The organism is Moritella sp. PE36 (assembly GCF_000170855.1).
Classification (GTDB): Bacteria; Pseudomonadota; Gammaproteobacteria; order Enterobacterales; family Moritellaceae; genus Moritella.
Map to the genome: position 1 here is coordinate 57,672 of NZ_ABCQ01000005.1, position 57,671 is coordinate 115,342.

Annotated in this window: 54 protein-coding genes (2 of these 54 cut by a window edge); 23 read left to right on the forward strand and 31 right to left on the reverse strand. The window is 42.1% G+C overall.

Annotated features, from left to right (window positions below; genetic code table 11):
* On the forward strand, positions 1–2,109 hold the 3' portion of the coding sequence (polA, locus tag PE36_RS05110; protein ID WP_006030891.1) for a DNA polymerase I. Its footprint begins 687 nt before the window's first position; 2,109 of the gene's 2,796 nt are visible here — the last part of the coding sequence; its start codon lies beyond the left edge, outside the window; it ends in the stop codon at positions 2,107–2,109.
* A gap of 311 nt (positions 2,110–2,420) precedes the next feature.
* On the opposite strand, the gene yihA is transcribed toward polA, so the two are convergent.
* Positions 2,421–3,086: a ribosome biogenesis GTP-binding protein YihA/YsxC gene (gene yihA, locus PE36_RS05115; protein WP_052298053.1), complete on the reverse strand. Its 666-nt coding sequence runs from the start codon at positions 3,084–3,086 to the stop codon at positions 2,421–2,423.
* A 139-nt stretch (positions 3,087–3,225) separates the two neighbouring features.
* On the opposite strand from yihA, the gene PE36_RS05120 reads away from it, so the two are divergent.
* The 7 genes from PE36_RS05120 to PE36_RS05150 all read left to right on the forward strand — a co-directional run bounded on the left by PE36_RS05120 (position 3,226) and on the right by PE36_RS05150 (position 10,802).
* On the forward strand, positions 3,226–3,849 hold the full coding sequence (locus PE36_RS05120) for a cytochrome c (protein WP_198138582.1): 624 nt from the start codon (positions 3,226–3,228) through the stop codon (positions 3,847–3,849).
* Positions 3,850–4,118: 269 nt separating this feature from the next.
* Positions 4,119–4,775, forward strand: a complete 657-nt coding sequence (yihI, locus tag PE36_RS05125) for a Der GTPase-activating protein YihI (RefSeq protein ID WP_006030894.1) — start codon at positions 4,119–4,121, stop codon at positions 4,773–4,775.
* A 2-nt stretch (positions 4,776–4,777) separates the two neighbouring features.
* Complete coding sequence (locus tag PE36_RS05130; protein WP_006030895.1) at positions 4,778–5,239, forward strand: DUF2489 domain-containing protein; 462 nt, start codon at positions 4,778–4,780, stop codon at positions 5,237–5,239.
* A gap of 94 nt (positions 5,240–5,333) precedes the next feature.
* Complete coding sequence (hemN, locus tag PE36_RS05135; RefSeq protein WP_043993978.1) at positions 5,334–6,707, forward strand: oxygen-independent coproporphyrinogen III oxidase; 1,374 nt, start codon at positions 5,334–5,336, stop codon at positions 6,705–6,707.
* A gap of 167 nt (positions 6,708–6,874) precedes the next feature.
* Positions 6,875–7,567 carry an HAD family acid phosphatase gene (locus tag PE36_RS05140; protein WP_006030897.1) on the forward strand — a complete coding sequence of 231 codons (693 nt, stop codon included), beginning with the start codon at positions 6,875–6,877 and terminating at the stop codon, positions 7,565–7,567.
* Positions 7,568–7,716: 149 nt separating this feature from the next.
* Positions 7,717–8,454, forward strand: coding sequence for a DNA-binding transcriptional regulator YciT (locus PE36_RS05145; RefSeq protein WP_006030898.1), 738 nt, complete (start codon positions 7,717–7,719; stop codon positions 8,452–8,454).
* Positions 8,455–8,591: 137 nt separating this feature from the next.
* Complete coding sequence (locus tag PE36_RS05150; protein WP_006030899.1) at positions 8,592–10,802, forward strand: permease; 2,211 nt, start codon at positions 8,592–8,594, stop codon at positions 10,800–10,802.
* Here PE36_RS05150 and PE36_RS05155 read toward each other — a convergent pair.
* On the reverse strand, positions 10,799–10,993 hold the full coding sequence (locus PE36_RS05155) for a hypothetical protein (protein WP_006030900.1): 195 nt from the start codon (positions 10,991–10,993) through the stop codon (positions 10,799–10,801). The genes PE36_RS05150 and PE36_RS05155 overlap by 4 nt on opposite strands.
* Before the next feature lie 212 nt (positions 10,994–11,205).
* Here PE36_RS05155 and PE36_RS05160 point away from each other — a divergent pair, with 212 nt between their 5' ends.
* Positions 11,206–11,832: a PilZ domain-containing protein gene (locus tag PE36_RS05160; RefSeq protein ID WP_006030901.1), complete on the forward strand. Its 627-nt coding sequence runs from the start codon at positions 11,206–11,208 to the stop codon at positions 11,830–11,832.
* 137 nt (positions 11,833–11,969) lie between these two features.
* Here the strand turns inward: PE36_RS05160 and glnG are convergent, their stop codons facing one another.
* The 4 genes from glnG to glnA all read right to left on the reverse strand — a co-directional run bounded on the left by glnG (position 11,970) and on the right by glnA (position 16,609).
* A complete protein-coding gene (gene glnG, locus PE36_RS05165) occupies positions 11,970–13,388 on the reverse strand; it encodes a nitrogen regulation protein NR(I) (RefSeq protein ID WP_006030902.1) in 1,419 nt (472 codons plus the stop codon).
* 11 nt (positions 13,389–13,399) lie between these two features.
* Positions 13,400–14,452: a nitrogen regulation protein NR(II) gene (gene glnL / locus PE36_RS05170; protein ID WP_043993983.1), complete on the reverse strand. Its 1,053-nt coding sequence runs from the start codon at positions 14,450–14,452 to the stop codon at positions 13,400–13,402.
* A gap of 103 nt (positions 14,453–14,555) precedes the next feature.
* Positions 14,556–15,077, reverse strand: coding sequence for a DUF4124 domain-containing protein (locus PE36_RS05175; RefSeq protein ID WP_006030904.1), 522 nt, complete (start codon positions 15,075–15,077; stop codon positions 14,556–14,558).
* A 122-nt stretch (positions 15,078–15,199) separates the two neighbouring features.
* Positions 15,200–16,609 (reverse strand): glutamate--ammonia ligase, encoded by a 1,410-nt coding sequence (gene glnA, locus PE36_RS05180; RefSeq protein WP_006030905.1) that lies wholly within the window; start codon positions 16,607–16,609, stop codon positions 15,200–15,202.
* A gap of 518 nt (positions 16,610–17,127) precedes the next feature.
* Here glnA and typA point away from each other — a divergent pair.
* The 5 genes from typA to PE36_RS05205 all read left to right on the forward strand — a co-directional run bounded on the left by typA (position 17,128) and on the right by PE36_RS05205 (position 22,960).
* Entirely contained in the window at positions 17,128–18,945 is a 1,818-nt protein-coding gene (gene typA, locus PE36_RS05185) for a translational GTPase TypA (protein WP_006030906.1), read from the forward strand.
* A gap of 368 nt (positions 18,946–19,313) precedes the next feature.
* Positions 19,314–20,216, forward strand: coding sequence for a virulence factor BrkB family protein (locus tag PE36_RS05190; RefSeq protein ID WP_006030907.1), 903 nt, complete (start codon positions 19,314–19,316; stop codon positions 20,214–20,216).
* A gap of 168 nt (positions 20,217–20,384) precedes the next feature.
* The gene (gene pip, locus PE36_RS05195; RefSeq protein WP_006030908.1) at positions 20,385–21,359 is read left to right on the forward strand and encodes a prolyl aminopeptidase; all 975 of its coding nucleotides are present in this window, start codon (positions 20,385–20,387) and stop codon (positions 21,357–21,359) included.
* A 61-nt stretch (positions 21,360–21,420) separates the two neighbouring features.
* Positions 21,421–21,858 (forward strand): D-aminoacyl-tRNA deacylase, encoded by a 438-nt coding sequence (gene dtd / locus PE36_RS05200; RefSeq protein WP_006030909.1) that lies wholly within the window; start codon positions 21,421–21,423, stop codon positions 21,856–21,858.
* Positions 21,859–22,060: 202 nt separating this feature from the next.
* Positions 22,061–22,960: a bifunctional GNAT family N-acetyltransferase/hotdog fold thioesterase gene (locus PE36_RS05205; RefSeq protein ID WP_006030910.1), complete on the forward strand. Its 900-nt coding sequence runs from the start codon at positions 22,061–22,063 to the stop codon at positions 22,958–22,960.
* A 37-nt stretch (positions 22,961–22,997) separates the two neighbouring features.
* Here PE36_RS05205 and recG read toward each other — a convergent pair whose 3' ends face one another.
* The 11 genes from recG to PE36_RS05260 form a co-directional block, all read right to left on the reverse strand.
* Positions 22,998–25,070: an ATP-dependent DNA helicase RecG gene (recG, locus tag PE36_RS05210; protein WP_006030911.1), complete on the reverse strand. Its 2,073-nt coding sequence runs from the start codon at positions 25,068–25,070 to the stop codon at positions 22,998–23,000.
* A 113-nt stretch (positions 25,071–25,183) separates the two neighbouring features.
* On the reverse strand, positions 25,184–25,870 hold the full coding sequence (trmH, locus tag PE36_RS05215) for a tRNA (guanosine(18)-2'-O)-methyltransferase TrmH (protein WP_006030912.1): 687 nt from the start codon (positions 25,868–25,870) through the stop codon (positions 25,184–25,186).
* 192 nt (positions 25,871–26,062) lie between these two features.
* Positions 26,063–28,186, reverse strand: a complete 2,124-nt coding sequence (spoT, locus tag PE36_RS05220; protein WP_006030913.1) for a bifunctional GTP diphosphokinase/guanosine-3',5'-bis pyrophosphate 3'-pyrophosphohydrolase — start codon at positions 28,184–28,186, stop codon at positions 26,063–26,065.
* A 255-nt stretch (positions 28,187–28,441) separates the two neighbouring features.
* Positions 28,442–28,717, reverse strand: a complete 276-nt coding sequence (rpoZ, locus tag PE36_RS05225; RefSeq protein WP_006030914.1) for a DNA-directed RNA polymerase subunit omega — start codon at positions 28,715–28,717, stop codon at positions 28,442–28,444.
* 59 nt (positions 28,718–28,776) lie between these two features.
* The gene (gene gmk / locus PE36_RS05230) at positions 28,777–29,403 is read right to left on the reverse strand and encodes a guanylate kinase (RefSeq protein WP_006030915.1); all 627 of its coding nucleotides are present in this window, start codon (positions 29,401–29,403) and stop codon (positions 28,777–28,779) included.
* Positions 29,404–29,572: 169 nt separating this feature from the next.
* Complete coding sequence (locus PE36_RS05235; protein WP_006030916.1) at positions 29,573–30,091, reverse strand: hypothetical protein; 519 nt, start codon at positions 30,089–30,091, stop codon at positions 29,573–29,575.
* Between the two features lie 143 nt (positions 30,092–30,234).
* Positions 30,235–30,594, reverse strand: coding sequence for a glutathione S-transferase N-terminal domain-containing protein (locus tag PE36_RS05240; RefSeq protein WP_006030917.1), 360 nt, complete (start codon positions 30,592–30,594; stop codon positions 30,235–30,237).
* Between the two features lie 167 nt (positions 30,595–30,761).
* Positions 30,762–31,994: an NADH:flavin oxidoreductase/NADH oxidase family protein gene (locus tag PE36_RS05245; protein ID WP_006030918.1), complete on the reverse strand. Its 1,233-nt coding sequence runs from the start codon at positions 31,992–31,994 to the stop codon at positions 30,762–30,764.
* 108 nt (positions 31,995–32,102) lie between these two features.
* Positions 32,103–32,702 carry a TetR/AcrR family transcriptional regulator gene (locus tag PE36_RS05250; RefSeq protein ID WP_006030919.1) on the reverse strand — a complete coding sequence of 200 codons (600 nt, stop codon included), beginning with the start codon at positions 32,700–32,702 and terminating at the stop codon, positions 32,103–32,105.
* A 47-nt stretch (positions 32,703–32,749) separates the two neighbouring features.
* On the reverse strand, positions 32,750–33,400 hold the full coding sequence (locus PE36_RS05255) for a hypothetical protein (protein WP_006030920.1): 651 nt from the start codon (positions 33,398–33,400) through the stop codon (positions 32,750–32,752).
* Between the two features lie 66 nt (positions 33,401–33,466).
* Complete coding sequence (locus tag PE36_RS05260; RefSeq protein WP_006030921.1) at positions 33,467–34,735, reverse strand: dicarboxylate/amino acid:cation symporter; 1,269 nt, start codon at positions 34,733–34,735, stop codon at positions 33,467–33,469.
* Between the two features lie 177 nt (positions 34,736–34,912).
* On the opposite strand from PE36_RS05260, the gene PE36_RS05265 reads away from it, so the two are divergent.
* Positions 34,913–35,797 carry a LysR substrate-binding domain-containing protein gene (locus PE36_RS05265; RefSeq protein ID WP_006030922.1) on the forward strand — a complete coding sequence of 295 codons (885 nt, stop codon included), beginning with the start codon at positions 34,913–34,915 and terminating at the stop codon, positions 35,795–35,797.
* A 36-nt stretch (positions 35,798–35,833) separates the two neighbouring features.
* On the opposite strand, the gene PE36_RS05270 is transcribed toward PE36_RS05265, so the two are convergent.
* Entirely contained in the window at positions 35,834–36,322 is a 489-nt protein-coding gene (locus PE36_RS05270; protein WP_232286532.1) for a hypothetical protein, read from the reverse strand.
* 159 nt (positions 36,323–36,481) lie between these two features.
* On the opposite strand from PE36_RS05270, the gene PE36_RS05275 reads away from it, so the two are divergent.
* The 3 genes from PE36_RS05275 to PE36_RS05285 all read left to right on the forward strand — a co-directional run bounded on the left by PE36_RS05275 (position 36,482) and on the right by PE36_RS05285 (position 38,649).
* Complete coding sequence (locus PE36_RS05275; RefSeq protein WP_043993986.1) at positions 36,482–37,387, forward strand: winged helix-turn-helix domain-containing protein; 906 nt, start codon at positions 36,482–36,484, stop codon at positions 37,385–37,387.
* A gap of 296 nt (positions 37,388–37,683) precedes the next feature.
* Positions 37,684–38,307: a porin family protein gene (locus tag PE36_RS05280; RefSeq protein ID WP_006030925.1), complete on the forward strand. Its 624-nt coding sequence runs from the start codon at positions 37,684–37,686 to the stop codon at positions 38,305–38,307.
* A 51-nt stretch (positions 38,308–38,358) separates the two neighbouring features.
* Positions 38,359–38,649 (forward strand): hypothetical protein, encoded by a 291-nt coding sequence (locus tag PE36_RS05285; protein ID WP_052298055.1) that lies wholly within the window; start codon positions 38,359–38,361, stop codon positions 38,647–38,649.
* Positions 38,650–38,751: 102 nt separating this feature from the next.
* On the opposite strand, the gene PE36_RS05290 is transcribed toward PE36_RS05285, so the two are convergent.
* The 4 genes from PE36_RS05290 to PE36_RS05305 all read right to left on the reverse strand — a co-directional run bounded on the left by PE36_RS05290 (position 38,752) and on the right by PE36_RS05305 (position 41,619).
* Positions 38,752–39,426: a YceH family protein gene (locus tag PE36_RS05290; protein ID WP_006030927.1), complete on the reverse strand. Its 675-nt coding sequence runs from the start codon at positions 39,424–39,426 to the stop codon at positions 38,752–38,754.
* A complete protein-coding gene (cobO, locus tag PE36_RS05295; RefSeq protein ID WP_006030928.1) occupies positions 39,426–40,034 on the reverse strand; it encodes a cob(I)yrinic acid a,c-diamide adenosyltransferase in 609 nt (202 codons plus the stop codon). Before cobO ends, PE36_RS05290 begins: the two co-directional genes overlap by 1 nt.
* A 72-nt stretch (positions 40,035–40,106) precedes the next feature.
* The gene (locus PE36_RS05300) at positions 40,107–40,352 is read right to left on the reverse strand and encodes a YdcH family protein (protein WP_006030929.1); all 246 of its coding nucleotides are present in this window, start codon (positions 40,350–40,352) and stop codon (positions 40,107–40,109) included.
* 64 nt (positions 40,353–40,416) lie between these two features.
* Entirely contained in the window at positions 40,417–41,619 is a 1,203-nt protein-coding gene (locus PE36_RS05305) for a multidrug effflux MFS transporter (protein WP_006030930.1), read from the reverse strand.
* Between the two features lie 108 nt (positions 41,620–41,727).
* On the opposite strand from PE36_RS05305, the gene PE36_RS05310 reads away from it, so the two are divergent.
* Complete coding sequence (locus tag PE36_RS05310; RefSeq protein ID WP_006030931.1) at positions 41,728–42,696, forward strand: LysR family transcriptional regulator; 969 nt, start codon at positions 41,728–41,730, stop codon at positions 42,694–42,696.
* Positions 42,697–42,743: 47 nt separating this feature from the next.
* Here the strand turns inward: PE36_RS05310 and PE36_RS05315 are convergent, their stop codons facing one another.
* The 6 genes from PE36_RS05315 to dsrO all read right to left on the reverse strand — a co-directional run bounded on the left by PE36_RS05315 (position 42,744) and on the right by dsrO (position 51,908).
* A complete protein-coding gene (locus PE36_RS05315) occupies positions 42,744–44,672 on the reverse strand; it encodes an acyltransferase family protein (protein ID WP_006030932.1) in 1,929 nt (642 codons plus the stop codon).
* Between the two features lie 287 nt (positions 44,673–44,959).
* On the reverse strand, positions 44,960–46,012 hold the full coding sequence (locus tag PE36_RS05320; RefSeq protein WP_006030933.1) for a c-type cytochrome: 1,053 nt from the start codon (positions 46,010–46,012) through the stop codon (positions 44,960–44,962).
* A 9-nt stretch (positions 46,013–46,021) separates the two neighbouring features.
* On the reverse strand, positions 46,022–46,636 hold the full coding sequence (locus PE36_RS05325; RefSeq protein ID WP_006030934.1) for a c-type cytochrome: 615 nt from the start codon (positions 46,634–46,636) through the stop codon (positions 46,022–46,024).
* 276 nt (positions 46,637–46,912) lie between these two features.
* A complete protein-coding gene (locus PE36_RS05330; RefSeq protein WP_006030936.1) occupies positions 46,913–50,002 on the reverse strand; it encodes a tetrathionate reductase subunit A in 3,090 nt (1,029 codons plus the stop codon).
* Between the two features lie 2 nt (positions 50,003–50,004).
* Entirely contained in the window at positions 50,005–51,138 is a 1,134-nt protein-coding gene (gene nrfD / locus PE36_RS05335) for an NrfD/PsrC family molybdoenzyme membrane anchor subunit (protein ID WP_006030937.1), read from the reverse strand.
* Positions 51,135–51,908 (reverse strand): sulfate reduction electron transfer complex DsrMKJOP subunit DsrO, encoded by a 774-nt coding sequence (dsrO, locus tag PE36_RS05340; RefSeq protein WP_006030938.1) that lies wholly within the window; start codon positions 51,906–51,908, stop codon positions 51,135–51,137. Before dsrO ends, nrfD begins: the two co-directional genes overlap by 4 nt.
* Before the next feature lie 168 nt (positions 51,909–52,076).
* Here dsrO and PE36_RS05345 point away from each other — a divergent pair, with 168 nt between their 5' ends.
* The 3 genes from PE36_RS05345 to PE36_RS05355 all read left to right on the forward strand — a co-directional run bounded on the left by PE36_RS05345 (position 52,077) and on the right by PE36_RS05355 (position 55,335).
* Entirely contained in the window at positions 52,077–53,927 is a 1,851-nt protein-coding gene (locus PE36_RS05345; protein ID WP_232286534.1) for a sensor histidine kinase, read from the forward strand.
* Positions 53,928–53,998: 71 nt separating this feature from the next.
* On the forward strand, positions 53,999–54,634 hold the full coding sequence (locus tag PE36_RS05350) for a response regulator transcription factor (protein WP_043993988.1): 636 nt from the start codon (positions 53,999–54,001) through the stop codon (positions 54,632–54,634).
* 449 nt (positions 54,635–55,083) lie between these two features.
* The gene (locus tag PE36_RS05355) at positions 55,084–55,335 is read left to right on the forward strand and encodes a hypothetical protein (RefSeq protein WP_006030941.1); all 252 of its coding nucleotides are present in this window, start codon (positions 55,084–55,086) and stop codon (positions 55,333–55,335) included.
* 51 nt (positions 55,336–55,386) lie between these two features.
* On the opposite strand, the gene PE36_RS05360 is transcribed toward PE36_RS05355, so the two are convergent.
* Positions 55,387–55,569 (reverse strand): hypothetical protein, encoded by a 183-nt coding sequence (locus PE36_RS05360; protein WP_006030942.1) that lies wholly within the window; start codon positions 55,567–55,569, stop codon positions 55,387–55,389.
* A 411-nt stretch (positions 55,570–55,980) separates the two neighbouring features.
* Between PE36_RS05360 and PE36_RS05365 the strand changes: the two genes are divergently transcribed.
* Entirely contained in the window at positions 55,981–56,892 is a 912-nt protein-coding gene (locus PE36_RS05365; protein WP_006030943.1) for a hypothetical protein, read from the forward strand.
* A gap of 87 nt (positions 56,893–56,979) precedes the next feature.
* Here PE36_RS05365 and maiA read toward each other — a convergent pair whose 3' ends face one another.
* Positions 56,980–57,639, reverse strand: coding sequence for a maleylacetoacetate isomerase (gene maiA / locus PE36_RS05370; protein ID WP_006030944.1), 660 nt, complete (start codon positions 57,637–57,639; stop codon positions 56,980–56,982).
* Positions 57,626–57,671: the 3' end of a fumarylacetoacetate hydrolase family protein gene (locus PE36_RS05375; RefSeq protein ID WP_006030945.1), read on the reverse strand. Its footprint extends 947 nt past the window's final position; the window shows 46 of its 993 coding nt (coding positions 948–993); its start codon lies beyond the right edge, outside the window; it ends in the stop codon at positions 57,626–57,628. The genes maiA and PE36_RS05375 overlap by 14 nt, the downstream gene beginning before the upstream one ends.

Consider the following 57,671-nt stretch of genomic DNA (forward strand, 5'->3'; position numbering starts at 1 on the left):
AAAACCCTGGCTAAAAAGATGATCGAACATAAAGACAGTGCAGAAATTTCTTATGCATTAGCGACGATCAAACTCGATGTTGAAACCGGTGTAACTCTTGATGATCTGGCAATTTCAGAAACAGATACCGATGCATTGGCTGAGTTATACCAGCAGATGGGCTTTAAACGTTGGTTAGCGGCGTTATTAGGTGGTGCTGATGCAACTAAACATGTGTATGCGGGTAAAGCAGCAAAATCGAATTCAGCGGCAAGTGAGTCTGACAGTAATGACGTTGTAGCCCCTTGTACAATTGATCGCAGTAATTATGAAACGATTTTAACCCAAGCAGATTTTGATCGCTGGTTAGAGAAGTTACAAAAAGCCGAGCTGTTTGCGTTCGATACTGAAACCACGAGTCTTAATTATATACAAGCTGAGTTAGTGGGTCTGTCATTTGCCGTTGCAGAAGGCGAAGCCGCTTATTTACCGGTTGCCCATGACTACATTGACGCACCTGAACAATTAGATCGAGACCATGTATTAGCGTCATTAAAAACATTGCTTGAAGACAGTAATGCTAAAAAAGTTGGCCAAAATTTAAAATACGACAAATCAGTGTTAGCAAACTACGGCATTAACTTAGCGGGTATTGCGTATGACACCATGATTGAATCGTACGTTTATAACAGTATTGCCACGCGCCATGATATGGACAGCTTAGCGGATAAATACTTAGGTCATAAAACCATTAGTTTTGAAGAGATCGCCGGTAAAGGTAAAAAACAATTAACCTTTAACCAGATTGAATTAGAGCAAGCGTCGGCGTATGCAGCAGAAGATGCCGATGTTACCTTGCGATTACACAATGTGCTGTGGCCAAAGATTGAAGCTGAACCCTCACTGGTGGCGTTATTTAACGAGGTTGAATTACCGTTAGTGAGTATTTTATCGTCGGTTGAACGCCAAGGTGTATTGATTGATAAATCAAAACTTGATGCGCAAAGTGTTGAACTCGGAGCGCGTATGTTGGAGCTGGAAGCTAAAGCACACGAAATTGCCGAGCAACCATTTAACCTGAGTTCGCCAAAACAACTGCAAGAAATTCTATTTGTGAAAATGGAATTGCCGGTGATTAAGAAAACGCCAAAAGGTGCAGCGTCGACAGCAGAAGACGTATTACAAGAACTGGCACTAAATTATCCATTACCAAAAATAATTTTAGAGTACCGCAGTTTAAGTAAACTAAAATCAACCTATACCGATAAACTACCAACCTTGATTGAAGAAAAAACCGGGCGGGTACATACCTCTTATCATCAAGCGGTTACTGCGACAGGTCGTTTATCATCAAGCGATCCAAATCTACAGAACATTCCTGTTCGTGCGGGTGAAGGTCGACGTATTCGTCAGGCATTTATTCCTGAAACAGGTTATAAATATGTCGCTGTGGATTACAGCCAAATTGAATTACGTATTATGGCGCATTTATCACAAGATAAAGGGCTGCTAACGGCGTTCTCGGAAGGTAAAGATATTCACCGCGCAACAGCAGCGGAAGTATTCTCTGTTGAGCTTGATGACGTCACCAGTGATCAACGTCGTAGTGCCAAAGCGATTAACTTCGGGCTTATTTATGGTATGAGTGCATTCGGCTTAGGTCGTCAGTTAAACATCCCACAGAAAGAAGCCAAGAAATACATGACACGCTATTTTGAACGTTACCCAGGTGTATTAACTTACATGGACGAAACGCGTAAAGTAGCTAAAGATAAGGGTTATGTTGAAACGTTATCGGGTCGTCGTTTATATCTACCAGAAATTAATGCCCGTAATAAAATGAGTCAAATGGCGGCAGAGCGCGCTGCGATCAACGCACCAATGCAAGGTACAGCCTCTGATATTATCAAAAAAGCGATGATTAATGTTGCCGGTTGGATGGAGACTGTAGAAACAAATTCTATTCGTATGCTTATGCAGGTGCACGATGAATTAGTCTTCGAAATTAAAGAAGAACATGTTGAAGCTTATGTTGTGAAGATCAAAGAACTGATGGCGGCGGCAATGTCGTTAGATGTACCACTGCTTGCTGAAGCGGGTGTGGGTGATAACTGGGATGAAGCGCATTAATGTCTAATGAAGCGCTAAAGCAGCGCTAATCGACTTCAATGATTATCTTAAGCATGAAACTAAAACCAGTCTTAGGGCTGGTTTTGTTGTTTTTATACATAAAATAACGCTCCAAGTGCGCCCTGTCACAAAAAATGTAACTAAATAACGTATTTTACTTTCGGTGGAAATAAGTTTGCCGTATATTAGCGGGGTAGGGTATGGAGGTTCGAAATTATATTTCAAACCTTTTGTTTCAAATTGAATTTATTATTCATCGCCACGTCACTTTTTGACGAGGCGTTTTTTTTGCCTAAAATTCAGTGTTAGAATTAGTCTTCGTCAACGACGTCAAACGCTTCATCGTCGTCACTGGCAATATTAATTGCAGGTTCTAAAGCATACCATTCGCATAGTTTGTTTTTCAGTACATCGATGCCGGTATTTTTCAATGATGAGAAGGGTGCTACTGTTACATCGCCACCAAATTCTTTTACCGCTTCTTTTACTTCTCTAACGGTTTTACTGCGCACGCCTTGTTTTAACTTATCTGCTTTGGTTAATAGCGCCATCACCGGGATATCAGAGTCGACCGCCCACAAAATTAATTGTTTATCTAAATCTTTTAATGGGTGACGAATATCCATTAATACCACGATGCCTTTTAATGACTGGCGTTTTTGTAGGTATTCACCTAAGGCTTTCTGCCATTTTTTCTTTACTTCAAAAGGTACTTTAGCAAAACCGTAACCCGGTAAATCGATGAGGCGTTTACCCTCTTCGATTTCAAATACGTTGATAAGTTGCGTACGGCCAGGCGTTTTACTGGTTCTCGCTAAGCTTTTTTGGCGTGTCAGCGTGTTCAATGCACTTGATTTGCCTGCATTAGATCGCCCTGCGAAAGCAATTTCAATGCCCGAATCATCTGTTAGGTGACTAATGTCTGGCGCACTAATCCTAAATGCAGCGTTTTCGAAGTGTATCTTTTTGTTATCCAATCTAATATCTCTCATTGAAATTGTGTTAAATGATTACTTTTTTTTGAAAATGTGTAAAATAGTCAAATAGAATAATAATAAGTGTAACATGTCACGCCGTGACATGGGATCGGAAGCTGAAAATAACAAGTGGAATGCTATGAAAAGTCTTGTCTTATCTTTTGCAATGTTAATCGGATTAATGGGTACCGCTCAAGCTGCAGGGGATGTAGCTGCGGGTGAAGCCATTTCCGCTACATGTGCTGCGTGTCATGGTGCTGATGGTAATAGTCCAGCCAGTATCTATCCTAAGTTAGCGGGGCAAAATGCGTCGTACCTTGTTAAGCAGTTGAAAGATTTTCAACTGGCGATGCAAACTGGTGGAGAAAAGGGTCGTAATGATCCAACCATGATGGGTATGTCGGCAATGTTAACTGAACAAAACATCCAGGATCTTGCGGCGTTTTACGCGTCTAAAACCATGAAACCTGAAGAAACACCTGAAGATGTGGTTGCTGCTGGTGAACTATTATACCGTGGTGGCGATATCGAACGTGGCATTACGGCTTGTGCCGCATGTCATGGCCCTCGTGGTAATGGTAGTGAAACGGCTAAGTTCCCGAAAATCTCTAGCCAACATGCCGATTATATTAAAGCGCAACTAGAAAAGTTTAGTAGCCAAGAACGTGCAAATGACCTAAACGGCATGATGCATGATATCGCATATAAAATGAAACCAGCAGATATGGAAATTATTTCTAAATATCTAGGTGGTCTTCACTAATCATTTTTGTTTAGTGAATTCATTTTAATATCGTCAAAAACTCAGCTTCGGCTGAGTTTTTTATTTTCATCTTATCTAAATTATCTTTTTTCTTCCTTGCTTTTTTGGTAGTCTGCGCTCACTTAAAGAATTGCCTACTTATGTCCTTAATAAAGATCGGTAAATTGACTATCTTTAAATAAGGCGAAATACGATACCCGCTAATCAACAAAATTGTAAACAAGCTATTGTTAACCTTGTTGTTAGACAGATTTAAAACAGAGAATACTATGACTCGTAAAAGAAAAGAACGTTCAGGCGGCCCGTTGGCTATTGCTAAATCAGATCGCAAAAAGCGTGAAACGAATACCCAAGCGTTAGATGCGCGTAAGCACAAACGTTTAAAAAAGCGTAAAGGTTTAGCGGCAGGTAATAAAATCGCTGAAGCTGAAAAAGGCAAAAAAAGCACAGGTGGCCAACGTAAATCAGGTGATCCACGTATCGGCAGTAAAGCACCGATTCAATTGCTAACGACACCGACACAAGTTGCACAACCTGCGATGATTAAAGTGAAACAGCCGAAAGCTGACATTAAGCCTGTTGTACCAGTATTAACGTTTGAGCAAGAGCTAGACAAACTAGAAAATGATGCACGCTTAAGTGGTCTATTACTACGTTTAGATAACAATGAAGTGTTAAACAGTGATGACCAAGATTATGTCGATCAAGGTGTGGAACGTCATGAATTCTTACTTGAAGAACTTGGCTATGCTGATGACGAAGAGTTTGAAGAAGATTACGACGAAGATGAGTGGGATGAAGCGATGATGGCTGAACTTGATGCTAAATCACTGCAAACTAATCATGAAAAATTATCGGAAGATGAGTTGTATGAACGTTTCTTAGCAACAGAAAAAAAGTTGAAAAATAACGACAACGAGGGCTAATAATGCAAGTAAGTTGGATGATTTTAATCGGCATTGGATGCCTGATCATTCTGGCATTATCAATGTATGCAGGACGTTTATTGTATCGTGTAAAAGCGAAACAAGTGCAGCAGCTTAATCAACAAAACGAAGCCATTGCTGCACGTAAAGTCCGTATCACTGAAAGTGTACAGATCATTGCCAAAGCAATGGGACGTGAAGAATGTGACCTATCTGAAGGCGCGATTCGTATTAGTAAGTTACTAGCGGCTATTCCTGCGGCAGAACCGGTGGACTGGGCTCTGCAATATCCTGACTTACATGCGTTTTATGACAAAATAAAACACATGCCGATCATGGATGCTCGCAGTGAACTGTCAAAAAAAGCGCGTATGCAATTTGATTTAGATCGTTTTCGTTTCGAAGGTGAATATGCAGAGCGTGTGCAACAAGACGTAGCCCGCTTAACTACGTTTGAATGTTAATTAATACTGATTTAATCGTTAGTATTATGATGTAAGACAAGCGGCATGATGTTTATTTTCGGCATACTGTCGTGAGTTGTCTTAGGGGATGAATATGCTAAATCAAAAATTAGTCTGGGATCAGGCTATGATCGAAAAATATAATTACAGTGGTCCAAGATATACATCTTATCCAACCGCGTTGGAGTTTGATGAAACTTTTGGTTATCAAGACTTTCGCTTTGCTTGCGACGAGACGCCAGATAAGCCGTTGTCATTGTATGTGCATATTCCTTTCTGCCATAAGCTTTGTTATTACTGTGGTTGTAACAAGGTTATTACTCGCCATCGACATAAAGCCGATCAGTACCTTGATGTACTCGAGGCCGAGATCAAGCAACAAGCACCATTCTTCAAAAACCGTAATGTATCGCAATTACATTGGGGTGGTGGTACGCCAACATTTTTAACGCAGCCACAAATTCAACGTTTGATTGATGTGTTACGTGACAGTTTTAATTTTGATGATGATGCTGAAATTTCGATTGAAGTTGACCCGCGTGAAATTGAACTGAGTACTATCGATTTATTAGCCGAAGTTGGCTTTAATCGTTTGAGTCTTGGTGTGCAAGATTTTGATAAAAAAGTGCAAATTGCAGTAAACCGTGAGCAGGATGAAGAATTTATCTTTGCGATCATCAAACGTGCACACGAACTCGGCTTTAAATCGACCAATATTGATTTAATTTATGGCTTGCCACATCAAACCAAAGCAACCTTTCATAAAACCTTAGAACGTGTGCTTGATTTAGATCCGGCCCGTTTAACTGTGTTTAATTATGCGCATTTACCAAGCTTGTTTGCTGGTCAGCGTAAAATGAAAGAAGAAGATATGCCATCAGCTTCTGATCGCTTAGCAATTTTAGAAGATTCGATTGCATTTTTAACTGACAACGGTTATCAATTTATCGGTATGGATCATTTTGCAAAACCAGATGATGAGTTAGCGGTTGCACAGCGCAACGGCATATTACACCGTAATTTCCAAGGTTATACCACCCAAGGTGAAAGTGACTTATTGGGTTTAGGTGTATCATCAATTAGCCAAATTGGTAATGCCTATTCGCAAAACCAAAAAGAGCTGAAAAAATATTATAAGCAAGTGGACGAACTTGGTCATGCGCAATGGCGTGGCGTTGGTTTGAATGAAGATGACTCTATTCGTCGTGCTGTGATCAAGCAATTGATGTGTAATTTTGAGCTGGATATGGACAAAATTGCAGAGACGTTCAACCTTGATTTTGCCACTTACTTTGCTGAAGACATGGCATTATTACAAACCTTCATTAACGATGAATTGGTTATTATTGAAGGTAATATGCTACAAGTAGCCCCGAAAGGTAAACTACTGATCCGCAATATTTGCATGTGTTTCGATGTGTATTTACGTCAACGTGCACGTCAGCAACAGTTTTCCCGTGTGATCTAATTTTGTCGTTCGACATGCGTTAATATTAAGGCACCTGAGGGTGCCTTTTTAATGTCTGGGGGGTTATGATTATTGTCGTTTTAAGGAAAATAGTACTCTCGACTTTCTGACTATTAAGTTAATATTAGCGACTTGATTTCATAGAAGATTAATATACATACCTTGGTATGTATGTAATATTGTTCTTCGATAACATTATCTTATTTTATATAACGATTAATGATATAAATGATCACAAAAATGGAAGTACGCCTATGAAAGCGATAGTCATTGATATTGATGATACGGTATTAGATTTTGGTTCTCGGTTGCGCGAGTTTGTTAATCATCAATATGATAAACAAGTGACTGGTAAACCATTGGCATGGGATTTATGCGAATGGTTGGGTATTAAAGAAGGTCAAGACGTTACAATATTAAAAGAGTTTGCATCAAGCTGGCAATTTGGCGCATTGGACGCGTTGCCTGGAGCGTCTCGAATCCTGACAAAATTAACGCAAGAAGGTTATGATATCTTCTGCATTACCGCGTGTAGTCGTGACCCGCAAGTGGAAGCATTGCGTCGTGCTAATATGTATCATTGCTTTGGAAATATATTTCAGGAAATTTTCTTTGTTGAATTTGGTGAGTCAAAAGCGACTTACTTAAATAAAATTAAAGAAACGCACGAGATCCATGCTTTTGTGGATGATAAATATGCCAATTTAGTGGACGCGGAAAATGCCGGTATTGAGCACTGTATTATGATAAAACAACCGCATAATAAAGTGTTTAGAGATAAAATTACTTGTGCGCACGATTGGTATGAAATTTCTTATATCATTCAAACATGGCATGAAAAAACATGGTCGGTACAATAAGCTAAACTTAGTATTAGCGATGAAGCTCTCAGATATGCTATGTATTTGAGTTTTTCAATTTGTAGTTTTAATTAGTACTTATGACTTTCAGGTGAAAGTGGTACTATCTATTTAATAGGTAACTTAAATTGTGTGGGATATGAGCAATCATGCAGCAACGACATACTGATATTATTAATCTTGTAAATGAAAAGGGACGTGCTTCTGTTGGCGAAATGTCGACTAAGCTGGGTGTTTCAGAGGTTACGATCCGTCATGATCTGAACAAGTTAGAAAAAGAAGGGTTCATCCGTCGTGTTCATGGTGGTGCTACACCACATAATACCGATAACGTGTCTCATCGTATTACGGTAAATTATGAGCACAAGCGTAAAATGGCAATGTGTGCAGCAAGCCTTGTTGAACATGGTGAAACCATAATGATTGAAGGCGGTAGTGCGAATGCATTACTGGCAAAAGAATTAGGTAAACGTAGTGATGTTACTATTATTACACCAAGTAGTTACATTGCCCATTTAATGAAAGAAACCGATGTGAAGATCATCGTGTTAGGTGGTCTTTACCAACATGAAAGTGAAAGCATGGTCGGTACCTTGACGCGTCTTTGTATCAAACATACTCACTTTACCAAAGCCTTCTTAGGCATCGATGGTCTGCATCCAAATACTGGCTTTACCAGTCGTAATATGATGCGTGCTGATGTTGGTGTGGCTATTTTAGAGAAAGGTGCACAAAATATTGTTATCACTGACTCTTCTAAATTTGGTCAAGTTCACAATACGCCATTATATCAATTCGAGCAGGTTGATATGGTCATTACTGACGAAGATGCGTCGTTAGAATATGTACATCTATTAGAAAAACATAACATTAAAGTCGTAAAATAATTTTCCTCTACGGCTGATTTAAACTATGTTTTATCAATGCCAGCCAGAATTGTTATAATATAACAATTCTGGCTGGCATCCGTCACGACTGTTATGTTATATTATAACACCTGTTTTACTGACCTCGTGTTTATACCATGTCTTTACTTTTATTTCTGAGCATTGCGACGCTCTTCCTTGGCCCTTATTTATGTAAATTTGTCGGCTCTAAATCTGATCGTTTTGCTTTCTTTGATAGTTTTATCTTTGTTTCCATTGGCGGGTTGGTGTTATTCCATATCTTGCCTGAGTTACTGGAAACTGGGGGTATTGCCGTTCTTGGGCTCATGTTAGTCGGCTTATTCGGCCCTGGTATGGTGGAAAAAGTATTCCATAAAGTCGCCAAACAAACCCATTCTGTCACCTTGATATTAGGCGTGTTCGGTCTCGTCTTACACGCGCTCACCGATGGTGGTGCGCTGGCTATTGAAGATGATCAAACGGCTTATTTATTAGCAATCGGAGTGGTACTGCATCGTTTTCCCGTTGGCCTTACCGTATGGTGGCTGTTACGTCCGCATTATGGCAGAGCCTTACCGCTAGCGGTATTAACGGCGATGTCAGTGGCCACTGTTGCTGGTACTTGGCTAGGTGGAGAACTGATTGCACATGATAGTGGTAACTGGTTGATCTGGTTCCAAGCGTTAGTGATGGGTTCGATTTTACATGTGGTATTTCACCAGCCGTATAAACAAGATCACGGGAAAGAAACGCAACGTGATAAATTTGCCGCTGGTACCGGGAGTTTAATTGGCGCTGCTTGTTTGCTGGCTGTGTTACTGCCACATTGGCTAGGTTATGCGCCACATGATCACGACTCGGAAGACGTGATAGTTGTATCACAAACGACGATATCACAAATGGCGGTTTCATCTGAGTTACACGTTGATGACCATGCAGGACATGATGACCATTTGGGACACGATGACCATGTGGAACACGATGACCATGTGGAACACGATGACCATGTGGAACACGATGACCATGTGGAACACGATGACCATGCAGGACAGGATAACCATGTAGGACATGATGACCACGCAGGACATGATGACCATGTGGGACATGATGACCACGCAGGACATGATGACCATGTGGGACATGATAACCATGTAGGACATGATGACCACGCAGGACATGATGACCATGTGGGACATGATGACCATGCAGGACATGATGACCATGCGGGACACGATGACCATGAGGGACACGATGACCATGCGGGACATGATGACCTTGCAGGACAAGCACACGGTAGTGAAACGGCAGAGACCTTACTACGCTTCGTGAGTTTGTCGTTGCATGCTGCACCGGCGTTATTAGTTGCTTACATCCTGACGTGGCTGATTAACTTTGTGAAACCAGCGTTCAACATGGTTGGTCAATTACGCAGTACAAGTTCAGTGGCTGGAGCATTGAAAGGGACCTTGATCGGGTTACCCCTACCGATTTGCATACCCGATGCCTCGGGTATGTATAAACAATTGATTAAAGCGGGTTGTGGTTCTGCATTAGCCGTTTCATTCTTGGTGGCATCACCTGTGCTTGGGTTTGATGCATTACTTATTTCACTGCCGTTATTAGGCGTTGAATGGGTTGGTATTCGTTTAGTGATGGCGATTATTTTAGCCGTGACGCTGGGGTTATTGATTGGGGTATTGTTTAAGAAACATGATTTAAACACCGATACGAGTGCCACACCAGAACAGCTAAAACAATCAACATCGCGCTTGAAGCATGCCTTTGAACACGGTTTTGCCCATTTAATTGATCACACCGCGCCTTGGGTGTTGTTTGGATTAATTGCCGCGGCCACATTTACCCCGACAATTGGTTGGCAGTTCTTACAGCAAGAACCTTGGTTGCAAGTGGTGCTCGCTATTATGATTGCATTACCCTTCCATTTCTGTGCCACGGGTATTACCCCAGTATTAGCGATTATGCTAATTGCAGGTGTATCACCCGGTGCAGTTGTGGCCTTCAGTCTCGTTGGACCAACACTTAACCTCGATTTGTATCGCTTCATTAAAGATAATCAAGGTAAGCACATCGCAGTCGCGGTGGTGATGGCTATTGTGACTGTCGCCTTGTTATTAGGTCTGGGGATTATGTATTGGGTACCTGAATTGCCTAAGCCTTGGTTAACGTTAGCACCGCATTGGCAAGATGATTGGTGGCGTTATGTCAGTTTAGTAATTGTGACGGTGTTATTTGCGATTAGTATTTTACGTCGTGGTGCACGTAGCTTTATGCTGGAATTAGTACCGCATAGTTTTAGAAGTGCCAAACCACATCACCATCATCACTAGATTGTAATATCAATCTTGTTTCTACGAGCATTACGTCGATTATTCAAACGACGCTCGTAACGGGAACAGTGATTTGATTGACGTTGCCGCCGTTCATGGCGGTGACGTTGCTCCATGATAAACTCACCTGCTATTTCTATCGTGTCGATGACATTGATTTCTTGATTTACAGCGTCTTGCTTTGCGTCCATGCTTGGCCTACTTGTTATGCGATAGAAATAGCGACTTGTTAACGCTCGATTTTACGTCTTAACTTCAAGCTTACGGTTTTTATATTTGCAAGGTTAAATCAGTTCTGGTTTACTAAGATTAGTATAATTAAGTGTAAATTTAGTACCAATTATTGGTAAATTTTGTATGGCGGATAAGGATATTTGTATGCAAAAGCATAAAAGGTTATGTAATGCCAAAAAAAGTTAGCGATGTATTAACCCAAGATGAACTCAATTTATTACAGGAAGTGATTGATAGTCAAGATGATGATGAGCATCACGATGTGTTTATATCGCATATATCTAAGCAGATGCTGAGCCGATTGACTGACTCTGACGATATTGTACTGGTGACATCGAATCAAAAGGAAGAGTTTCGTTTTCCGTTATATCTGGTAAGTGATGGTTTTCATGGTGAGCTAAAAGAGTTAGGACCACCGGATATTATTGATCATAACGGCAGTGAAGGACGTTACTGGCGGTTAGCTGATCCGCGAGGGGTAAAAATATTCGACCCTCAAGGTGAAACATTACTTGGTGCGGTGATGAATATCTCAACGTCGGGTTTGTTTATGTTGTGCAGTGCGCAACAATTTTCGTCTATCGACTTTAATTTAAAGGATGGCGATAACCTGCGCTTTTATTTAAAGATCCCGCAGCGTGGTTTTCATTTGGTTGAAGCGAGAGTGGTGCGGATTGAAAATGAACATAATCATGGCAAAGGGCTGGCGCTAAATTTTGATATTAACAATGAACTTGAGTTGATATTGCATGATTATATTATTGAACGCCATGATTCATCGAATGAATCAGACTAGTAGCTAATTGCAGTCAATTAACTGCGATAAGAATGATTAGTAGCCCTCATCATCAGTGCATGCTCACGCTGTAAAATCGAGAGATGATGACGGGGCTAATTAACGCTATCTATTAAGGTTATTTATTAACGATATAATTAATTGATATCGAGTTCTTTTAACTTACGGGTGAGGGTATTTCGGCCCCAGCCTAGCAGTTTAGCTGCATCTTGTTTATGACCCTGGGTATACTCCAATGCGGTCTGTAACATGATACGCTCAAAATCTGGCATTGCCTCCGCAAGAATGTCGCTGTGTCCTGACGCGAGTTGCTGTGCTGTCCAGGTTTTTAATTGGCTGCGCCAATCGCCATCTTTAGTACTGCCTGGACTGTTGAGTTTAGTCGGTTGTTCATCAGTAATTTCATGTGGTAAGTCAGCAATAAACACTTCTTGGCCGCTTGCCATCACGGTTAACCAGCGGCAAATATTTTCGAGTTGGCGGACGTTACCGGACCAGTGGTGATTGGCTAAGTAAGTTTCTGCTTCTTTACTGAGTATTTTGGTTTCGACACCGAGTTCTTTACCCGCACTGATCAAAAAGTGATTGGCCAATTTAGGAATATCTTCACGACGTTCATTCAGTGACGGAATATGGATACGAATGACATTCAAACGATGAAATAAATCTTCACGAAAACTACCATCCGCCACTTTCTGTTCTAAATTTTGGTGCGTGGCGGCAATGATACGTACATCGACACTCACTGGCGAATGACCACCGACACGGTAAAATTGACCATCCGACAATACCCGTAGCAGTCGGGTTTGAATATCAATCGGCATATCACCGATCTCATCTAAAAATAGTGTACCACCATTGGCTTGTTCAAAACGGCCATTACGCATACCAGCGGCACCGGTAAATGCGCCTTTTTCATGGCCAAATAGTTCTGATTCAATTAAGTCTTTTGGGATAGCTGCCATGTTTAAAGCAATGAATTCGTTGTTTACGCGTGGGCTGTGTTTGTGTAACGCTTGTGCGACAAGCTCTTTACCCGTACCAGATTCACCATTAATTAACACACTGATTGATGAACGTGATAACCGACCAATAGCACGGAATACTTCCTGCATGGCCGGTGCTTCACCAATGATTTCAGGCACTGGTTCCACTTTATTATTTTTTCGGCGATTTTTGCTTTGCTCTTTGGCGTGGGTCACGGCGCGGGTGGCTAAGGAAACTGCTTCATCAATATCAAATGGTTTTGGCAGGTACTCAAATGCACCAGCCTGGTAAGCGCTCACCGCACTGTCGAGATCGGAGTGCGCAGTCATGATGATGATCGGCAGGTCTGGATGAATGGCGTGCACTTTAGCCATTAACTCTAATCCACTCATCTTGGGCATGCGAATATCAGAAATAATAATATCTGGTTGTTCGAATTCGAGTTTGTTTAATAAGGCATGCGCATCACTGAATGCAGACGTTTCAAACTGTTGTGATTTTAATGCTTTGTCGAGAACCCAGCGGATTGAACTATCGTCGTCGACAATCCAAATAGTTGCTGTTGTCATAGTCTAATCCTTTATTTTCTTAGTGGCAGATAAATGGCAAATTCGGTATGCCCTGGCCAGCTATGGCACTCAATTTTACCTTTGTGTTGTTTAATCAGGTTTTGAGCGATAGAAAGACCAAGTCCGGTGCCACCTTCACGTGCAGTGACCATCGGGTAGAACAGGGTATCTTTAATGTGTTCAGGAATACCAGGCCCGTTATCGATGATTTTTATTTCAGCACATAAGCGATATTTCTGTCCCTGAATATTCACTTGATGTGCTGTTCGAGTAATGATTTTTATCACGCCATGACCTTTCAGTATTTGAATGGCATTGCTAATGATATTCAGTAGTGCTTGTTGTAATAAGTCTGGCTCCATCTCAAAATCAGGGATAGATGGATCGTAATCGCGTTCGATAATAATACCAGTGGGTAAATCAAACTCGACTAATTGTTTTACTTTTTCAATCACGGAGTGAATATTTAAAATAGTTTGCTGACCGGGCTTTTGTGGCCCTAATAAACGGTCAACAAGGGTCCGTAATCGATCGGCTTGCTCGATGATAATGCTGGTATATTCTTTTAATTCAGCGGTAGGTAATTCTTTTTCTAATAATTGTGCGGCCCCCCGTAATCCCCCTAATGGGTTTTTAATTTCATGGGCCAAACCGCGTACTAATTCTTGTGCTGCTTGTTGTTGTACGTGCTGATAAAGTTCTTGGCTGATTTTCTTCTGTAAGTCGATTTGTCTGGCTTCAATTAAAATACAGGTTTCTGGACCAAAGTTAGTCAAGGTAGCTGATATTTCAACTAACAACTGGCGATCATCAATGACTAAAGATACCTCATTGTCGGTAAAGCCTTGCCCGGTTTTTATCGTGCTTGCCAGTAACGAAAGGTCTAAGGTCGTGTGTTCAATAATGTCGGTTATCTTAACATCCAGTATTCGACTAGCACTGGAGCCTAGCAGTTGTTCACCTGCAGGATTGATATATTTAATATGCAGTTCATGATCGAGTACAAACACCGAAGAGACGAGGTTATTCAGTAATGATTGCTGGGGTTCTGGGATCATTATCATGGCACTTCCTTATTAGGATCAATATCCCGTAACCGAACGCACCAATTTGGTGCTAACTCTAAAATATTACTGCACAGCGTGATGAAATTAAAGCAGTAATGAGTTAGTTGGCCTTAAAACGATGCAAATAAACAGTAATTAACTCTGATGATGCAATTACCTTGCCTAAATTGTTAATTATTTGTAGCTGTAGTGTATGTGTCCCTGTGGGTACCTGACTGACCTTAAATTGGTTGTCTATTTGTTCGCTATGGATCACGCCATCAATTAATAAGCGAATATTTAAACCGTAGGTGAGTGTGGCACTGAGTGTTGCAGATACGGTTATCTCGCCGCTATTGCTGCGTAAGGTTTGCTGATCGATAGGGCTGTTAATACTAACGCCAATCGGTATTAAAGGCATGTCAGTATTACTTGCATTTGCAGCACTTGCTTCTGGTATTCTTGATTGGATCAGTGATGCTATAGACGGCGGTGTGAGTTTCACATCAATTTTTGTGGCAGATTCAGGTTTGCTTTCGTCATCAGAAAAATGGGTGATACCTTGTTCATCAGTCCATTGATAAATGGCGGCGACACTGGCGTGGCTTGTGAGTAGTAATATTAATAACATAACGTGTTTCATCGCGACATCCTGTCTGTTTTTTCTTGATTTGTATGGTTATTCTCACCTAGTTACAGGAAATTAACAAATAAAAAACCCGCTAAATAGCGGGTTTTTTTAGATTAATTTGTATTAATAACAAATTATACGCTGTAATACATTTCAAACTCAATTGGGTGAGTCGTCATGTTCAGTCTTTCAACTTCTTGTTCTTTTATTGCAATGTAAGCATCGATAGTATCGTCAGCCATTACATCGCCAGCCGTTAAGAAATCACGGTCAGTATCGAGTGCTGATAGTGCTTCTTCTAGTGAAGAGGCAACCTGTGGAATTTCTGCTGCTTCTTCTGCTGGTAGGTTGTATAAATCTTTATCCATTGCATCACCAGGGTGGATGCGGTTTTTAATACCGTCAATACCCGCCATTAACATTGCAGAGAATGCTAAATATGGATTTGCTGCTGGATCTGGGAAACGTACTTCAATACGTGTCGCTTTTGGCGATGGTACGATTGGGATACGAATTGATGCTGAACGGTTACGCGCTGAATAAGCTAGCATTACTGGTGCTTCAAAACCTGGAACTAAACGTTTGTACGAGTTAGTTGTTGGGTTAGCAAATGCGTTAATTGCTTTTGCGTGCTTGATGATACCACCAATGTAATAAAGTGCAGTTTCAGATAGACCGCCATACAGATCACCAGAAAAAATGTTTTCGCCATTTTTCTGTAGTGATTGGTGACAATGCATACCTGAACCGTTATCGCCTACCAGTGGCTTAGGCATAAACGTTGCTGTTTTGCCGTAAGCGTGTGCCACATTATGGATCACGTATTTGGTAATTTGAACTTCATCCGCTTTTTCAACGATTGAGTTGTATAGTGCTGCGATCTCGTTTTGACCCGCTGTTGCTACTTCATGGTGATGTGCTTCAACTGTTAAGCCCATTTCTTCCATTATTAGGCACATTGCGCTACGGATGTCTTGTGCAGAGTCAACTGGTGATACTGGGAAGTAACCCCCTTTAACGCTTGGACGGTGACCCATGTTGCCGCCTTCGTACTCTTTATCAGAGTTCCAAGAAGCTTCTTCAGCGTCAATTTTGTACATACTACCTGACATGTCAGTTTTATACTTAACATCATCAAATAGGAAAAATTCTGGTTCCGGACCGAAGAATACATCATCAGCGATACCGGTTGAGCGTAAATATGCAAGTGCACGTTTTGCTACTGAACGTGGGTCACGGCTATAACCTTGCATTGTTGCAGGTTCTAGTACGTCACAACGAAGATTCAGTGTTGTTGCTTCTGTGAACGGGTCAAGTACGGCTGTTGCCGGGTCTGGCATTAAAATCATGTCAGATTCGTTGATGCCTTTCCAACCTTCAATTGATGAACCATCAAACATTTTACCTTCTTCAAAGAAGCCGGCATTAACTTGATGATGTGGTAGAGAAACGTGCTGCTCTTTACCTTTCGTATCTGTAAAACGTAAATCTACAAATTTAACGTCTTGTTCTTTAATTAGAGCTAATACGCTTTCTGCTGACATAAAAAATAACCTCCGGTGTCATCAATATGATGGCTTCATTTAAAGTTGTTGACTGTAAACAATCATGAACTAGATAATGCCATATATGTGCCAACTATTTAAGTTGTTGATTTAAAAGTTTTAATGCACTTTTTGTCTGTTGCAACATTCCGCTGTTGCACACACATCGTGCGTGGTGTGCACCATAGTGGTGCGACGTAGGTAGCAATCATTAAACTTATACATTTGCTATTACTAAGATAGATATTATGGTTTATTTTCAACGATTACCAGTAAAATCGTGTTCAAATAGTTTTGGTAAAAATCAGGATATATAAGTCCATTAAGTTATTAATTGTAACACTTTACGATACTTTTATGTTCGCGTTAAAAGCATATATGCGGTCTATCGCCCGGTTTTTAAATAAAATAAATTGCAATCATTTTACTCTGTGCCAAAATTTTGCTAGGTAGATCACAGCGAGGCGGTTACAATACCGCCTAATTTTTACCCATATAAAATATACAGAGGCATCACAGTGCTAGAGAAACTACGCAACATTGCGATTATCGCTCACGTTGACCATGGTAAAACCACTTTAGTTGACAAGTTATTAGAACAGTCAGGTACTTTAAAAACACGTGGTGGTAATGAAGAACGTGTAATGGATTCTAACGATCTTGAAAAAGAACGTGGTATTACTATTCTTGCTAAAAACACAGCAATTATGTGGAAAGATTACCGTATCAACATCGTAGATACTCCTGGACACGCCGATTTCGGTGGTGAAGTTGAGCGTATTATGTCTATGGTAGACAGTGTATGTTTGATCGTTGACGCAGTTGATGGCCCTATGCCACAAACGCGTTTCGTAACACAAAAAGCATTTGCACACGGTCTTAAGCCAATTGTTGTTATCAACAAAATCGATAAGCCTGGTGCTCGCCCTGATTGGGTTATGGATCAAATCTTTGATTTATTCGACAACCTAGGCGCAACTGATGAACAGTTAGACTTTAAAGTTGTTTACGCTTCAGCACTAAATGGCTGGGCTAACGGTGAGTCAGATGAACCAACTGAAAACATGGAACCTTTGTTCCAAGCTATTGTTGACCATGTTGCTCCACCTGAAGGCGATCGTGACGGTGATTTCCAAATGCAAATTTCGCAACTTGATCACAACGCATATGTTGGCGTGATCGGTGTTGGCCGTGTAACGCGTGGTTCTGTTAAAGTAAATCAACAAGTTACTGTTATTGGTTCTGACGGTAAAGAGCGTAAAGGTAAAGTTGGCCAAGTATTAGGTTACTTAGGTCTTGAACGTCATGATGTTGAACTTGCAGAAGCGGGCGATATCATTGCAGTAACTGGCTTAGGCGAACTTAAAATTTCTGACACTATCTGTGCACAGAATAATGTTGAAGCGCTACCACCGTTATCAGTTGATGAACCAACTGTAACAATGACGTTCCAAGTAAACAACTCACCATTCTGTGGTAAAGAAGGTAAATTTGTTACATCACGTAACATCCTTGACCGTCTGAACAAAGAGTTAGTACACAACGTTGCACTTAAAGTAGAAGAAACTGCTGATCCAGATAAATTCAAAGTATCTGGTCGTGGTGAACTTCACCTAGGTATCTTAATTGAAACTATGCGTCGTGAAGGTTTCGAGCTAGCAGTATCTCGTCCTGAAGTTATCGAACGTATGGTTGACGGTAAGCTACATGAGCCAATGGAAACATTGACTATTGATTGTGAAGAGCAACATCAGGGTTCTGTAATGGAACAGTTAGGCATCCGTAAAGCGGAACTAACTAACATGATTCCAGATGGTAAAGGTCGTATTCGTTTAGACTTTATGATCCCAAGCCGTGGTTTAATCGGTTTCCAAACTGAATTCCTAACAATGACATCTGGTTCTGGTCTTCTATACCATAGCTTCGATCACTACGGCCCCCATAAAGGCGGTACTATTGGTCAACGTCAAAATGGTGTATTAGTTTGTAATCAAACTGGTAAAGCTGTTACTTACTCTCTATTCTTCTTACAAGATCGTGGTCGCCTGTTCTTAGGTCACGCTACAGAAGTATATGAAGGTCAAATTGTTGGTATTCATAACCGTTCTAACGATTTAACAGTTAACTGTATTCGTGGTAAACAGCTTACTAACGTACGTTCTTCTGGTACTGATGAAGCACAAACGCTTTCACCAGCAATCGTTTTGACTCTTGAGCAAGCGCTTGAATTCATCGATATTGATGAATTAGTAGAAGTAACACCGTTAAGCATTCGTATCCGTAAGAAACTTCTTTCAGAAAACGATCGTAAACGTGCTAGCCGTCCAGCTAAATAATAATAGTTAACAAGGTTATGAATTAATAATCTTGGCGCTATTTCAAAAAAAAGGTGATACTTAGGTATCACCTTTTTTTATACCCAAGCGATTTCAAGATGCTATATCAGAGACGAACAGGGATATCAGCACAAGGCGCAATATGTAGATAATGGTTATTCCATTTTCAAATATTGTAACGCTGTGCAGTTATTCCTGCTCGCCTCCCGTAAGGCAAACCGAACGAAGGTATCTTCGGCGTTATGAAGTCTTGATTTAGAATAACTAAATCCTCGACTTCATGCCTTGAATATCCTCTCCTTTCGGTTTGCTGATTGTGCATCTTGAAGTCGCTTGGGTATTTCTTAAAATAACCAAGGAGGGAACCTGTGGTTAAATTTCCGAATCAACAATCATTGCTATTACTCGCCAAAACAAAAATCAATATCTGGTCGTTCCTACTCACTTGTTTTGCCTTTCTGCGCTATCTTGGTAAACGCATCAGTGATGATCGACTCACGGTTAACGCCAGCTCTCTGGCCTATACAACACTGCTTTCTCTGGTGCCTTTAATTACGGTGTTGTTTTCTGTCATGTCTGCGTTTCCTATTTTTGAAACTTGGCAGCAGAGCGTTGAATCTTTTTTGTATACCAATCTTGTACCGCATGCGACAGGTACTATTCAAGAGTATTTACATGATTTTGTCGCCAATACCGGCAAGATGACCTCAATCGGTTCGGGGGCATTATTCATCGTGGCCTTGTTACTGATTAACACCATAGATAAGCACATTAATCATATTTGGCGTTGTAAAATAGAACGTAGTTTCTTTTTATCTTTCGCCGTATATTGGCTTATTTTAACCTTCGGCCCACTGTTTATTGCCATTAGTTTAGGTGTTTCTTCCTATTTGTTATCACTGTCATTTGTTACTGATATGACCGACGTGACGGGCACTGTGAGCTTATTAAAACTGGTGCCAGCCTTGTTAGGTACACTGGGTTTGTTTGTTATGTATGTGGTGATCCCACACCGCCGAGTACCGCTGCGTTATGCATTTATAGGCGCGTGTTTTAGTGCCTTTTTGTTTGAAAGTATTAAACGTGCCTTTACTTGGTATTTAGTACAATTTCCGTCTTATGAAGTGATTTATGGCGCATTAGCAACTATACCTATCTTATTGGTTTGGATTTATCTGTGCTGGTTAATCGTGTTGTTAGGGGCTGAAATCACGGCGTCATTAACAGAGTTTAATGACCAATTAAAACACAAAAAAGCACAGTTGGAATGACAAAAACAGTCACAATAACAGCAACAAGTACACCTATCTATGGATGACAGTTCTAACTAAGCAAGGTAATTTAAGTACGCAAACGCGTTACAAATCACCTTGCGATCAGGTTAGGTTCAACTGTCAGCTTCTGGTGTCCGTGCTGTGGGAAAGGAGGTTGATATTGCTATGATTGGACTGTACCCCGCCATTCAGCATTATGCTGAACATTACTTACCTGTAGCTAATCGTCATTGTCTTTATATTGAAGAAGTAGGTAACCCAGACGGTATACCGTTATTATTCCTACATGATGGTCCCGGTAAAGGGATTATGGCCGATGATAGGCGCTTATTCGACCCAAAGCTATATCGTATAATTTTGTTTGACCAGCGTGGTTGTGGGCGCTCAAAACCGTATGCGTGTATTAAAGATAATACCACCCAACATTTATTGCAGGATATTAGCGCTATCTTAACGTTGCTCGATATTCAGCGCTGTGTTTTGTTTGGAGAAGGTTGGGGCGCGACGTTAGCGTTACTGTATAACTTGCTCCATCGCGATAAGGTACAGGGGTTAATATTACACAGTTTATTTCTGGCGCGTAATCAGGACCTCACCTGGCAATTTTCAGCATCCGGTGGTGCGGCGCAGTTATTTCCCGATCATTTTGACCATTTGATTCGTCGTGCGAATGGCAATGATTATGCTGCACTACTATCCTCTTATAGTCAGTTATTGGTCAGTGATAATGACATTGAAAAAATGACAGCGGCAAAGGCTTGGGTGGAATGGCAGGCACAAATCGGTAATCCGCATCCGGAGTTTCGTAGCAAGGTCGACTTGATTGATGCTGATGTGGCCTTAAGCATGTCGACATTACAATGCCATTATTTTTCTCAGAACTGTTTTATTGCTGATAACTATATTTTTAAGCGCTTAGATTCATTAGCGCAAGTGCCGATGATTATGGTGCACGGCCGTTTTGATATCTCTAATCCACTCGGTCCGGCTTATGAATTATGTCAGCGTTTACCGTTAGCTCAGCTGTTTATCGTGCCTTATGCCGGGCACTTTGACTGTGAGCCAGGCATGATCGATGCGTTACGAAAAGCGACAGAGCTCATGGCTGAGATTATTGCGTTTGAGTTTGTCAGTGATTAATTTAAGCAGTTTCGGTATTATCAATAACATTAAAATTTAATAATGATTATTGAGGAAAGGCATGATCGCATTGATCCAGCGTGTGCGCAAAGCAGATGTAAGCGTTGAAGATGAAATTATCGGTAACATAGGCCAAGGTTTATTGGTGTTATTAGGCGTTGAAAAAGGCGATACCGAAGCGAAAGCGAAACGTTTGAGTGAGAAGTTATTAGCCTATCGCGTGTTTAGTGATAGCGATGATAAAATGAATTTAAATGTGCAGCAAGTTAACGGTGAGCTGTTAGTTGTTTCGCAATTTACCCTCGCAGCTGATACCAATTCAGGTACCCGTCCGAGCTTTTCGACGGCTGCCGCGCCTGCTGATGCCAATCATTTATATGAGTATTTTGTTGGCCAATGTCGGCAGAAACAGATAACGACAGAAACAGGACGCTTTGCTGCAGATATGCAAGTGTCGTTAGTCAATGATGGACCGGTTACTTTTTGGCTGCAAGTGTAGATAGCAGACCATGAGTGATAGTAATACCAATTGCATTAAGTAAGTGATCAATTATTTCGCAGGGAAAAGTGACAATGACAAGACGTTAATTGCCGTAACTAGTTATTCTAATTACAAAATTAACAACGCAGTTAGTGCCAGTTTTAACCAGAAAGAATGATCATCTATTTATTGTGATTGGTATAATAGACAAGGAGAGACTATGTTTCACGTGCATGTACCCGAAACGGAACAAGAGTTAGAAGATTATTATCATTTACGCTGGTCGCTGTTAAGAGCACCACTACAGCGTCCGCGTGGCACCGAGAAAGACATTTATGATGAACACAGTGAACATCGTATGATCTTGGATAATAGCGGCAGGCCAATCGCGTGTGGCCGGATCTATACCGCTGGTGCGGATGAATCACAAATTCACTATATGGCCGTTGATCCCAAGCACCGTAAGCAAGGTTTGGGTAGTTTGCTGATCTCGGCATTGGAAGATGAAGCGTACAAAGCGGGTAGCGAACGAATTGTCATGAATGCGCGTGTTGAAGCTGTGCCGTTTTATGAAAAATGTGGCTTTTCTTTGGTTGGTAGTGGCCAAATCAGTGAGGGTGTTCGCCATCGTCAGATGATTAAAGAAGTGAACGCCATGGATAAAATCTTACGCCATCCAGAATGGTGTGCTGAGCTGCAAAAAGAGTGGGCAACTAAGATCCCGATTAGCCAACACATGGGCATTAATATTCGTCAATATAGCGGCTGGCGATTTGAAACTGCAGCCCCATTAAACGCCAATGTGAACGTCCACGATACCATGTTTGCAGGCAGTATTTATAGTCAGGCTACGCTAACCGGTTGGGGATTAGTCTGGTTAATGTTAAAAGAGCAGGGGTTACTGGGGAATATCGTGCTGTCTAAAGGCAGCATTCATTATAAACGCCCGATTAATTTGGAACCGTTTGCGGTCGCACATAAATACCGGATGAAGGGCAGTTTGCTGGAATTATTAGAGGGGCGTAACGCCAAACTTGATATTGACGTTGATGTTTATAGTGGTCCGAAATTGGCCGCGGTTTTTAGCGCGACCTTTGTGGTGATGCCTATCGGTGTGTAACCTCGCGTTGAGCCTACTACGTTATCAAATAACCGCGTCAGGCGTTGGAATAAATGTCTTTGTCTGCCATCCAACGTTGGGTGATTGCATGGGCATTATCAGGGTGTTGTTGCAGTAAGTGGCGAGCAATATTTTGTACCAATGGGATCAAGTGTTGGTCACGGACTAAGTCCGCCACTTTTAGATCCGCAATCCCGGTTTGCTTACTCCCGAGCATTTCGCCAGGGCCACGGATCTCGAGGTCTCGTTGTGCAATCTTGAATCCGTCGGTGGTTTCCCGTAATACCGATAAACGTTTGCTACCGGTATCGGAAAGGGGTGCATGATAAAGCAATACACAGTGACTGGCGACTTTGCCACGACCCACACGACCGCGCAGTTGATGTAATTGTGCCAGACCTAAACGTTCTGGATTTTCAATTATCATCAAACTGGCATTCGGTACATCAACCCCAACTTCAATCACGGTGGTGGCGACCAGTAAATCCAATTGTTTGGTTTTAAACGCGTCCATGACGTATTGTTTTTCAATGGATTTCATGCGTCCGTGCACTAAGCCAATCCGTAAATCGGGTAACTGTTTTTGTAAATCATTGGCGGTATCTTCAGCCGCTTGCGCTTCTAATACGTCCGACTCTTCAATCAGGGTACAGACCCAATAGACTTGACGACCTTCATTTTTAACCGCTAATTCGACGCGTTCAATGATTTTACTGCGTTTGGTATCGGGCATGACGACGGTGGTGATCGGCGTTCGCCCCGGCGGTAGTTCATCAATAACCGATGTATTTAAGTCCGCATACGCGGTCATGGCTAAGGTGCGCGGGATCGGCGTCGCCGTCATAAATAATTGGTGCGGGTATAAACCATTGACCGCCCCTTTTTCACGTAGGGCGAGGCGTTGCTCGACACCAAAGCGATGTTGTTCATCAATAATCACCAAGGTTAAATTTAAGAATTTCACCGCCGCTTGGAAAATGGCATGGGTACCGACAATCATCTGTGTTTCGCCACTGGCAATCGATGCGAGCTCTGCTTCTCGGGCTTTGCCCTTTTGTTTACCGGATAACCAACCGACTTTGATGCCCAGTTTATTGAACCAGCCTTTGAAATTAAGCGCATGTTGCTCGGCTAATATTTCAGTGGGTGCCATCAATGCCACTTGATAGCCATTACCGATAGCCTGTAGAGCCGCTAGCGCTGCGACAAGGGTTTTTCCTGACCCTACGTCACCTTGGATTAATCGCATCATAGGATAGCCTTTCTGGAGGTCCTGCTGGATCTCACCGACAACACGTTGTTGCGCATTGGTTGGCGTAAAAGGTAATTGTGCTAAAAATTTATCGGTAAGGGTTTTGTGCGCTGGCAATTTGATGGCGGGATGCTGCTGCATTTTCTTGCGCAATTGCAGCATACTGATATTTTGCGCCAGCAGTTCTTCGATAATCAGACGTTGTTGCGCGGGGTGCTGACCTTGTTCTAACAGTTCAAGCGACACATCGGGTGTTGGTCGGTGCAATAATTGGATTGCATGATTTAACTCTATTTGCCCTGTATACAGTCCTTTCGGTAGCAATTCTTGTAATGTGGTTTGGCTGAGGTGCTGCAGTGCTTGGTCGGTCAGATTACGCAAGGTTAATTGCTTTAAGCCTTCTGTGGAAGGATATATTGGTGTCAGCGTTTCTGCACTCATCTCTGAGCTGGTTGCATGCGCGAGTTTATATTCAGGATGGACAATTTCATAACCAAAGCGACCACGGCGGAATTCGCCAAATGCGGTAATGGTTTTACCGACACTGAAACTGTTTTTTTGTCCGGCATTAAAATGGAAAAATAATAACGTGATGATGCCGGTGCCGTCGTTGACTTTACAAGACATGATCTTGCGTTTACCAAAGGTGACATCGCAGCTGACTATCTCGCCTTCGATAGTACCATGCAGACCGGGTAATAGGTCTTGGATAGGATAGATGGTCGTGCGATCCTGATAGCGACTTGGCAGGTGAAAAAGCAGATCCTGAACCGTCATTAGGTTCAGCTTCGCTAACTTGTCGGCCATTTTGGCGCCAACACCTTTTAATTCGATAACCGGGATCTTATCTAATCGCATAATTACTCACGAATCTACTGTATATATAAACATATATTATCAGAAGACTTATACCCAAGCTACTTCAAAATGATATAGCATCTTGAAGTAACTTGGGTATGGATTATATTAGCCTAGTTTGAACTACGTAGTGCATCCCACCACGATTCGTCAGCAACAATTTGGCCTTCTGCATCTAACTCAGGGTAAGCTAAACCTTTACGCTTGCATGCTTTCGCATAGACAGGATGGCCGCCTTCAAAGAAGATTTTGTGCTGTTCTTCAGCGGATAGTTTGCTTTCGCCTTGGTACATGCCGGCATTATCACGTTGACGCTGTGCTTCATACAAGATAGTCGCCGTTGCGACTGATACGTTTAACGATTGCACCATGCCAACCATAGGGATGATGATATCTTGATCGGCAAGTGCCAATGCTTCGGCACTGATACCGGTCTTTTCTTGACCCATTAAGATCGCCGTTGGTTTGGTATAGTCAATGTCACGGAAATCAACAGCAGTGTCAGACAGGTTAGTTGCAAGTACTTGCATGCCTTGGGCTTTTAATTCTTTGATTGCTGCAGCAATGTTATCGTGAGAGTGTACTTTTACCCAGTTTTGGCTGCCTGTTGCAGTGCCACCCGATACCTTTGTTGGACGTATAGACCATACCGCGTGAACATTGTTGACACCAACAGCATCGCAAGTTCTGACTACGGCTGCAAGGTTATGTGGTTTATGCACAGATTCCATACATACAGTAAGATCTGGTTGGCGGTGTTGGAGCATTTTAGTAATGCGTTCGAGACGTTCTGGGGTCATGGTCTTACTCTATCAGATTTAATTGGCGAGGTATTATACCCAAATCACGGGCTAATGCGAGTATCTGAATTTAGCTTAGACGGGTTTGGGACGGTCGAATGAGGCTTGCATAGCGAAGCAGTCTTTCACAACGGCTTCGCTATCATTGAACTAACACTTTGTTATACACGCATTACATTGCTAGTTGCAGGTTTAGTTATAACTGCGTGATATTTTTAGTACGTCTTGCAGGGTGCGGATCTTCTTCATGACATCGGCCACATGTTTACGGTTTTTCGCGGTAATGAGAATATCAACGTTATACACACGGGCATCTTTTTCGTCGGTAACAATGTTATGAATATTGGCGCCAGTCGAGGCTACTGTATTGGTCAGTTTTGCTAATACACCTTGGTGATTAACGACTTGAATACGGATCTCGGTTTTAAACTCTTGACTAGGGTCGATATTTTCATCCCATTCAACAGGGATATAACGATCCGGTTCATTTTGATAACCGTGAATATTACGACAGGTCTCAATATGTATCACCAGACCTTTACCTGGGCTTAAATGGGCCACAATGGCATCACCTGGAATTGGGTGACAGCAGTTAGCAAAACTAACGAGCATGCCTTCTGCACCCTTAATCGGCATTTTGCCTTGTTCTTCCGAGCGCGGTGTAAGGTCGGTAAGTTCATCTACCCGGCCTTGTAGACGACGGGCAATGACAATGCTCATCATGTTACCTAAACCGATCTCGATAAGCAGCGCATCTAGGTTTTCGCACTTCGTATCTGCCAGGACTTGGGTTAAATTGTCTGCGGCTATATCATCAATTTTGACCCCGTTGAGGGCATGATTTAAGAGACGACGACCCAGGATGATCGAATCTTCGGTGCGCATGTTTTTCAATTGCTGACGGACACTAGCACGCGCTCTACCGGTGACAATGAAGTTTAACCATGCTGCATTTGGACGCGCACCTGGTGCGGTAATAATTTCGACAGTCTGACCATTTTTCAACGGTTGACTAAGCGCATGTGGCTGACGGTTTACACGCGCGCCTACACAAGTATGACCGACATCAGTATGGATTGAATAAGCCACGTCTACTGGGGTTGCACCGCGTGGTAATTCGATGATCTTACCTTTCGGGGTGAACACATAAATCTCATCTGGGAACAGATCGGTTTTCACACTTTCGATAAATTCAAACGATGAACCAGCGCTTTGCTGTAATTCGAGTAAGCTTTGCATCCACTTTTGTGCACGTAATTGTGCGGTGGTATTAATTTTGTCTGCACCTTGTTTATATGACCAATGCGCAGCAACACCACGGTCAGCCATCAGATCCATATCTTTGGTACGGATTTGAATTTCCAGAGGTACGCCGTGTGGGCCAACCAAGGAAGTATGCAGAGATTGATAACCATTGGTTTTTGGAATGGCAATATAATCTTTAAAGCGGGTTATCTTTGGTTTGTACAAACTGTGCATTTGGCCAAGCACACGATAACAAGTATCAAGGTCTTCAACGATGATCCTAAACGCATAAATATCGACTACTTCATGGAACTGAACGCGTTTCTTTTTCATCTTGTTGTAGATACTAAAGATCAGTTTTTCGCGGCCATGAGTCGTCGCTGGTACACCTGCTTCGGCTAAACGGCCTTCAATTTCTTGACTGATGTTAGACATGACTTCTTTACGATTTCCCCGCGCTGATTTGACTGATTCAGCAAGAATACGGTAACGCATTGGGTACATGGCTTCTAACCCAAGTTCTTCTAATTCATTTTTTATATTATGAATACCAAGGCGATTAGCAATCGGGGCAAAAATTTCTAATGTTTCGCTAGCAATACGGCGGCGTTTGTCAGGTCGTAATGCGCCTATGGTACGCATGTTGTGGGTGCGATCGGCCAGTTTGATTAAGATAACGCGAATGTCTTGCACCATCGCCATGAACATTTTGCGGAAATTTTCTGCTTGTGCTTCTTTGCGATCGCGGAATTTTAGCTTATCCAGCTTAGAGACACCTTCAACCAATTCAGCCACTGTGCTGCCAAATAATGACGCAAGGTCTTCTTGCGTTGTTGGGGTATCTTCAATCACATCATGGAGCAGGGCTGCCATAATCGTTTTATGATCAAGACGCATTTCAGCAAGAATTTCAGCAACGGCAACGGGGTGAATAATATAAGGTTCACCCGTACTTCTTTTTTGAGGTAGGTGCGCTTCCCGCGCGACTAAATAAGCATGCTCAATGAGTTCGACTTGTTCAACCGATAGATAGGTTGATGTCGTTGCTTTTAAATTTGCGAATATATGCAAGTACAGCCTCGTTACTGAAAAGTTGATATAAATGAGATGGTATTATTAGCAAGATAATCAAAAGTGGGAGCAATTGCACCTTTAAATTTACATCTTGGTCATATTTCTGCCAACTCAATCTAGAATTAGCAATTTGGGTATTGGGAATATAAAAAAGTATAAAAACTTATAAATCCGTTTTTGGCTGGATCATAGGTATTAAAAAAGGTGCAATATGCACCTTTTTTATAAAATCATCAAAAAGATGATTTGGTATTAACCACGACCTTCAGCGATTGCTGCTACTGCTGCAATTTGCTGTGCTTCGTGTTCTTGCTGCTCTTGACGATCGCCAGCATCCATCAATTCGTTAGTAATTAGACCTGCTTCAATTTCACGAAGGGCGATTACAGTAGGCTTATCATTCTCTGGTGCTACTAGAGGTTCTTTACCATGAATCTGTAATTGACGAGCGCGACGTGCCGCCATTAATATTAGGTCAAAACGATTACCAACCTGTTGTACAGCATTTTCTACAGTTACGCGTGCCATGCAGGATCTCCCAGTGAATTAAGTCTAAAAAATGACGAGAAACTATACTTTATTTTTGCCTAATTAACCAGCAAATCTTTCATTATTACATTGTTTTTTGCTGCTTGCTTCGCTGAACCGAGTCGTTCGGCACGTACAATCGCGTGCAGATCTTCGAGTGCAGTCGCAAAATCATCGTTAATTATAAGGTAATCATATTCATTATAGTGTGACATTTCAGCTTTTGCTTCGGCCATGCGATTAGCAATGATCTCATCACTGTCTTGACCGCGACTATTCAGGCGACGCTCTAATTCTTCACGACTGGGTGGCAGGATAAAAATACCGCGCGCATCAGCCATTTGTGCTTTGATTTGACGTGCACCTTGCCAGTCGATATCAAGGAAAATATCAATACCACGTGCTAATGTGTTTTCAATCATCACGCGTGATGTACCGTAGTAATTACCGAATACTTCAGCCCATTCAAAAAACTCGTCGTTTTCTATTTGCTGCTTGAAATCAGCAACTTGGATGTAGTGATAGTGAATTCCATCAACTTCACCAGGGCGCATTGCTCGAGTCGTGTGAGAAACTGACACTTTCATATCGCTGCTTGGGTTTGCATCTAAAAGTGCTTTGATAAGACTTGATTTTCCTGCGCCACTTGGAGCGGATACAATAAATAGAGTGCCTTTACGTGCCATGGTGAGCCTTTGATGAGCGTTAAAAGCGATCCAAGATAGCATAAATACAGGGGGGAATTAAACTGCTTTAATGCTTTACTCTGTCACAGCCACAAAAAAGAGTTGTAAACTGTGCACTTATTATGTGACTCCAGCAACTACTTAATGGGTGAGTGGTGTTGATGACCGGTTAGTTACCGATATTTTTAATGGCGTTATCGAGTTGCTTGCCGTGGTTGTCCATTAATGTTTGAATATTTTTGGCATCTTGCAAGGTATTAAACGCATTGGCGAGTGGGTGTCTCAGTAGGGTGTCGGTGGCAGATGTTTGCGGTTGCTCATTTTCGCCTGTCATTGCTGCAGTATGTGATTTGTTATTAACGGCTAGAGATGAGTTGGCTGTGATCGTGATCGCGTTGGTTTGCGCGTTCTGGTTGCGATTGGGTTGGTTGTTCTCGTCGTCGGTAAAGTGCCATTGACCTTGGTCATCTTGCCAGCGATAAAGCGTAACTGATTTGGGGCTGTCATTACTGTCTGCAAATATTTCACGTTGAGTATTGCTGATACTGGTTGTTACTTGCGCAAAGGCATGGGTAATATCTTGTTGAATAACGGCGGGAGTTAGTGATTTTTGTCCATCAGGTTTGCTAATAAAAAACAATGAAATGACGGCGCAGAGCATTAACGAGATCAAAAATTTATAAAACATAGCTATCACAATCCTTGTTTAGCTGTTGTTTAAACTATTTAGATTTTACCAATTGCACTAAACAGCAATCTGCTGGTTTAGTGCAATTGGCTGTGCACTTATTTAGTTAAAAAAGAGACTCATTTAGTTAAAAAGAGACTAAATTAAGCAAATTTCTTTTCTAAGTGTGCAATGATGTCATTTGACTCATACATCCATTGTACTTGACCGTTTTCTTCAATACGCAGGCAAGGTACTTTACGTCGACCACCTTGTTGCTCAAGTTCGTTACCAAACGTGGCATCGTTTTTCGCATCACGTACTGTGATATCTAAGTTTAAACGTTTCATGCTACGGCGTACTTTTACACAAAATGGGCAAGCCTCAAATTGGTAAAGTGACATGTTATTAATCTCACTATCAACCTTTGCTTGTTCATCCGCAGGACGTTTCATGCTTTTTGGTGAAAAGATGAAATTAAGCGTTAAAATAAGACGACCTAGTAACCAGCGAACAACTTTCATGAATAAATACCTTGTGAAAATAGGGTGAATTTTTCGGTATGCTAACACATTTATAGCCAGTTAGGCGACGTCCAGCGCAGCCCCCTACTGTATAGCAATAGGGCACTGAACTTAGACTTGATTAGTTATTCTTTATAATCAGGACGATATAAATGTGTTCGCCGTGATTAAGCGCGGCGTTTTTTAAATGCGTAGATCCCGGCTCCATAGAGGGTTTTGAAAAACACCGGCCAAGTACCTAGATCTGCTTTTGGCTGTTGTTGTTTAGCGATGCGCGCAAGCTGGGCTTCGTACCAGGTGATATCTAACATGGCGATGCGATCAATGGCTTTAACACCCGTCGTAAGACTCGGTAAGCTAATTTTATGATCATCAGATGCCATCAACTTATTCGGTAGCTGCGTATCTAACGACATAGGACGCGCTAGTCCAATAAAGTCAGTGGCATTGCTTTGCAGCGCTGACAACATAGCTCTACTTGAGCGGAAACCGCCCGTCACCACTAACGGTGTATCGGTAATTGCACGTACTTTTTCAGCATAACTGAGGAAGTAAGCTTCACGCGCTAACGTTGATTTTTTTACTTTGTGGCCAGTCATGGTTGGACTTTCATAAGTACCACCACTGATCTCAATTTGGTCGATACCGGCATCGGATAATGCTTTTACTACTTGCATCGATTCTTCTTCGGTAAAACCACCGCGCATGAAATCGGCAGAATTAAGCTTAATACCAATCGGGAAGGCATCACCCACTTCGGCACGTATTGCTCGATAGATAGATAATACAAAGCGCATGCGGTTTTCAATCGTGCCGCCCCATTGGTCATCACGTTGGTTGTGACGTGGAGACAGGAACTGATTAACCAAATAACCGTGGGCACCGTGAATTTGAACCCCTGTAAAACCGACTTGCTTGGCCAGTTTTGCGCTGGTTTGGAACTGACCTATGATATTCACTATCTCTGATTCCGTCAGTGCGCGTGGGGTATTAAAGCCTTTTTCTAAACCATTAGTTAATGGGATCGCTGATGGGGCAACAGGCTCGGCATTAATAAAGTTGGGTGTTTGTTTGCCGGGATGATTTAACTGCGCCCACAATTGGGTATCGTTAACACTGCCTTGTTGTGCCCAGTTTTTAAATTCAGTTAAATCGCTTTTTTCATCGAGTACCACTTGTTTTGGTTCACCCAGTGCATTGCGATCAACCATGATGTTACCGGTAATCGACAGACCTAAACCACCTAACGCCCAAGCGCGGTAAAGTATCGCCAGTCCAGGTAGCGGGTTATGTAACGCATCACTAAGCTGTTCGCTCATGGCTGACTTAAATAAACGGTTTTTAATAAACGTGCCATTTTTTAAGGTGAAACCTTGCTGTAAGGTAATTGCTGTTGTCATTATTAATCCTGTTGTAAATAAGTCATTAGACCGGTCGTCTTAACTGTGGGCCGAAAAAAGCGATATGACCATTCAACTGATAATATCGCCGTCTGCTTGTTAAGTTAGCTAGTTGGTTTTTAAAATGTCATCAAAAATGAAATCAGTGATCTGCGTGAGATTATCGGTATTACCGGCGATCTTCATTTCGATTAAACTGCCTTCCCACGCTGTCCACATTAATGTCGCCAGCTGCTTTGCAGGTAAGTCAGTGCGGATCAATTGCTGTGCTTGTGCATCACTGATCAATCCAGATAATAATGTGTTCAGTGCGTTCACCGAGCGTTGCATTGCTTGCTGGCATAACTCACTCGAGTCACCAATATCGTTAGCCACACTCGCAACCAAGCAACCTTGCTTACCTTGGTGCTCACTGTATTTTTGACGACCTTTTTCGAACAGCGCGCGCAATTTTTCAATTGGGTTCAGGTTCGCGTCATCCAATAGCGGCTGCATTTGTTGCGCTTGTGCGTGCATGTCGGCTTCGATTAGCTCGGCAACAAAGGCTTCTTTGCTCTTAAAATAATTATAAAAGGACCCTTTCGGTACTTTCAGCTCATCTAGGATCTGTTTTATCCCAGTACCGTGATAACCGTGTTGAGAGATATGCTTGATACCAACTTCAATCAGGGCTTCGCGGGTATGTTCGTTTTGTTTAGGTCTTGGCATTTGGTTATTCTATGACCGATCGTCTTTAAATGCAATCGTTAGGCGGATTACATGTAAAGACGCTTAACTTTATGCGCGTAAAAAGCAATGAAAGCATAACAAAGTAGCTCGACTGTCTCTTCGGAAATGTTTTTTACATCACGGACATAGTGCTCCTCCATCACCGCTTGCCAAAAATCACCCATGCCATAAAGCCGTGAAAATATGAATAGCAGCACAATAAAGGTAATAAGCGTTTGCATGTTCTTATCAGCGAGTAAGGTCGACATTTGCTCGGCTAACTTGCCCTCCCGCAACGCATATACCACACACCAAAAAGTGACATTTAAAGCGGGATAAATCCAAAATCCATGGAAGATAAGATCAAAGTAGGCGTCAAACTCTCTGATCAGTAACACCGCAAAAAAACCACTGACTAACATTGTTGCTCGAGGTAGGTAATTAGCGCGTTTTAGTTGATAAAAACACAGTATTGAAAATAATAACAATACTGCCTGTAATAATTCAGTAATGGATTGTTCACCTAATGAATTTTCTAACCAGAAATAATCTAATCGTTGTACTGCTATCACGGATAAACACAATAAAGTCGTGATCATTATGTTTTTTACTGTCTGTAAAATAGCAGTATTATTTTGTTTATTATTATCAATCAGTGCTGTGTTATTCGATGAAATCGGATTCATTTCTATATTCATTGGAACCTCAAGTAATCAATCATCCGTGTTAATTAAATCCTGTAAAAATAATGATGATTTTGCTGATTAGCTTTTATTCTGCTGCCATTTATCAACAACCAGCGCAGCGACAAGATCGCCTTCGACATTGACCGCGGTTCTGAATGTATCCAGCGGGCGTTCGATAATAAGCAAGATCGCGATACCTTCGAGCGGAATACCTGCAGCTAGCATTACTAATTGCATTCCAGACATAGAGCCTGATGGCATACCCGGTGCGCCGACTGACGATACCATTGCCATGATGAATATCATCACGATGCCAGTGGTACTTAAATCAATCCCAAATAACTGGGCCAGGAAGATAGCGGCAACCCCTTCAAATAACGCGGTACCATCCATGTTCATGACTGCGCCAAGCGGTAATACAAAACTACTGGTACTTTGCGATATACCCAGTTCTTGCTCTGCCGCTTGCATTGATAACGGTAGTGTTGCCGAGCTTGATGAGGTTGCAAACGCCATCGCTAGTGGTGCTGATATGGCTTTAAATAAGGTGCTAAATTTAATACCGGTAAAAATTTTGGCTAAGGTCGGTAAGACAATCAGACCATGAATAAGGGTGAGTACAAATACCAGTAATGCAAACAACGCCAACTGACCAAATAAACCAGTATTACCGCGGACGGTAAATTCAAATACGATAGCAAAAACAGCAATCGGCGCGAGACGGATAATGCCTTGGACTAATTTATTTAACCCTTTATTCAAACCGGCGATAACATCAAATACCACATGTTTTGGTGGTAATGATAATAATAACGATACCGAAAATAACAATGAGAATAGGACTATTGCTAATAAGTTGCCGTTAACCAAGGCTGAAAACGGATTCACGAGCGCCATAGCCAATAACTTAGCGGTAATGCTGGAGCCAGTTACTGTATCTTGTTCGATAAGCCTGATGTGATCTGCGACGGTCACTGGTTCCACAAGCGGCTGCCATTCCGGCATTAATAGCGCTGCACCAAGCCCTAAGCTGATGGCGATAATCGACGTTAGGCTATAAAAAATCAGCGTTCTTACACCCAGCGTTTTTAATTTTAGCGTTGAGCCTATATTGGTAATGCCTTGCATTAAGGACAGCATCACCACCAAGCCGATGACCATTTTTAGCAAGCCGATATACGTGGTTTTTCCTAACAAGATTAATTGATACCAAGTTTGTTTTGTAACGTGTTCTGTAACTGGTTCGGTAATATTGGCGACGGCTGGCATTATTGTGGCAAAAAACCAAGCCAAAATAGCGGCAGTCAGTAATTGCAACGGCAATGAACGCTTGATCGTGGATAACATAATCTGTCTCGTTAGCGTTACTGGATATCAGTAAATGAGGCGCGATTATATTGGAGTTATTCGATAATGATAATGAGCCTGATAAGCAAATCACTTTTACTGAGTTGTAATAATGTAGGTTTATTGTCGGTAATAACTTATAATTGTTACCTAACGATTGAATAAGAGCATGGATAAATGAGTGATTGGTCTGGTGTCAGTGAGTTTGTTGCGGTTGCAGAAACAGAAAGTTTTACCGCGGCGGGAAAGCGTTTAGGGATCTCAACTGCGCAAGTGAGCCGACAGATATCTGCACTTGAAGAGCGGTTATCGGCAAAGTTATTTTACCGCACCACGCGTAAGGTATCGGTGACTGAAGTAGGCGGCATTTATTATCAACATTGTCGCCAAGTCATGGATGGATTGGCCGATGCAGAGCGCGCGATCACCAATTTACAAAGTACCCCAAAGGGTAAATTAAAAATAACTGCCCCGATCACCTATGGTGAACGCAGTGTTGCGCCATTAGTGAATGATTTTGTGACGCAATATCCTGAATTAGAAGTACAGCTGGTATTATCCAATCAACAAATTGATTTAATCGATGAAGGTTTTGATTTAGCGATCCGTTTGGGTCAGTTAGGTGATTCGACAATGATCGGGAAACGTCTTGCGACCCGTAAACAATATGTTTGTGCGGCACCTGAGTATTTAAGTGCGTTTGGTGCGCCGCATACCTTGTCAGAATTAGATCGTCATAACTGCTTGTCTGGCACATTAGACTACTGGCGTTTTCAGGAAAAAGGCAAAGCCCGTAATATTCGTGTGAAAGGGAACTTTAGTTGTAATAGTGGTCCGGTATTAGTGGATGCTGCACTGAAGGGGATGGGTATTGTGCAATTGCCAGATTATTATGTGCAAGAACACATTAATCAAGGTCAGCTCATTGAATTACTACCGAACTACCGCGAGCCAGATGATGCGGTATGGGCGTTATACCCACAGAATCGTCATCTATCACCGAAAGTACGTATGTTGGTAGACTATTTAGCTAAAAAGTTAGCGTTGAAGCCTACATCATAAAGTGAAAATTGTTTATCGCTGAAATCTTTTTAGCGCTTAATGGAGCCAACAAATGTGATTAAATACTTCGCTATTATTAGCGGAGTAAAAATAAAGGAAATTACCTTCACGTTCAATCTTATAATCTATCGAAAAGTCTTTATATAGCAATTGATCATTATTAATGACGTCATCAGAATGCTTTTTTTTAAAAATAACATCGTTGAAAGTCATCGATAAGTTATTGCCTTCTAAAACATATTTACCTACGAAGAGTAAGTCTGCGGTTTCGGTTTGAGCATTTTTATTCTTAACCAATATCCTATCTTTAATATAGAAATCACTTTTTGAGCTAAACGTATAAAGCATTAATTCATTTATACTGCTGTATTTTGAATATGCATTCGTTGCAAATCCTACTTTTTTCAAGTCACATACCCATTGACTACCAGCTAAGCTAATATTGGAAGTAATTAACATTTTACCAAGTAAAATAAAAAATAAAATAAGATTTATAATCATTAGTTTAGTTAAATATATTGTCACTCGACCACTACTCCGTTGATTCTTATTTTTGTTGCCTAACTACAAGATATAAATAGTCAACAGTATAAGTTAAGAACTTACATTATAATGTATTATATACAACTTTATTGCTCGAGATGAAGTAGGCCATCATTTCCACTTAACAAAATGCAGGAATTAATGATTCATAAACAACCAGTAACCCAACATATCAGTATTGATCCTGAAATGCGGGCCATAACTTGCCTTCTTTCAAGCATTACAGTGAACATGCGTCCTTTGCCCTTTAGAGTGCTAATGCACTTATTAAAAAATCAAGATAAATGCATTTCTAGAGATGAGTTATTCGAAGAGTGCTGGCAAGGCGCAGTTGTTTCTGAACAATCATTAACGAATACGATTAGTTATATAAGAAATAAGATAAAGAAACTAGAGTCTAATGAGTTGAAAATCAAGACCATTAGCAAAAAAGGATACTCATTAGTAATTACTTTAAATCATGAATTACCCGAAAATAATCATAATGGAGATCTTAAAGATAGAGCTGAAGAGTCGGGTGAAACACAAGAGTTAGATAAAGTTATTGAGCTAGATGATAGCCCTGGTGACAGCGATAAAGACAATGGCTTTAATCGTATATTAAGTGAGAATGAAAAAATAAATTTACCAGCAGTTAAGGGTGTCTACATAAGGGGTATGTGGTTTTTTGTTAATTTAATGTTGATATCGACGTTGATTTTTTTAATAGCAAAAAACAATAAGGGTAACGCATCTTTTATGGATGAAAAAAACTATCAACGTTATGAACTGGGTAATATTGATGTCTATATTAGTGATCCTGATGGATTACTTGTTGAGGGTGAATTTAGAAAAGAATTGGATGGTTCAAACCTAAATTCATGTGATATAAATAAGGTCTATATTAGGGTTTACTCCTCGCCCTACAATAAAGACAACATCGCGATGAGTGCTTTTATCATAACCAAAAATAGTGAAAGTCAGAATATTATTAACTACAAACTAGTGGAGGGGGAACTCTACAACTCTATATTAGAATCTATTCAAGATGATGATTTGTGTCATTGATCTACTAAGACCCATTAGCCTCTAAAATTTGACCACTGAAACCTAAGGCAATCAATTTTGCACTAAGCATTATACTTTACCGTCATTTTTATAATGAATATATAACGAATAATAAAGTCTGGTGCTTGTTTGAGTTTGGTTTAACGCCACCTGAATGTTTTTAGTTGTTTTAATACATGTGTTTATGTTGTTTTTTCGAAATTATAAAGATGTTTCATTTTTGTTTGTTTTTTTTAAACAATTAGTTTTATTCTGATGCCCAGATTTAGATTGAAATTCAGATTAAAAGGTAAGTAATGAAAACAACAATGATGGTAACAACAGCTTTAATGTCGGTATTGATGGTAAACACTGCATCGGCTAATGAATCAAGAGGCTTTTATCTTGGTGGTGCAATCGGTACTTCTGGTATTGATGATGGTGGATTAGTTGAAAAATCATTGGTTCCAATAGAGGTTAAAGCTGAGGATTCTACCTATAAAATCATTGCAGGTTACCAGTTTAATAATATTGCGGCGATAGAAGCACAGTATACAAACTATGGTGATATTAATTTCAGTTCTCCATCGCCATTATATCCTTCAGGTAAGTATTCATGGACCCCGACGATATTATCGTTAAGCGCGAATTTAGGTTATACCTTCGCTAACGGTATTCGCCCGTTTGGTATTATGGGTGTCACTTCTATAGACTTAAATGAATCAACACAAAATATATCCGGTAGTGATAATGGCGGAGGCGTTCGATATGGTTTTGGCATCGAGTACACCCCATATAACCCGTATGAAACATACATTGATGTTAGCTTTCGACTTGGCTACGAAGCCGATTATTTCACTATTGAAACGGGTGTAAGTGAAGTCGGTGATAAAGATATCGTTTTAGATTCTTACTATGTAGCGGTTAATTTTCGCTTCTAAGTACTCCCTTTCATTTTATTCTAATAGCCGACTTAGATTGAAAGGTAAGCAATGAAAACTGCAATAATAATGACGACAGCGCTGATGTCGTCATCATCAATGGTAAGTACTGTATCGATTAATGAGCTAAGAGGTTTTTATTTTGGTGATGCAATGGTTTCTTCTAAAAGTGATGATGGATTACTTGCAGGAGAAGTATTTACAGCAACAGCCAAGATAGAGACGCCTTGTACAAACTATGGTGATAGCTGCATGGGGTCCCCACTGAAAAAATTTAGGCGTACACGCGTTAATTCCAATTATATTATTTTTAAGCAAAAAACTAGATTATCTCTTCGATAATGGTATTTGCCAGATCTAAGTTTCAGAGTGTCTCAATAGTTTGAATAGGGCGTCCAAATCCGTGAACTCAGACCCCCTTTGTCATTTGAGGAGTTAAAACATTTATTTGATTAATAGATCTACAGTTTCTTGTAATTCTGTTAACTGCGCTTTAAGCGTAGCGACTTCTTGTTCAAGTTCATCAACACGCGTTGTTAATACGTCATTTTCATCGGCGCTGATGTTTCTCGTTAGTACAGGGCTATCCGTTGCGGTAGCTGTTGACGCGGCGGTACCACTGAAGAGATGCGCGTAGCGGCAAGCGCTCTGACCTGGTTCACGGTCGAGCTTTACTACAAACGGGTGCAGCTCATGATTAATCAGCTGTTCTAATGCCGTTTCAACTTCTTGTACATCATTGAATTGGCATTGACGTGCAGAACGGGTTCTTAGCTCGCCCGGTGTTTGTGGCCCACGTAAAAATAGCAAGGTTATGATCGCTAATTGTTGTGGGTTGAAACGAATTTTACTGAACTCGGTATTACCAAAACGATGGCGAATTTTAGCGCCGCGTTTACCGCCATGCTCATCATTCACCACTAAGCGTTTTTTGACTAAATCATCAACAATGTTTTGTACGTCGTCTTGGCTTAATGACAGTACTGGCTCACGACTGCTTTTTTGATTACAGGCCGAGGTTAATGAGTTCAACGATAACGGGTAGTTATCTGGCGTGGTATGTTCTTTTTCGATTAACGCGCCTAATACGCGGGTTTCATGTAGTGATAGTTCATCCATTACCAGTCGATCCCTATTTGCGCTTTAATACCTGAGCGAAAGGCATGTTTTTCTTCTCTGACTTCACTCACCGTGTCGGCGATTGCGACTAGCTCTTTATGGGCGCTGCGGCCGGTGACGATAACCGTTTGATCGACAGGGCGGTTGCGAATAGCGCTAAGCACTTCTTCCAAGTCTAAATATTGGTAACTGAGCATGTAAGTCAGTTCGTCTAATAGCACCATTTTAAGATCTGGATTAGCTAACATCGCTTTAGCATGAACCCATGCTGTTTCTGCGGCGGCGATATCTGCGGCTTTATCTTGGGTATCCCAGGTAAATCCGGTTTTCATGGCGTGATAAGGCATATCAGGACGTACTTGCTGGATAAATTTAACTTCACCGGCTTCCCAAGTGCCTTTGATAAATTGCACCACGCCTGCATTAAAACCATGGCCAATACAACGAATAACATTACCAAAACCAGCGCAGGTTTTACCTTTACCATTGCCCGTCATCACGATCAAAATACCACGTTCTTTCGTGGCTTTATCAACACGTTTAGCGACAGTGCTTTGGATTTTTTGCATCTTTTGTTGGTGTTTATCTTGGCTATTTTCTTCCGTCATTACGCATTCCTTTTATGCCTTGAACTGTTAACTTCAGTGTAAGGCTTTTATCATTAAATGGAAGTAGATAAGTTAAAAATCACCTTGAATTAGTTTTTGATAAATCTGATCTTTTAAGGCAACTCGGCGACTTTTTAATTCGCTAAAGTGGCTGTCTGTGGTGGGGATATCACTGGCTTCAAGCCCGTAAATATGATGATCGAGTTTATGATATTCTTTGGCGAGGGCGGAAAATTCGGGATCATCGCTTTTTAATTTGGCGATATCGATGGCATGCTCTGGAAATTCGTGTGGAAGAGGATGTTTTTCATTTTGCATTATGATGACCTTGTAGTGATGAACGGATCCTTTTTAGTTTAGTCGAACCCGTTCATTGCGGCATTTAATGCGTTGTTTGTTCCTGGTGCCAGTGATCAAGACGTGGCGTTAGCATGATGGCCAGTAATACCAGCGATAAACCACCCATCAAGACGATCACTGCGTAAGGGGCTGTTAAATCAGTTTGTTGGATTAATCCGGCAAGCAATGCTGCACCACTCATTTGGATACAACCTAACATAGCCGCGGCTGTGCCTGCGCGTTCGCCAAATGCGGCCAATGCCATGCTTGTTGCTGGCCCTAGCAATAAGGCAAAACCAATGCAAAGCAACATCATAGGTAACATAAAGCTAAAGGCTGCAGCCATACCCACTGTTGGTCCCCATTGTTGAACTGCAAGTTGTAATGCCGCTGATGATAACAAGGCAAACAGGGCAATAATAACCGTGGGGCGATTACCAAAGCGTTTGATCACTAAAGGTGCAGCAAAACAAGCGGCGATATTCACGATGGCATTCAGACCAAATAAAGCACTAAACTCTAACTCTGCGATGCCTAAATTGCGGATCAGCCAATCGGGTGCATAGGATACATAGGTTAAAATTGAAGCCATACCAACCATGCAAGCAACGGCATAAAACATAAAGTGCGAGTCGTGTAATACTGGTTTAAAGCGATCCCAGTGATAAAGCGAACCTGAGGTGTCGGTATTATCGGGGCGCGTTTCTGGTAACTTGTTAATGATCAACGCCAGTATAATTAAGCCGTATATCGCCATGAAGATAAAGGTAGAGCGCCAGCCAAACTGCAGTGCTAACAGACCACCTAAGGTTGGTGCTAATGCTGGGATAACACAAATCACACCATTCAAATAACTGTAATAATGCGCGCTTACTTTAGAATCAAAGCTATCGCGCACAGCACTAAATACCACGATTGAAGTGGCACAAGCGGCGATACCTTGTAATACACGCGCTATTTGTAACCAATGAAATTCAGCGGCACCAGCGGCAAGCAGACTGCTTAAGCAATACAGTATGACCCCGCCAATCGCGACAGGACGGCGACCAAAACGATCGGCCAGTGGCCCAATTAATATCTGACCAACACCCATGGCAAATAAGAATAAGATTAACGTTGATTGCATTTCACTTGAGGACACCTGAAACTCGGTTGCCATGGTCGGCATAGAGGGCAGGTAGATATCGATGGCGAGGGGGCTTAACACCACCATAGCCATTAAAATAGGTAATATATTTCGGCGCATTGTTATTCTCAAATAAAAGCATGGATTAATGCCGGGCAGTTTACGTAAAGCATGATATGAATGGAAGTGGTATAATTTCAATACTGAATTTCCTTTAAGGAATATCTTATGAATTTAGATAACCTCGCCAAAATAGATCTTAATTTATTGGTGATATTACAAATATTACTCGAAGAAGAAAGCGTAACGCGTGCTGCGAATCGCTTGCATTTGAGTCAATCGGCGTTAAGTAAAAGCCTTAATCGTTTGCGGGATACCTTGGGTGATCCGTTATTCTTGCGTACCGCTCATGGCCTGAAACCTACGGCGCATGCGTTGCAATTAAAAGCCCAACTACCAACCCTATTGCAGGGCTTATATCAGATAAGTCTACCGCCGAGTTTTACCCCCGCGACCAGCCATCGGCAGTTTTCGTTTGCGATGTTAGAAAGCGCCTACGAAACTTCGTTACCTTATTATATCGGCCCGATCTTATCGCAAGCCCCGCAGCTTAATTTAGAAATTTACGGTTGGAATGAAAAATCATTATTAGACTTACAGCAAGGGCAAATTGATTTTGGTATTACCGCCAGAGAATTACACCCAACGGCGGATTTTCGTTTGAATAATTTGCCTGATGGCATTGCCCATCAACGTTTATTTACTGATAACCAGGTGTGTCTAGTGCGTCGTGATCATCCCGTGTTCGCGATAATTAATGCGGATGAGAATGCTGGATCTTGGGATTTAGAGACTTATTTAGCGATGTCACATGTGCAAGTACGTTGTGAAGGTAATGACTGGTGGTTATTGGATTATCAATTAGCCGAATCAGGACAGCATCGTCATATCTGCGCGACGTTACCAGACTTTTACGGTGCCGCCAGTGTTTGCGCGAACAGTGATCTGGTATTGACCTTACCGTCGAGTTTTGTGCCTCAAGCGCAGAAATTATATGGTTTGGTGCAGTTACCTTTGCCGATAGATTTTTCTTCGCTAGTGTATGTGCTGTTATGGCATGAACGTAATAATGATGAACCCGGGCATAAGTGGGTAAGGGAAACCATATGTGAAAATATTGAAAAGGCACGAGGTTGATTGAATACCGCAGCCAAGTTACCCCTGCGGTATTTATGCGTGTTTATTTAGTCCCAGATTTGTTTGAATGCGGGCATAATATATTGACCACCTTCTTCATTAAGGTGGTCGTCATCAGAATATAATACGGTGCCGATATAGTCACCGTAACAGGCTTTATCATCACAGAGGTAAGGCGTTGGGTCGATAATTTTAACGCCACACTTTAGCGCCATTTTATCCTGGATTTGCCACGCCAGTTGGTGTCTTTTTTGATAATCATCTAAGCTAATTGAAACGCGTTTGGTGGTATCTCCGGTCATTAAATCACGCATCTTTTGGTTATATACGTTAGTAATGAGTTCTGGTGTCGGTCTTACAACATACACGGGATTACTCTTCGCAAACTCACATGCTGTATTTATCATGCCTTCGGTAATTGATTGTCGATAGGCATCGTTGCGTTCTGAAAATGTTTCTCCAACAAATCGTTTTGGCTTAGTGGCTGTTTTTTCATTACGGCCATATAGGCTTTGAGATGTACGATTGACAATAATAATGGGTACATTTTTATATTTTTCTTTGGCTTCTTTTAGCGCGTAATTTACAAAATCACCGCATCCTGTCCCTTTCATCCCTCTACTTATCTCATACAATCCATCGATAGTTGGACACATTTTCATACTCCAATCTAATACAGATTGGTTAGGCATCGCTCTGCCTATCGCACTTACGATTGCACTTGCATGGCTATCCCCAATCACGATGGCGCCGAGTTCGCCTTCGCCATAAACACATTCAGGCATTTTTTTATTCCAATGGCCGTTACAACGACCTGGTTTACCTTCATAAGTTGAAGTTTGCATAAACGAAATTAACTTATCTGATAGACGATAGTGCGAATAAATATGTTCTTTCGCTAAGCCCGCTAATATGGCGATGCCGAATACCATTAATAATGGTTTGTATAATAATATGTTTTTAAGATTTAAATTCGCTGGATTTACATTGGATTGCTCAATATAACGGTAGCTTAAAAAACCCAGTAAGATTGATAGCGGAGCGCCAATATAGAGCCAATTTGTTCCTAGTGATAAGTAAATTCCCAATACCGATAGCGGCCAATGCCATAAATAAATAGAGTAAGACCAGAGACCTATTTTTTGAAAGATAGGATTATCGGTAAATATACTGTGTTGGCGGTTTGCTTGAAGAATACAGAACGTACCTAACACGGGGATTAATGCTAAATAACCGGGCCACGGAGTATTTTTCGAAATGAATAGATAAGCGATAACGATTAAACTAATCCCTATTATTTCTAATCGTGCTTTATTTTTACTATTTAAATATTGCAATGGGAATAGGAATGCAATGCCGCCTAGCATCATTTCCCATGCGCGACTTGGCAGTAAATAGTAAGCTAATTCAGGCGTTTGGTATGTCGAATATACGCTATAAATCAAACTGATTATTGTGCCAATCAGTATCGTTATTTTTAGTTGAGATAAAGAGAATACTTTTTTTAGGCAAACTAGTATTAATGGGTAAATAATATAAAATTGCCATTCCGCAGATAAAGACCAAGTATGTAATAACCAACGCTCTTTCGAGGTTGCATCAAAATAACCTGCATCGCCACCATAAAAGAAATTTGAGATGAAGACGATACTATTCAAAGTATCATTTGATAGCGTTTTATAATCCGCAGGTGTGAGATAAAACCAGCCTATAGCAAGCGTTGTTAAGCAAAGCATTGCTAATGCAGGAATAATTCGATTGGCTCTGGCTTTGTAAAATGTACCTAAAGAAAAAGTATTTTTGTCAAAACCGTTGAAAATAATGCGGGTCATTAAAAAACCGGAGATAACAAAAAAGATATCTACGCCAGCAAACCCTCCCGGTAATAATTCCGGAGCGAAATGAAATAATACTACGGCTAAAACAGCAATTGCCCTTAACCCATTTATGTCTGTTCTGAACTGCACAATACTCATCCCTGATTATAATTTCACGAGAGTCTAGCATTTAAAAAAATCCATTTCCTAACCGATTTACGTTAGTGTGAACTTACTTTTTCCCGTGTATTACGCTTGTGAATTTTATGTTTAGAATGAACTTTATGAACTTATTTTTATGGCTCTGTAAACGTTATGGTTTATATGTATAAGGAGTGTTTAAATATTATTTTTGGTGGTGTGGAAGTAGAGTGAAGTGTACGTTTTTATTTTTATTTTATGGTTGGTAACCCCCCCTAAGTTAGATGAACTTAAGGTGGTTAGCGTTAATCTACCGTTTTAACCGGAAAGGCATGCTCGCCGAGTACTTTGCCGTTAACTGACTTGCCGTAATAACCTTGATGGTTATGATACTGTGCTTGGTTGGCTTTTAAGTCACCGCTAAAGCGTGGATCTTGTGGGCGTTCATGGCTATTCATAAATGCGGCTACATCCCATGCTTGTTGTTTACTTAACTGCACACTTTTACCCAGCGGCATGTTTTCATAAATGAAGTAGGCCGCGGTATTGATACGGTGCATACCTGCGCCCCAGTTGAACGCGTCTTTGCCCCACAGTGGCGGGAATGATTGTACGTCATCTTGTTTCAAGCCTTGGCCGCTATCACCATGGCAATTAGCACAGGTTTGTTTATACACCACTTCACCACGTTCGATAGACGGTGTTTCGGCTGGTTTAGCCAGTTTTGGATAACCACGCCCGGCGAGTTTGTTACGCTGCTCAATCGGTAACGCTTGCGCTATCTGAGCTGGTAAAACAAATGCATCGGCTTTGCCACCCAGTTGTACCACAGCATCGCTCATTTCTGGAATAGGAGTGCTGTGCATATCGTATTTATCTAACAAACCGCCCATTGCTAACCAATATGAATAGGCGGTTAATGCGACTAGTTCTGGTGAGTCGACTGCCGGTGCTACACCGTTCATCGAATATTTAAAGCAGCCTTGGATACGCTCTGCGTAAGTATTCACTTTATCGTTCTTTTTTCGGTACGCCGGATAAGACATGAACGCGCCCCATAATGGCGCTGAGTTGGCTTTCATGCCCGCTTGCATGTGGCAGTTGGCACAGTTTTGTTCGTTCCCTACATATTGACCACGCATAGGTTGCGAGTTAACGAATAATGAATAACCTAGTTTTACTTTATTGCCAAACTCGGTATCTGGGATGGTGGCTAAATCACGCGGCACTAAGTATTCACTGCTCGCCGCTTTGGCATGGGCTGGCAATTCGGTTTGGCGATCGGGTAAGTTAGCATCTGCGTTGGCAAACGTTGTTAACAATAAACCTGCGCTAATGATGAGAGATAATTTTTTCATGGGATAACCTTATTTTATCGTCGCAAAATATTGTGCAAGCTGTTGAATTTCTGTTGCTGTTAATTGCTGCGCTATGGTTGCCATGACATTGTTATGATTACCGCTGCGCTGCTTGGTTTGCCATGCGATTAACTGTTGGCTGATATAATCGGCATGTTGACTGGCTAAGCGCGGAAAGTGCTCAACACCCAAACCACTAGGGCCATGACAAGTGGCACAGGCGGGAATGTTACGCTCCCTATCACCTTGGTAAACGAGTTTTCGTGCCGGGTCGGTAATGATGACGTTATCACCACGTTTTTCGATATTACTGATTGCTGGTGCAGGCAAGGCGGCAAAAAATGCCGAGACTTCTTGTACTGCTTCTGGCGTTGCTAACATCATTGCCATCGAGGTCATTAATGGACTTTTGCGCTGACCATTTTTAAAATTATTAATTTGTTCGACGAGATGATTTTCATCCATACCCGCGATCATTGGTGCTAGGTTGGGGTTACCTAAACCATTCATACCATGGCAACTCGCGCATACCATTGCGGCTGGTGGCGTAGCTAATGCGGGCGTTGCAGAAAGCAACAAAGCACTGATGCTTATTAAGCTGTGAATGAGTTTTTTTATGGGCATGGGATATCTCCAAGTGAGTGAACTGTTTGCAGAGTTAATGTCATTATTACTAATCACTGGTCATTATTATTTTTATTATCTTTATGAGCAGAAATAGAGCGTGGCTAGTCTGGCGGTTTGAAAAAAGGAAAGATATTGTGGTTATCCACATAAATTAGAGGGTTTTGTGATGAGGCTTACAGTTGTTATTAATAAGCCCACTGTCGCGGGTACGACAGTGGGCTTATTTTATTAAGTCTATTCGATAACTAGGCCTATTTATTAATCTTCTGCATTTTAGCTCAGGCTAATTTTAGCAGGCAGTGCTTGTCTTGCCGCAGCGCCTACAACCCAGTCAAGGAGTACACCTTTACCTTCACGGGTCGGGTCGATTAAGCCGATATCATTGATATTCACCCCATCATTGGATTTCATTTTTACTGGCTGTTGTTTATCGCCAATCCAATGGGCACGTTCGCCGAGTTCGGTATGGCCAAAGCCGTGTTCAAAACCGAGTGTGCCGGGTTTAACGCCATCGACCAATAATGCCATGGCTTGCGTGGCGCTGGTTGGCGTAGTGATGGTGAACATCGCTCCTGTGGTTAAGCCTATTTTGGCGGCATCGCTTGGATGTATGTAGACCGGATTCACGCCTTTAATCGAATTTAACCGCGGTGACAGGTTTGATACTGCACTGTGAATATTGGATTTAAAGTTAGTTAAGGTAAACGGCCATTCACTCGCTGGGTATTTTTCGTCTAACGGTGTGCCGTCGGCTAATTTTTGTGGATACCAAGTAGGGCAACCAGAATAATACTCACCGGTCATGGTATTACGCGAGGTACCGACCTTTTCATTCCAGATCGCTAACGGTTTTTTCCATTGGTATTTCATTTCGTCGCCTTTGTAGGCTTCGGTCGCATCTTCAAAGCGGCCACCACGAGCAAAGATAAACGCGACTTTACCGAGTTCTTCCGGTGTCAGCACCCGTTGCATAGCTGGTAACAAGCGTTCTAATCCAGACAAGACCATGTCTTCACTACTGGCAGCGGGAACGCCATTGGCGACATAAGCTAAATTGGCCGCAGAGCGCAAGTAAAAATCTTCAGCGTTGTGAATACCGTGCCAATTACCTTGGTTGTCAGAAATGGCGTTATCACCAAATCCACCCAACTGTATCTTTTTAGCGATATCAATTAGGAAGTTTTCTAAATTGATTGCACGGCCATCCGCGGTTTTTTCCGTTAAGGCATTCACAATCGGCCAGCGCGCGGTTACTGTTTTAGTCGGTACGCCATGCCAAGGTGTCGTCATGCCCCAGCTTTCATACGTGACTGTGTCCGGCACGATGTAATCGGATAAGGCTGTGGTTTCATTAATGAAAGCATCAACAGATACAATCAGGGGTAATTGTTTTGGATCTTTTAATTTATCACCCAGTAAGTTGGCTAACCCTGGTACGCCATACATCGGATTCGCCATGTGATTGATCCAGGCTTTAGCACGATACGGATAACCATCAACAGCAGCAGATAAATGTTCTGTTAGCAGCGGCGCAGAGATCGGGTACCAAGGTGATCGTGTTGGATAGGGCGACTCACCTGCGGCCACACGACGTTTATATTCACTGGTTTTGTGGTACGGGAATTTACTGCGCGATAAAAAGATCCCTTTTGGTTTTACCTTGTTCTTAAATTTGGTGAAATCGTAACGAGGGCCTTTACCGGATGTTGGATAACCGCCCGATTTTGCCATTACCCCGCCTTTTAGATTGATATTACCAATCAGCGCGTTAAGCATCAGGATGGTATATGCATTGTAGAAACCATTGCTGTGCATGTTGCCACCATGGCTATCGACAACGGCTTTAGTACCGTGGCTAGTAAAGCGTTTCGCCAGTGCGGTGATCGTCGCCACCGGAATATCACACTGAGTGCTGTAGAAATCAAGATCGTGTGTAAATGCCGATTCTTTTAAGTGCTGCAGTGATGATTTAACCTGTACGTCACCTTGTTTGGTGGTGACCACTTGATCAACAAATAGTTGCGCTGGTTGATCTTGAGTATGTACCGATAGATCACCGCTTTGGGCATCGACGATCACATACGGATCTGCTTCTGACAGTGCTGTGCCAGTAAAGCCAAGATCGACTTCTGAAGCACGCAGGAAAAAACCGTAGCGTGGATGATCTTTATCGCTGATCACCAAATGTGTGGCATTACACCAATGCGCCGTGCCTGCGGTTTTCATCGCGTTCGGTCCCGGCTGGGTTAAGAAGGTGTTATTAAATTTATCATTGGCTAATATCCATTGGATCATACCGAGTACTAATGCGGAATCAGTACCGGGTTTGATCGGCAGCCAGTTGTTATTATCACCCGCGGCCAAGCTTGATGATATAGGTAGCGCTGGTGATACCACTGTATAGCTAAAGTTACCTTTAGTGCGGGCTGTCGCTAACTGACGTGCTTGGCGTTTAAAGGGGTTACCGGCTTGCGCTGGTGACATACCGATATACAGGGCAAATTCACAGTTTTCTAGATCTGGCTTAACATGGGCGAATTTATTTAAATCATTCATTAACGCGCCGGAACCAGCACGGAAACCATAACCACAGTATGAACCATGATGACCAAAGTTACGGGTACCATAACTATTAAAAGCAAAACGTTTAAATAGATCGTCACGGCCTTCATTACCGGCATTGGTCATTAATAACTGGTTGGCTTTCGGGCCATATTCCGGATTGAGTGGATCGAGTGGGGTTTTCACATCGCGGATCGCGCGTAAGCCGTCCACATGACCTTCACCAAACAGATCGCCACCTTCAACTACTTCTTCGAGTAGTTGTTCGTAGCTGATCGGGATCCATTTACCTTCACCACGGTTACCGACACGTTTTAACGGTTGGGTGATCCGATACGGGCTTTTACGAATTTCCATCATGCCATTACCACGGGCACAGGCCGTTGAGCGACCGTCTAATCCAGCTTCTCCAGCCATGCCGATATAAGCGTCTTTTACCGGGGTATTAAAGGGGATCTGATGTTCGTTTGATAATGGGTGATAAGGGTTACCGGAAATACGTAAGATCTCATCACTGGCATTGTCGATACGTACGCGTAACCCACACAGGGTCCAGCAACCAAAACACATCGATGGTGCCACACGTTGCGCCGGGTTATTAATTAGTTTACCCGTTTCTGTGACTTTATATTCAGGGCTTAATGAATTACCAAAATGCGGGTGTTTGGTCTTTTCTCCGGCAGTACCGTCGATAAGGCCATGTACCGCGTGCGATGTAGTGGTTGCGTAACCCGCTGCGAAAGCGCCAGCACCACCCACAGCAAGACCTGCTTTCAGAAATTGACGACGTTTGTTATCCATAATTAAGTCCTTACTGTGTGTTGTTTAGCGAGTGGCTTCGTGATTGAGTTATTTTTTGTTGGTTTAGCGGGTATCGCGACGATCTCTGAAGCGGCTAATGCCAGTGCTAACCACAAGCCTGCCATACCAAGAATACCGAGCAGTCCAGCAGAGCCCATCGGCAGTTCGTAGGGATACGGGCCTTGGTCAAATTTAGCAATAATTTGTACATCCATGATGGTGACCCAACGTAAATACCAGCAACAGATCAAACTGATGGCACTCATGAGCAACAATTGTGCGCGGTTATACAGGGCAATTTTAGAGGCCAATAAAGCAATGCCCATACAGGCTAAAAAGCTCACCGCTAAACCGCCGAGACGGACTAACCATGCTTGGCTTTCATATAATGAGAATGACGGGTTGTTGGATGCCCAGATTGGCAGTAATACCGCGGCTAAGATCGCGCTGACTAACAGGGCGCGTTTTATTAGCCCTTGGTCGCTTTGGGTAAAGACGTTGGCTTTTGCTGGAATAGGGAATAAAGCTAATAACAATAACGCAAAACCAATGGCGCCGATAAAGGCGGTCACAAACCATAATAGCGGCGCAGCTGGTTGATGCCATAGTGGGCGACTTTGCACCACGTAGATCTCGGCACCTGTGTACAAGGCAATGGTTAAACCAGCGAGACACGTCACCACCGTTACTGCAATAATTTGGCTGCTGGTGGTTTTCCAGTTACCGAAACTAAACCAAGCAACTTTCTGCGCAATAGCACTGTCACTGTGTTTAAGTTTGGCAATATCATCACGTAAATATAACCAGGCGGTTAATATCGCTAATGCTGAGAATAACGGTAAAAACAGCGAGCCTAACGACATCCATGACCAAGGCGTTATATTGGTATAAAAATGCCAAGCGCGACCCGGTTGGTGTAAGTCACCGGTTAATGCGAGTGGGCCAACAACCGCGCCAATCGACATGGTGAGTACTAATGCCGAACGCAAATAATGACTGGTGTGGGCGCGGAATAAATAACTTAATAAAAATAATATCGCCGCCGCATACGCAGAACCAATATAGAAAAAGTATTGCACTGCCCACGGGAGCCAAGCAATGGCTTGTGGTTGCACTAAAATTTCGGTGATGTTCATGCGTTATCTCCTGCTGGATCGTAGATGGCGACTTTGCCGGCAACCTTACTGGTGAACGCGTCATCCATGCCGATGTAGAACACATGTGGCTGGGTATTTTCTTCTGGCTTTAATACCTTGATATCATCTTGATGGTCACGCATGAGCTGGCTGATTTGGCTATTTGGATCTTTGATATCACCAATAATGCGGGCCCCGCCAACGCAAGTTTCTACGCATGCGGGTAATAATCCGACTTCTAAGCGATGGGCACAGAAAGTACATTTATCCGCGGTGAGGGTTTCTTCATTGATAAAACGGGCATCGTAAGGGCAAGCCTGAACGCAGTAAGCACACGCCACGCAACGCTCGTTATCAACCATGACAATGCCATCTTCACGTTGAAACGTGGCCTGTACCGGACATACTTTCACACAAGGTGGGTTTTCGCAGTGATTACATAAGCGCGGTAAGGTAAATGATTTTACATTTTGTAATTCACTGCTACCGTCATCTAAGGTGACTTCGTATTGTTTTACCGTGGTACGGAATTGACCAATAGGGGCTTGGTTCTCAATGCTACAACCGACAGTACACGCTTGGCAGCCCACACACTTACGTAAATCAACAACCATGGCATAACGCTTACCGGTATGACCTTTACGGTCTGGCGCTTGATTGTTTCTGATAATGGTGGTGGTGAACGGGTTAGCCGCCGACACCGGGATGATTGCAGCACCAGCGGTTAATGCGCCGAGGCGGGTCATTAAGCGTCGTTTACTTGAGTCCATGAGAACACCTTGTGGTTAATAGTGAATAAGGCCATTGTCTGGAAATTAAGTGGTAGTTTGTATTGTGGTTTTCCACATACACAGGGTTGGATTGATCTAAAACAATAAATATTTTGGCTTTATGGCTATTTTGGTATGCTTAGGTGGTTGTTGGGTGAATTGGATAGTATGAGCAGGAGAATTGGCATGGGTAACGTATTAATACAGACAGTGATTGCTGCGTTATTGTTGGTGATGACTCAGGTGCATGCCAGCAACACGATTGATAACGCTATCAATAAAAATAGCGCTAGCGAAGCGCGGGTGCATACCAAGCAAGTTATTACCACCGTTGATGTGGGTGTGTTAGCCACACGTGGTGTCTTTGAAGCTAAACAACGCTGGCAACCGACGTTAATATGGTTACAAAGCCAGATCCCTAATAGCGAGTTTCGTTTACATCCATATACCTTGGCGGAAATGGAAACCGCAGTAAAACAGCAGAGTGTTGATGTGGTCGTGACGAACCCAGGTCAAGCGGTACGTTTAGGTCGCCAATATCCACTGTCTTGGTTAGCGACGTTGAACAGTAAACTCGGTGATGGCACCCATGTGATTGGCTCGGCTTTGATTGTCCGTGCGGATTCTCACTATCAGCACTTAGTGGATGTCAGCAGTGAGAAGATCGCCGCTGTTGCCAGTAATGCTTTCGGTGGTTACTTAACCATGCAACTTGCGGTGCAAAATAAAGGTATTAACCCAACCGCTTTTTTTGCCGATGTATCGTTTTTAGGTTTTCCCATCGATGCCATCATTTATCAGTTACGTGATGGTTATTTTGACGCGGCGGTGGTGCCAGTGTGCCAACTAGAAAGTATGTTAGAAGAAGGACTGATCCAACCCGGGGTTTTTCGCGTATTGGATGATATCAGCCCGGATAACTTTGCTTGCGCGCTGTCTACTGAGTTATACCCGAACTGGTCGATTGCCAAAACCAGTGCCATTTCTGCCAAATTAGCCAAGAAAATAACCCGTGCTTTATTAGCACTGCCGAGTGATCATGCTGCCAGTATTGCAGCTTATTCAACGGGCTGGACACCACCGATTAGTCAGTTATCTGTCGACCAATTATATCGTGATTTAGATATGCACCCCCTGCAACGGCCTTGGTGGCAAGAGGCGGCAGTATGGATCAAGAAAAATCAGCAATGGGCCTGGGTGGTATTTTTATTTGTGCTGTTATTAAGTGTTTATCATTTAATGTTGGAATACCGCTTTAGCCGTAGTGAGCGTAAATTGAAAGCTACCTTAAATCGTTTAAAAGAAAAAAATGCCATGTTAGAACATGCCCAACGGGTAGCAATTGTCGGTGAATTGGGCAGCAGTTTAGCCCATGAAATTAATCAACCGCTGGCGGCGATCCTGAATTACAGCCAAGGTGGATTATTGCGGATCCATAAAGGTGCAGATGCCAGTGCGGTGGTGCCGGCATTAGAAAAAATACAGCAGCAAGTGAAACGGGCTGATGATATTGTGCAACGGCTGCGCACACTTATTAATAAACGTGCAGTAGCGAAATCTAGTTGTGATATGCAAGTATTATTAACGGATACCTTAGAGTTGTTAGAGTATGACTTTCAGCAGAAAAATATTACTGTGAGCCGAACCTGTTTAGGTAATGCGGTTGCACTTGATACCGATGTTGTTGGTTTGCAGCAAGTATTATTAAACGTATTGAATAATGCCGCGGATGCCTGTTTGATGCGTGAAGCTAGCGCGCCGATAAACGCTAACATTCGTATTGCAAGCCAGTATAGCGATGACAGATTAATATTAACGATCACAGATAACGGTATTGGCTTAACAGCGACGAGTGAAGAATTACAGAATGCGTTTTTCACCACCAAAAAAGACGGGTTAGGGCTAGGGTTAGCCATTTGTCGGGATGTGATTGAAGCGCATCATGGCCAATTCTCGTTAGCGCCCGCTGATCCAGCAGGTTGTCGCGTAAGCATACATTTACCACTACCCCCACAATAACAATAACAATAACAATAACAATAGTAATAGTAATAGTAATAGTAATAACAGCATAACTGAGGATGATGAATATGAGTCAAGAATTTGTAACCGGATCGGTTGTTGTCGAACATGATGTTTCAGTCCCTGTTTATGTTGTCGATGATGATGAATCAGTACGTGATTCGTTGGCATTTATGCTCGGTGGTTATGATATCAATGTCACGAATTATGCTGGTGGCCAGGCATTTTTAGATAACGCTGAGATCATGCAGCCGGGTTGTGTGATCTTAGACAGTCGGATGCCGGGATTACGCGGCCAAGAAGTACAAGCTATTTTGACTCAATGCCACAGCCCACTGTCAATTATTTTTCTCACAGGCCATGGTGATGTATCGATGGCGGTGGATGCGTTTAAATCGGGTGCGGTGGATTTCTTGCAAAAACCCGTCGATGGGGAAAAATTAGTACAGGCGATTACCATTGCCGCCGAGAAATCATTAGTGCGTAGCGAGCAGCTCAGCGCATTATTATCTTATCAATCTCTGACAGAGCGTGAGCTCGATATATTATTGTTATTGGTTCAAGGTAAGCGTAACCAACAGATCGCGAATGACTTATGTATTGCGGTGCGGACTGTGGAAGTACATCGATCGAGTTTGATGAAAAAATTTAACGCTAAAACCATTGCTGAATTGGTCTTGCAATATGGTCTTGCGATTAACTAGCTGAATATATTGTTAAAACGACTAACGAAATGCATTGTCAGCATAATACTTTGTTTTATTGTTAAGCGTTTATTTACGGTTGCAGAATACGTGATTTCGCTTAGACTCCCTTATGTGATTTAACATTTATCTCACATCTTTGTTTTGGATTAATTAGTTAACTGGAGGTACACATGAAAAACTTAAATTTTGTTCAACTCGTCTGTGTATCTTTTGATCATACCTGTTCCATGATGGCCGTTCATCACGCCTTTCTGGCCAGTTCCGATCGAAAACCTGGCACCAATAACTAACTAATCCGTACCTCTTAAAGGCTGCGGAAAAATGGCAGCTTGATAGGGTTCTAATCTCATTAATATCTCTAGATAGCCGAATTGTTTCACGCCATTTTTCCCAGTATTTTTTATATACAAAAGTTATATATCCAAACTATATACTGGAGAATTATTATGCGTCATTCACTTTATTTACACCTTGCTGTTTTCTTTGTTCGTGCCGATATCCGTCGTGAAGAACGCGTGTGGGTAGCAAAAGTTCGTCGTGCTACCAGCGAGATCCCATTGGGTAATGCGTATCTGTTAAAAGATATTGGACTTAATGCCGAGGGTCGTCCACTTTGTAGCTCAGAACCCCGCAATGTCACTGCTAAACGTCGAGTGCGTCATCTACGCCGCACTTGCCGATTGAAAATAGCAACGTAATGATAGGGGCTAGGCTGTGTGCAGTTTAGCCCCCGAACTTAATGAGGCTTGTTAGTGTTCAATCGCTGCCGAGCCGTCTTCATTGATATGCAGTATGGCTTTTGATTGCTTGATTAACTGTGCTGCATAAGATGGTGAGACTGAGCGTAAACTACCTTTCCCGGTGCGGAATGAAGGTTCCCAAACTTTATCCTTGTATCGACCTGTTTCCATAAATTCCACTACTACTTTCATAACGTACCTCTATTTTGTTGGTCTTACGGTGCCCTATTACAACGCGAATATCGTCGTTGCTATGGTCACTCAGAGGGTTAGTCGTAAAAAGTGCCTTGTAAGTTCAAATATAATCGTCCTTATTTCAAATGAAACTAAGAGCTGTTTTCTTATTCTTTTATCGCCTTCATTCGGATAATAAGTGCAACGGTGATTATTCTATGTTGATGACGTAAATAATTATGCTTGTCATTACAACTCGCTAACGTGGTTTGACTGACACAGGGGAAATTAGCAACTAAACTATTAGCAACTAGGGTATAAAAAAACAACCTATGCTCGATCACCATTTTAGCGTTCCTGAGACGTGTTAATGTGCGAGGCTTAAATTAATCAGTCTCGCTGTACGGCACATTCGGGAGGAGGATCCGTATGAGAGATAATTCTGCCATCGAAGCATACCGTAAAGACCATGGATTGGAACAACTCACTTACCACACGGTTGAAGAGATTCAATCTGGCCATTTTGACTTAGACAAGGCGCAAGCTTTTCTGGCCTTTCAAACGCGTATCAATAACGAATTACTTAATCACAAGGTGATCACGGCTAATCCCTATACCCAGTGGTTTTGCGATGCGTCACTCAATGATGTGCAGATTAAACAGTTGATCGTGCAATTCTCGGTTTTTTCCAATCAATTTTTAGTCGCACAACTCGAAAAAATGCTTAATGCCGAAACCCTTGAAGAGATGCGCGCCTCGAAAGAAATCTTAGCCAATGAAATCGGTGTTGTGTACAAAAATCCGAAGCGAAACCGTGCTACGCAATTGAGCCAAGAGGAACGTGATTTTGGTGATATAGAAGGCAGTATTGATGGTGGCGCGTTCCATTTTAAAGCCGCGCATTTTGAACTGTTAAGTCAGTTAGCGGATTATTTTGGGATCGGCTTTAATCAAATTGGACGACGCCAGTTTGGTTCTGCCAAGACCTTGTTCTTTTGTGATGAATTAGTGCGGCTCTATGGCTCGGCAAGTTATGCAACGTCAACCGCAGCCTCTTATGCCGTTGAGAACTGGGCAGCTGCAGGGTTCTGGGATGAACTCGTTGCTGGGTTTAATAATTACCGCCAAACGCGTGATTTGAAAGGTTTACCGCTGACCTTTTTTACTTGGCATGCCAAACTCGAAGCCAATCATGCCAACCATACTCAGGAAGAGCTCGAGGCCTATTATTTTAATAATGAGGTTGATGAAGAACACTTTATTGTCAGTGGTAACGAAATGCTCGATGGTGTCTATGCGTTTTGGCAAGGGCTTGATGAAGAAAGAAAACGTATTCATTAACATACGTAGTTTAGTCATTTATATAAGTAGTTTAGTGATGACTCTACGTCGGCCATTTGTCTGCGCCGGATTATTTTCTGCGTCAGCCTATTTGTCTACATCAGGTTGACTTTCTGGCGCCGCGTCGCTAAATGCAGGCAATTGAATACAGTGTTGATAGATACGGTTGATAGCAGGATAGGGTGTCATATCAAGCTTAAACCGCAGCGCGTTATAAACTTGGGGGATCAAATAGGCATCAGCGATGGTCAGTTGGTCGTCGTAACAATAGTGGGTACTACCTTTGCTTGTGAGTTGTGCTTCAATAGCGGCAAAACCGCTGGTCAGCCAATGGTGATACCAGGTCATTTTTTCGGGTCCATCGCAGTCGAAAGACTCTTCGATATAATGTAATACCCGTAAGTTATTCAGTGGATGCATATCGCAGGCAATGATTTGCGTTAATGTGCGCACATAGGCGCGCTGGGTTAAATTGATTGGCAATAAAGCGGGTTGCGGAAAAGCTTCTTCTAGATATTCAATAATAGCGCCTGACTGAGTGATAATTTGTGGTTCACTGCCTGGCGCCGCGATATCAAGGCTTGGCACCAAGCCTTGTGGATTAACATTCAGATATTCTACCGAGTGTTGCTCTCCGCCATTACGCACTAAATGTACCGGCACAATGGTATAACTGATCTGCTTTAAATTTAATACGATCCTAACGCGGTAAGCGGCCGTTGAACGGGAATAGCTATAAAGTTTCATCTTGCATTACCACCCTTTGCTCTATCGCGCCA

Coding starts and splice junctions, on each gene's coding strand:
- PE36_RS05140 (WP_006030897.1), top strand. CDS start 6,875: ATGTATGTAATATTGTTCTTCGATAACATTATCTTATTTTATATAACG.
- PE36_RS05240 (WP_006030917.1), bottom strand. CDS start 30,594: ATGAAAGTTGTTCGCTGGTTACTAGGTCGTCTTATTTTAACGCTTAAT.
- PE36_RS05300 (WP_006030929.1), bottom strand. CDS start 40,352: ATGCAAAATGAAAAACATCCTCTTCCACACGAATTTCCAGAGCATGCC.
- PE36_RS05245 (WP_006030918.1), bottom strand. CDS start 31,994: ATGACAACAGCAATTACCTTACAGCAAGGTTTCACCTTAAAAAATGGC.
- dsrO (WP_006030938.1), bottom strand. CDS start 51,908: ATGGACTCAAGTAAACGACGCTTAATGACCCGCCTCGGCGCATTAACC.
- nrfD (WP_006030937.1), bottom strand. CDS start 51,138: ATGAACATCACCGAAATTTTAGTGCAACCACAAGCCATTGCTTGGCTC.
- PE36_RS05275 (WP_043993986.1), top strand. CDS start 36,482: ATGATTCATAAACAACCAGTAACCCAACATATCAGTATTGATCCTGAA.
- PE36_RS05325 (WP_006030934.1), bottom strand. CDS start 46,636: ATGCCCATAAAAAAACTCATTCACAGCTTAATAAGCATCAGTGCTTTG.
- PE36_RS05260 (WP_006030921.1), bottom strand. CDS start 34,735: ATGTTATCCACGATCAAGCGTTCATTGCCGTTGCAATTACTGACTGCC.
- glnL (WP_043993983.1), bottom strand. CDS start 14,452: ATGATAATGATCCCAGAACCCCAGCAATCATTACTGAATAACCTCGTC.
- PE36_RS05290 (WP_006030927.1), bottom strand. CDS start 39,426: ATGGATGAACTATCACTACATGAAACCCGCGTATTAGGCGCGTTAATC.
- pip (WP_006030908.1), top strand. CDS start 20,385: ATGATTGGACTGTACCCCGCCATTCAGCATTATGCTGAACATTACTTA.
- cobO (WP_006030928.1), bottom strand. CDS start 40,034: ATGACGGAAGAAAATAGCCAAGATAAACACCAACAAAAGATGCAAAAA.
- PE36_RS05235 (WP_006030916.1), bottom strand. CDS start 30,091: ATGTTTTATAAATTTTTGATCTCGTTAATGCTCTGCGCCGTCATTTCA.
- PE36_RS05305 (WP_006030930.1), bottom strand. CDS start 41,619: ATGCGCCGAAATATATTACCTATTTTAATGGCTATGGTGGTGTTAAGC.
- PE36_RS05160 (WP_006030901.1), top strand. CDS start 11,206: ATGCCAAAAAAAGTTAGCGATGTATTAACCCAAGATGAACTCAATTTA.
- PE36_RS05310 (WP_006030931.1), top strand. CDS start 41,728: ATGAATTTAGATAACCTCGCCAAAATAGATCTTAATTTATTGGTGATA.
- recG (WP_006030911.1), bottom strand. CDS start 25,070: ATGCGATTAGATAAGATCCCGGTTATCGAATTAAAAGGTGTTGGCGCC.
- PE36_RS05365 (WP_006030943.1), top strand. CDS start 55,981: ATGAGAGATAATTCTGCCATCGAAGCATACCGTAAAGACCATGGATTG.
- hemN (WP_043993978.1), top strand. CDS start 5,334: ATGCTAAATCAAAAATTAGTCTGGGATCAGGCTATGATCGAAAAATAT.
- PE36_RS05205 (WP_006030910.1), top strand. CDS start 22,061: ATGTTTCACGTGCATGTACCCGAAACGGAACAAGAGTTAGAAGATTAT.
- PE36_RS05285 (WP_052298055.1), top strand. CDS start 38,359: ATGAAAACTGCAATAATAATGACGACAGCGCTGATGTCGTCATCATCA.
- PE36_RS05360 (WP_006030942.1), bottom strand. CDS start 55,569: ATGAAAGTAGTAGTGGAATTTATGGAAACAGGTCGATACAAGGATAAA.
- PE36_RS05330 (WP_006030936.1), bottom strand. CDS start 50,002: ATGGATAACAAACGTCGTCAATTTCTGAAAGCAGGTCTTGCTGTGGGT.
- trmH (WP_006030912.1), bottom strand. CDS start 25,870: ATGACCCCAGAACGTCTCGAACGCATTACTAAAATGCTCCAACACCGC.
- PE36_RS05250 (WP_006030919.1), bottom strand. CDS start 32,702: ATGCCAAGACCTAAACAAAACGAACATACCCGCGAAGCCCTGATTGAA.
- PE36_RS05265 (WP_006030922.1), top strand. CDS start 34,913: ATGAGTGATTGGTCTGGTGTCAGTGAGTTTGTTGCGGTTGCAGAAACA.
- PE36_RS05155 (WP_006030900.1), bottom strand. CDS start 10,993: ATGGACGCAAAGCAAGACGCTGTAAATCAAGAAATCAATGTCATCGAC.
- PE36_RS05320 (WP_006030933.1), bottom strand. CDS start 46,012: ATGAAAAAATTATCTCTCATCATTAGCGCAGGTTTATTGTTAACAACG.
- PE36_RS05350 (WP_043993988.1), top strand. CDS start 53,999: ATGAGTCAAGAATTTGTAACCGGATCGGTTGTTGTCGAACATGATGTT.
- rpoZ (WP_006030914.1), bottom strand. CDS start 28,717: ATGGCACGCGTAACTGTAGAAAATGCTGTACAACAGGTTGGTAATCGT.
- PE36_RS05130 (WP_006030895.1), top strand. CDS start 4,778: ATGCAAGTAAGTTGGATGATTTTAATCGGCATTGGATGCCTGATCATT.
- PE36_RS05280 (WP_006030925.1), top strand. CDS start 37,684: ATGAAAACAACAATGATGGTAACAACAGCTTTAATGTCGGTATTGATG.
- yihI (WP_006030894.1), top strand. CDS start 4,119: ATGACTCGTAAAAGAAAAGAACGTTCAGGCGGCCCGTTGGCTATTGCT.
- gmk (WP_006030915.1), bottom strand. CDS start 29,403: ATGGCACGTAAAGGCACTCTATTTATTGTATCCGCTCCAAGTGGCGCA.
- glnG (WP_006030902.1), bottom strand. CDS start 13,388: ATGACAACAGCAACTATTTGGATTGTCGACGACGATAGTTCAATCCGC.
- PE36_RS05120 (WP_198138582.1), top strand. CDS start 3,226: ATGAAAAGTCTTGTCTTATCTTTTGCAATGTTAATCGGATTAATGGGT.
- PE36_RS05315 (WP_006030932.1), bottom strand. CDS start 44,672: ATGAGTATTGTGCAGTTCAGAACAGACATAAATGGGTTAAGGGCAATT.
- maiA (WP_006030944.1), bottom strand. CDS start 57,639: ATGAAACTTTATAGCTATTCCCGTTCAACGGCCGCTTACCGCGTTAGG.
- PE36_RS05255 (WP_006030920.1), bottom strand. CDS start 33,400: ATGAATATAGAAATGAATCCGATTTCATCGAATAACACAGCACTGATT.
- dtd (WP_006030909.1), top strand. CDS start 21,421: ATGATCGCATTGATCCAGCGTGTGCGCAAAGCAGATGTAAGCGTTGAA.
- PE36_RS05145 (WP_006030898.1), top strand. CDS start 7,717: ATGCAGCAACGACATACTGATATTATTAATCTTGTAAATGAAAAGGGA.
- PE36_RS05355 (WP_006030941.1), top strand. CDS start 55,084: ATGCGTCATTCACTTTATTTACACCTTGCTGTTTTCTTTGTTCGTGCC.
- PE36_RS05150 (WP_006030899.1), top strand. CDS start 8,592: ATGTCTTTACTTTTATTTCTGAGCATTGCGACGCTCTTCCTTGGCCCT.
- PE36_RS05175 (WP_006030904.1), bottom strand. CDS start 15,077: ATGAAACACGTTATGTTATTAATATTACTACTCACAAGCCACGCCAGT.
- glnA (WP_006030905.1), bottom strand. CDS start 16,609: ATGTCAGCAGAAAGCGTATTAGCTCTAATTAAAGAACAAGACGTTAAA.
- PE36_RS05345 (WP_232286534.1), top strand. CDS start 52,077: ATGAGCAGGAGAATTGGCATGGGTAACGTATTAATACAGACAGTGATT.